The organism is Acidimicrobiia bacterium, assembly GCA_040880805.1.
In the GTDB taxonomy this organism is placed as follows: Bacteria; Actinomycetota; Acidimicrobiia; order IMCC26256; family DASPTH01; genus DASPTH01.
Map to the genome: position 1 here is coordinate 1 of JBBDHW010000061.1, position 56,286 is coordinate 56,286.

General features: G+C 67.8%; 60 protein-coding genes. 31 read left to right on the top strand and 29 right to left on the bottom strand.

Annotation, left to right across the window (positions count from 1 at the left end; translation table 11 throughout):
* On the bottom strand, positions 1–774 hold a 774-nt coding region (locus WD271_16225; GenBank protein MEX1009366.1), incomplete at its 3' end, for an LLM class flavin-dependent oxidoreductase.
* Between the two features lie 418 nt (positions 775–1,192).
* Here WD271_16225 and WD271_16230 point away from each other — a divergent pair.
* The 3 genes from WD271_16230 (at position 1,193) to WD271_16240 (ending at position 3,376) form a co-directional block, all read left to right on the top strand.
* Complete coding sequence (locus tag WD271_16230) at positions 1,193–1,462, top strand: ATP-binding cassette domain-containing protein (protein ID MEX1009367.1); 270 nt, start codon at positions 1,193–1,195, stop codon at positions 1,460–1,462.
* A gap of 326 nt (positions 1,463–1,788) precedes the next feature.
* Complete coding sequence (locus WD271_16235; GenBank protein ID MEX1009368.1) at positions 1,789–2,865, top strand: methyltransferase domain-containing protein; 1,077 nt, start codon at positions 1,789–1,791, stop codon at positions 2,863–2,865.
* 298 nt (positions 2,866–3,163) lie between these two features.
* Positions 3,164–3,376 (top strand): hypothetical protein, encoded by a 213-nt coding sequence (locus tag WD271_16240; GenBank protein MEX1009369.1) that lies wholly within the window; start codon positions 3,164–3,166, stop codon positions 3,374–3,376.
* A gap of 26 nt (positions 3,377–3,402) precedes the next feature.
* On the opposite strand, the gene WD271_16245 is transcribed toward WD271_16240, so the two are convergent.
* Both WD271_16245 and WD271_16250 read right to left on the bottom strand, forming a co-directional pair.
* Positions 3,403–4,257, bottom strand: a complete 855-nt coding sequence (locus WD271_16245) for an enoyl-CoA hydratase/isomerase family protein (protein MEX1009370.1) — start codon at positions 4,255–4,257, stop codon at positions 3,403–3,405.
* 35 nt (positions 4,258–4,292) lie between these two features.
* A complete protein-coding gene (locus WD271_16250; protein ID MEX1009371.1) occupies positions 4,293–5,786 on the bottom strand; it encodes an aldehyde dehydrogenase family protein in 1,494 nt (497 codons plus the stop codon).
* A gap of 247 nt (positions 5,787–6,033) precedes the next feature.
* Here WD271_16250 and WD271_16255 point away from each other — a divergent pair, with 247 nt between their 5' ends.
* Positions 6,034–6,663 carry a hypothetical protein gene (locus tag WD271_16255; protein ID MEX1009372.1) on the top strand — a complete coding sequence of 210 codons (630 nt, stop codon included), beginning with the start codon at positions 6,034–6,036 and terminating at the stop codon, positions 6,661–6,663.
* A gap of 195 nt (positions 6,664–6,858) precedes the next feature.
* On the top strand, positions 6,859–6,999 hold the full coding sequence (locus WD271_16260) for a hypothetical protein (GenBank protein ID MEX1009373.1): 141 nt from the start codon (positions 6,859–6,861) through the stop codon (positions 6,997–6,999).
* Between the two features lie 50 nt (positions 7,000–7,049).
* Here the strand turns inward: WD271_16260 and WD271_16265 are convergent, their stop codons facing one another.
* Genes WD271_16265 through WD271_16275 form a run of 3 tightly spaced genes read right to left on the bottom strand, consistent with a single transcriptional unit; the run spans position 7,050 to position 11,398 of the window.
* On the bottom strand, positions 7,050–8,711 hold the full coding sequence (locus tag WD271_16265) for an OB-fold domain-containing protein (GenBank protein MEX1009374.1): 1,662 nt from the start codon (positions 8,709–8,711) through the stop codon (positions 7,050–7,052).
* A 24-nt stretch (positions 8,712–8,735) separates the two neighbouring features.
* Complete coding sequence (locus WD271_16270) at positions 8,736–10,220, bottom strand: CoA-acylating methylmalonate-semialdehyde dehydrogenase (GenBank protein MEX1009375.1); 1,485 nt, start codon at positions 10,218–10,220, stop codon at positions 8,736–8,738.
* Positions 10,221–10,234: 14 nt separating this feature from the next.
* Positions 10,235–11,398 carry an amidohydrolase family protein gene (locus WD271_16275; protein MEX1009376.1) on the bottom strand — a complete coding sequence of 388 codons (1,164 nt, stop codon included), beginning with the start codon at positions 11,396–11,398 and terminating at the stop codon, positions 10,235–10,237.
* A 25-nt stretch (positions 11,399–11,423) separates the two neighbouring features.
* Between WD271_16275 and WD271_16280 the strand changes: the two genes are divergently transcribed.
* Positions 11,424–12,284 carry an alpha/beta hydrolase gene (locus WD271_16280; GenBank protein ID MEX1009377.1) on the top strand — a complete coding sequence of 287 codons (861 nt, stop codon included), beginning with the start codon at positions 11,424–11,426 and terminating at the stop codon, positions 12,282–12,284.
* Between the two features lie 24 nt (positions 12,285–12,308).
* On the opposite strand, the gene WD271_16285 is transcribed toward WD271_16280, so the two are convergent.
* Positions 12,309–12,608, bottom strand: coding sequence for an amidohydrolase family protein (locus WD271_16285; GenBank protein ID MEX1009378.1), 300 nt, complete (start codon positions 12,606–12,608; stop codon positions 12,309–12,311).
* A gap of 143 nt (positions 12,609–12,751) precedes the next feature.
* On the opposite strand from WD271_16285, the gene WD271_16290 reads away from it, so the two are divergent.
* From WD271_16290 to WD271_16300, 3 genes are all read left to right on the top strand, one after another.
* The gene (locus WD271_16290; protein ID MEX1009379.1) at positions 12,752–13,081 is read left to right on the top strand and encodes a hypothetical protein; all 330 of its coding nucleotides are present in this window, start codon (positions 12,752–12,754) and stop codon (positions 13,079–13,081) included.
* A gap of 456 nt (positions 13,082–13,537) precedes the next feature.
* Complete coding sequence (locus WD271_16295) at positions 13,538–15,550, top strand: hypothetical protein (protein MEX1009380.1); 2,013 nt, start codon at positions 13,538–13,540, stop codon at positions 15,548–15,550.
* 137 nt (positions 15,551–15,687) lie between these two features.
* Positions 15,688–16,782 (top strand): IS630 family transposase, encoded by a 1,095-nt coding sequence (locus WD271_16300; protein ID MEX1009381.1) that lies wholly within the window; start codon positions 15,688–15,690, stop codon positions 16,780–16,782.
* Positions 16,783–16,819: 37 nt separating this feature from the next.
* On the opposite strand, the gene WD271_16305 is transcribed toward WD271_16300, so the two are convergent.
* From WD271_16305 to WD271_16330, 6 genes are all read right to left on the bottom strand, one after another.
* Positions 16,820–17,101, bottom strand: a complete 282-nt coding sequence (locus tag WD271_16305) for a hypothetical protein (protein ID MEX1009382.1) — start codon at positions 17,099–17,101, stop codon at positions 16,820–16,822.
* A gap of 184 nt (positions 17,102–17,285) precedes the next feature.
* Positions 17,286–18,854 carry an ATP-binding cassette domain-containing protein gene (locus WD271_16310; protein MEX1009383.1) on the bottom strand — a complete coding sequence of 523 codons (1,569 nt, stop codon included), beginning with the start codon at positions 18,852–18,854 and terminating at the stop codon, positions 17,286–17,288.
* Positions 18,851–21,040 carry an ABC transporter permease gene (locus tag WD271_16315; GenBank protein MEX1009384.1) on the bottom strand — a complete coding sequence of 730 codons (2,190 nt, stop codon included), beginning with the start codon at positions 21,038–21,040 and terminating at the stop codon, positions 18,851–18,853. Before WD271_16315 ends, WD271_16310 begins: the two co-directional genes overlap by 4 nt.
* Before the next feature lie 103 nt (positions 21,041–21,143).
* A complete protein-coding gene (locus WD271_16320) occupies positions 21,144–22,487 on the bottom strand; it encodes an ABC transporter substrate-binding protein (GenBank protein ID MEX1009385.1) in 1,344 nt (447 codons plus the stop codon).
* A gap of 98 nt (positions 22,488–22,585) precedes the next feature.
* Positions 22,586–22,909 carry a hypothetical protein gene (locus WD271_16325; GenBank protein ID MEX1009386.1) on the bottom strand — a complete coding sequence of 108 codons (324 nt, stop codon included), beginning with the start codon at positions 22,907–22,909 and terminating at the stop codon, positions 22,586–22,588.
* A gap of 623 nt (positions 22,910–23,532) precedes the next feature.
* A complete protein-coding gene (locus tag WD271_16330; GenBank protein ID MEX1009387.1) occupies positions 23,533–24,048 on the bottom strand; it encodes a hypothetical protein in 516 nt (171 codons plus the stop codon).
* Positions 24,049–24,056: 8 nt separating this feature from the next.
* Between WD271_16330 and WD271_16335 the strand changes: the two genes are divergently transcribed.
* Entirely contained in the window at positions 24,057–24,206 is a 150-nt protein-coding gene (locus WD271_16335) for a hypothetical protein (protein MEX1009388.1), read from the top strand.
* A 35-nt stretch (positions 24,207–24,241) separates the two neighbouring features.
* Here the strand turns inward: WD271_16335 and WD271_16340 are convergent, their stop codons facing one another.
* The 3 genes from WD271_16340 to WD271_16350 form a co-directional block, all read right to left on the bottom strand.
* Complete coding sequence (locus tag WD271_16340; GenBank protein MEX1009389.1) at positions 24,242–24,565, bottom strand: helix-turn-helix transcriptional regulator; 324 nt, start codon at positions 24,563–24,565, stop codon at positions 24,242–24,244.
* A gap of 290 nt (positions 24,566–24,855) precedes the next feature.
* The gene (locus tag WD271_16345; GenBank protein ID MEX1009390.1) at positions 24,856–25,137 is read right to left on the bottom strand and encodes a DUF2283 domain-containing protein; all 282 of its coding nucleotides are present in this window, start codon (positions 25,135–25,137) and stop codon (positions 24,856–24,858) included.
* A 252-nt stretch (positions 25,138–25,389) separates the two neighbouring features.
* Entirely contained in the window at positions 25,390–26,064 is a 675-nt protein-coding gene (locus tag WD271_16350; GenBank protein MEX1009391.1) for a class I SAM-dependent methyltransferase, read from the bottom strand.
* 121 nt (positions 26,065–26,185) lie between these two features.
* On the opposite strand from WD271_16350, the gene WD271_16355 reads away from it, so the two are divergent.
* Genes WD271_16355 through merB form a run of 4 tightly spaced genes read left to right on the top strand, consistent with a single transcriptional unit; the run spans position 26,186 to position 29,202 of the window.
* Positions 26,186–26,533, top strand: coding sequence for a metalloregulator ArsR/SmtB family transcription factor (locus tag WD271_16355; protein ID MEX1009392.1), 348 nt, complete (start codon positions 26,186–26,188; stop codon positions 26,531–26,533).
* Positions 26,534–26,580: 47 nt separating this feature from the next.
* Complete coding sequence (gene merA, locus WD271_16360) at positions 26,581–28,227, top strand: mercury(II) reductase (GenBank protein ID MEX1009393.1); 1,647 nt, start codon at positions 26,581–26,583, stop codon at positions 28,225–28,227.
* Between the two features lie 19 nt (positions 28,228–28,246).
* Positions 28,247–28,528, top strand: a complete 282-nt coding sequence (locus WD271_16365; GenBank protein ID MEX1009394.1) for a hypothetical protein — start codon at positions 28,247–28,249, stop codon at positions 28,526–28,528.
* The gene (gene merB, locus WD271_16370; GenBank protein MEX1009395.1) at positions 28,513–29,202 is read left to right on the top strand and encodes an organomercurial lyase; all 690 of its coding nucleotides are present in this window, start codon (positions 28,513–28,515) and stop codon (positions 29,200–29,202) included. Before WD271_16365 ends, merB begins: the two co-directional genes overlap by 16 nt.
* Before the next feature lie 308 nt (positions 29,203–29,510).
* On the opposite strand, the gene WD271_16375 is transcribed toward merB, so the two are convergent.
* Positions 29,511–30,218, bottom strand: coding sequence for a sigma-70 family RNA polymerase sigma factor (locus tag WD271_16375; GenBank protein ID MEX1009396.1), 708 nt, complete (start codon positions 30,216–30,218; stop codon positions 29,511–29,513).
* Positions 30,219–30,393: 175 nt separating this feature from the next.
* On the opposite strand from WD271_16375, the gene WD271_16380 reads away from it, so the two are divergent.
* Positions 30,394–31,566 carry an ABC transporter substrate-binding protein gene (locus tag WD271_16380; protein ID MEX1009397.1) on the top strand — a complete coding sequence of 391 codons (1,173 nt, stop codon included), beginning with the start codon at positions 30,394–30,396 and terminating at the stop codon, positions 31,564–31,566.
* A complete protein-coding gene (locus WD271_16385) occupies positions 31,563–32,606 on the top strand; it encodes an ABC transporter ATP-binding protein (protein MEX1009398.1) in 1,044 nt (347 codons plus the stop codon). Before WD271_16380 ends, WD271_16385 begins: the two co-directional genes overlap by 4 nt.
* Here the strand turns inward: WD271_16385 and WD271_16390 are convergent.
* The gene (locus WD271_16390) at positions 32,530–33,195 is read right to left on the bottom strand and encodes a CDP-alcohol phosphatidyltransferase family protein (protein ID MEX1009399.1); all 666 of its coding nucleotides are present in this window, start codon (positions 33,193–33,195) and stop codon (positions 32,530–32,532) included. The genes WD271_16385 and WD271_16390 overlap by 77 nt on opposite strands.
* Before the next feature lie 57 nt (positions 33,196–33,252).
* On the opposite strand from WD271_16390, the gene WD271_16395 reads away from it, so the two are divergent.
* The 7 genes from WD271_16395 to WD271_16425 all read left to right on the top strand — a co-directional run bounded on the left by WD271_16395 (position 33,253) and on the right by WD271_16425 (position 40,516).
* On the top strand, positions 33,253–34,014 hold the full coding sequence (locus WD271_16395; protein MEX1009400.1) for an ABC transporter permease subunit: 762 nt from the start codon (positions 33,253–33,255) through the stop codon (positions 34,012–34,014).
* Positions 34,011–34,763: a hypothetical protein gene (locus tag WD271_16400; GenBank protein ID MEX1009401.1), complete on the top strand. Its 753-nt coding sequence runs from the start codon at positions 34,011–34,013 to the stop codon at positions 34,761–34,763. Before WD271_16395 ends, WD271_16400 begins: the two co-directional genes overlap by 4 nt.
* Before the next feature lie 124 nt (positions 34,764–34,887).
* On the top strand, positions 34,888–36,294 hold the full coding sequence (locus WD271_16405) for a radical SAM domain-containing protein (GenBank protein ID MEX1009402.1): 1,407 nt from the start codon (positions 34,888–34,890) through the stop codon (positions 36,292–36,294).
* A 517-nt stretch (positions 36,295–36,811) separates the two neighbouring features.
* Positions 36,812–37,345, top strand: coding sequence for a peroxiredoxin-like family protein (locus WD271_16410; protein ID MEX1009403.1), 534 nt, complete (start codon positions 36,812–36,814; stop codon positions 37,343–37,345).
* Between the two features lie 74 nt (positions 37,346–37,419).
* Complete coding sequence (locus WD271_16415; GenBank protein ID MEX1009404.1) at positions 37,420–37,764, top strand: DUF427 domain-containing protein; 345 nt, start codon at positions 37,420–37,422, stop codon at positions 37,762–37,764.
* Complete coding sequence (locus WD271_16420; GenBank protein ID MEX1009405.1) at positions 37,761–39,140, top strand: FAD-dependent oxidoreductase; 1,380 nt, start codon at positions 37,761–37,763, stop codon at positions 39,138–39,140. The genes WD271_16415 and WD271_16420 overlap by 4 nt, the downstream gene beginning before the upstream one ends.
* Positions 39,137–40,516 (top strand): FAD-dependent oxidoreductase, encoded by a 1,380-nt coding sequence (locus WD271_16425; protein MEX1009406.1) that lies wholly within the window; start codon positions 39,137–39,139, stop codon positions 40,514–40,516. The genes WD271_16420 and WD271_16425 overlap by 4 nt, the downstream gene beginning before the upstream one ends.
* Before the next feature lie 15 nt (positions 40,517–40,531).
* Here the strand turns inward: WD271_16425 and WD271_16430 are convergent, their stop codons facing one another.
* Genes WD271_16430 through WD271_16445 form a run of 4 tightly spaced genes read right to left on the bottom strand, consistent with a single transcriptional unit; the run spans position 40,532 to position 43,440 of the window.
* The gene (locus WD271_16430) at positions 40,532–41,734 is read right to left on the bottom strand and encodes a DUF3179 domain-containing protein (protein MEX1009407.1); all 1,203 of its coding nucleotides are present in this window, start codon (positions 41,732–41,734) and stop codon (positions 40,532–40,534) included.
* Positions 41,735–42,439 carry a TlpA disulfide reductase family protein gene (locus WD271_16435; protein MEX1009408.1) on the bottom strand — a complete coding sequence of 235 codons (705 nt, stop codon included), beginning with the start codon at positions 42,437–42,439 and terminating at the stop codon, positions 41,735–41,737.
* Positions 42,440–42,449: 10 nt separating this feature from the next.
* Positions 42,450–43,205: a cytochrome c biogenesis protein CcdA gene (locus WD271_16440; protein ID MEX1009409.1), complete on the bottom strand. Its 756-nt coding sequence runs from the start codon at positions 43,203–43,205 to the stop codon at positions 42,450–42,452.
* A complete protein-coding gene (locus tag WD271_16445; GenBank protein MEX1009410.1) occupies positions 43,195–43,440 on the bottom strand; it encodes a zf-HC2 domain-containing protein in 246 nt (81 codons plus the stop codon). Before WD271_16445 ends, WD271_16440 begins: the two co-directional genes overlap by 11 nt.
* A gap of 106 nt (positions 43,441–43,546) precedes the next feature.
* On the opposite strand from WD271_16445, the gene WD271_16450 reads away from it, so the two are divergent.
* From WD271_16450 to WD271_16460, 3 genes are read left to right on the top strand one after another with little or no spacing between them, the layout of a single operon-like run.
* Positions 43,547–44,089 carry a sigma-70 family RNA polymerase sigma factor gene (locus WD271_16450; protein MEX1009411.1) on the top strand — a complete coding sequence of 181 codons (543 nt, stop codon included), beginning with the start codon at positions 43,547–43,549 and terminating at the stop codon, positions 44,087–44,089.
* The gene (locus WD271_16455) at positions 44,089–44,373 is read left to right on the top strand and encodes a zf-HC2 domain-containing protein (protein MEX1009412.1); all 285 of its coding nucleotides are present in this window, start codon (positions 44,089–44,091) and stop codon (positions 44,371–44,373) included. The genes WD271_16450 and WD271_16455 overlap by 1 nt, the downstream gene beginning before the upstream one ends.
* Before the next feature lie 32 nt (positions 44,374–44,405).
* Complete coding sequence (locus WD271_16460) at positions 44,406–44,582, top strand: hypothetical protein (GenBank protein ID MEX1009413.1); 177 nt, start codon at positions 44,406–44,408, stop codon at positions 44,580–44,582.
* Here the strand turns inward: WD271_16460 and WD271_16465 are convergent.
* Positions 44,545–46,158 (bottom strand): HD domain-containing phosphohydrolase, encoded by a 1,614-nt coding sequence (locus WD271_16465; protein ID MEX1009414.1) that lies wholly within the window; start codon positions 46,156–46,158, stop codon positions 44,545–44,547. The two genes, WD271_16460 and WD271_16465, sit on opposite strands and share 38 nt — an antisense overlap.
* Positions 46,159–46,824: 666 nt before the next feature.
* Positions 46,825–47,118, bottom strand: coding sequence for a nitrate/nitrite transporter NrtS (gene nrtS / locus WD271_16470; protein ID MEX1009415.1), 294 nt, complete (start codon positions 47,116–47,118; stop codon positions 46,825–46,827).
* 284 nt (positions 47,119–47,402) lie between these two features.
* On the opposite strand from nrtS, the gene WD271_16475 reads away from it, so the two are divergent.
* Both WD271_16475 and WD271_16480 read left to right on the top strand, forming a co-directional pair.
* On the top strand, positions 47,403–48,035 hold the full coding sequence (locus WD271_16475; GenBank protein ID MEX1009416.1) for a maleylpyruvate isomerase family mycothiol-dependent enzyme: 633 nt from the start codon (positions 47,403–47,405) through the stop codon (positions 48,033–48,035).
* Between the two features lie 93 nt (positions 48,036–48,128).
* Positions 48,129–48,782 (top strand): peroxiredoxin-like family protein, encoded by a 654-nt coding sequence (locus WD271_16480; protein ID MEX1009417.1) that lies wholly within the window; start codon positions 48,129–48,131, stop codon positions 48,780–48,782.
* Between the two features lie 5 nt (positions 48,783–48,787).
* Here the strand turns inward: WD271_16480 and WD271_16485 are convergent, their stop codons facing one another.
* Positions 48,788–49,165 carry a glutaredoxin domain-containing protein gene (locus tag WD271_16485; protein MEX1009418.1) on the bottom strand — a complete coding sequence of 126 codons (378 nt, stop codon included), beginning with the start codon at positions 49,163–49,165 and terminating at the stop codon, positions 48,788–48,790.
* Positions 49,162–50,520 carry an NAD(P)/FAD-dependent oxidoreductase gene (locus tag WD271_16490; GenBank protein MEX1009419.1) on the bottom strand — a complete coding sequence of 453 codons (1,359 nt, stop codon included), beginning with the start codon at positions 50,518–50,520 and terminating at the stop codon, positions 49,162–49,164. Before WD271_16490 ends, WD271_16485 begins: the two co-directional genes overlap by 4 nt.
* 113 nt (positions 50,521–50,633) lie before the next feature.
* Between WD271_16490 and WD271_16495 the strand changes: the two genes are divergently transcribed.
* Entirely contained in the window at positions 50,634–51,062 is a 429-nt protein-coding gene (locus WD271_16495; GenBank protein ID MEX1009420.1) for a DUF427 domain-containing protein, read from the top strand.
* Here the strand turns inward: WD271_16495 and WD271_16500 are convergent.
* Positions 50,978–51,706 (bottom strand): hypothetical protein, encoded by a 729-nt coding sequence (locus WD271_16500; protein MEX1009421.1) that lies wholly within the window; start codon positions 51,704–51,706, stop codon positions 50,978–50,980. The genes WD271_16495 and WD271_16500 overlap by 85 nt on opposite strands.
* Positions 51,707–51,866: 160 nt before the next feature.
* The gene (locus WD271_16505) at positions 51,867–52,622 is read right to left on the bottom strand and encodes a Crp/Fnr family transcriptional regulator (GenBank protein ID MEX1009422.1); all 756 of its coding nucleotides are present in this window, start codon (positions 52,620–52,622) and stop codon (positions 51,867–51,869) included.
* 160 nt (positions 52,623–52,782) lie between these two features.
* Between WD271_16505 and WD271_16510 the strand changes: the two genes are divergently transcribed.
* The gene (locus tag WD271_16510) at positions 52,783–54,786 is read left to right on the top strand and encodes a glycogen debranching N-terminal domain-containing protein (protein ID MEX1009423.1); all 2,004 of its coding nucleotides are present in this window, start codon (positions 52,783–52,785) and stop codon (positions 54,784–54,786) included.
* 29 nt (positions 54,787–54,815) lie between these two features.
* A complete protein-coding gene (locus tag WD271_16515; GenBank protein MEX1009424.1) occupies positions 54,816–55,478 on the top strand; it encodes an NAD(P)H-hydrate epimerase in 663 nt (220 codons plus the stop codon).
* Between the two features lie 56 nt (positions 55,479–55,534).
* Here the strand turns inward: WD271_16515 and WD271_16520 are convergent, their stop codons facing one another.
* A complete protein-coding gene (locus tag WD271_16520) occupies positions 55,535–56,248 on the bottom strand; it encodes a hypothetical protein (protein ID MEX1009425.1) in 714 nt (237 codons plus the stop codon).
* Between the last annotated feature and the right edge of the window lie 38 nt (positions 56,249–56,286).

A 56,286-nucleotide genomic window follows, 5' to 3' on the forward strand; every position in this document is an offset into this window, starting at 1 on the left:
CTCACGCGCGCGCGCGACTGCCGCAGCATCGGGCCCGGTCGCGACGAACGCGTTGACATGCAGCATCACGTCGGAGCGTGAGCGGCCGGTGCGCGCCGCGCCGCGCGCGAGGTTAGGCAGCGTCACCTCGCGCAGGAACGCGGGCGCGCTGTTGGTGGGATGCGTCGCGAGCCCGGCGGCGAGCTCGCCGGCGAGCGCGGTCATCGCCGGCCCGATGCCGGCGAGGTGGACCGGCACATCGGGATGAGCGAGCGGCGGCGGCTTCATGTAGTCCTGCATGCGGGTGAAGCGGTACTGCTCGCCCAAGTAGCTGAGGGGAGTCCCGTCCTGCCAGCACTCGAAGATCGCGCGCAACGACTGCACGTACTCGCGCATGCGCGGCGCCGGCGCGGTCCACGGCATGCTGTAACGGTCGACGACGATCGACTTCAGCAGCGGCCCCAGGCCGAGCTCGAAGCGCCCGCCGTACGCGGCGCGTAGGTCCCACGTCGCGACGGCAACGATCATCGGGCTGCGCGCGAACGCGATCAACCCGCTCGTGCGCACTCGGAGCTGCGAGGTCGCGGCCAGCGCGGTCGCCGCCACGAGAAACCCGTCGTGGACGGCATCCGGCACCGTCACGCCGTCGAAACCCAGTGCCTCGACTCGACGCGCTTGCTCGGCCACGTCGGCGAGCGGCAGGTGGATGTCGACGCCGGTCCAGACCTCATGGAACATCGGTCGCACTCCCGTCGGCCGACCGATCAACGGTCGGTGTTCGATCAACACGGGCATTCTCGCGTCACCGTCGCCACGATGGCGCCGCCGCCCGAAACCATTGCCGTCCGGCCCGGATCGGCTCCTTGATCGTCGTATGCATGAGCGGCGCTGATAGCGTCGCTGTCGTGGCGTTGATCTCTCACTACTGAGTCCGCGGGCCTCCTCGTTCGACTGTGCCCGGACCGTGTTTCACCGGTTCGGCAGCAGCTTGGGCGGCTCGCGCCGCTCTTGGTCCTTAGTCGGATGAGGTGACGTGATGCGTGATGGTATTGTGAGGCGTCGTGTCGCGAGTGGGGCTCCGCGGGCCGCTACCGGTGCGGGTGGCGATGTGCCACTCGATGTCCGGGGGGTGACGAAGACTTTCCATCGGAGTCGCTTCGCGATCGGTGGTCGCAGGAGGTCGCGCGGTCGCTCGCACGTCGCGGTGCGAGACGTGTCGTTCCGGATGAGGTTGGGTGAGATCTACGGCGTGATCGGCGCGAACGGGTCGGGCAAGTCGACCATGATCCGGATCTTGAGCACTCTGTTACTCCCCGACGATGGCGATGTTCGGGTTTTTGGCCGAGACGCCATTCGGGATCCGTTGCCGGTGAGGCCGCCGAACGTGTTTCCAAACGACCGCGACGCTGACCCAGACCGACGACTCCGGCTGACCGTGCGAGCCTCAGCCGGCAGCGAGCAGATGAACGCTGTTGAGATCTGAGATGTCGTCGGGCTGCGTGGGCGATGCAACACGCCGTCGTCAGCTGAGCTTCGGGCCTGACCGCGAACACCGGAGTGTCCCGGAACGCGCAACTGTCGGGCCCGATCGGGAGGAGCGGCCGGACACGCGACATGTGCGCTGATCAGGCACGATGTTGTCGGAACGACAAGGCCGGTGGAAGTGATGAGACAGCTCTCAAACCCTCGCGACCCACTCGAGGGCTGACTCACACGCTGTCTGAGACGAACCGATCGACGGTCTGGACGGCGTCCCCCTAACGGTGCTTACGTGTGTGTTCAACGGTTCTGGGCCGAGGGGAGCATGTCATGACGACCGTTGAGCTGGACATGGGCAAACTCGAGGCGTTCGGCGGGCAGATGGTGGGCTTCCTCAACGGCGGTGCGGCAGCACTGGGGCTGAGCATCGGCCATCAGACAGGCCTGTTCGACGCGATGGCCGAGCTCCCACCGGCGACATCAGACGAGATCGCCGAAGCCGCCGGTCTCAACGAGCGCTACGTGCGGGAGTGGCTGGGAGCGATGGTCACCGCAGGTGTGGTCGAGTACGACAGCGGCCGCGGGGCATACGTGCTGCCACCCGAGCACGCGGCACTCACGACTCGAGCGGCAGGACCCAACAACTACGCGTGCTTCATGCAGTTCATTCCGATGGCCGGTGCAGTGGAAGCCGAAGTCATCGACAAGTTCCGCCACGGCGGCGGCGTCCCCTACTCCTCGTACACGCGTTTTCACGAAGCAATGGCCGACCTCTCCGGCGCGATCTTCGACGCGAATCTCGTGAGTTCGACACTGCCGTTAGTGCCCGGCATCGTCGAGCGGCTGGAAACAGGCATCGACGTGGCCGACATCGGCACAGGTTCCGGGCACGCAATCAACGTGATGGCGAAGGCATTCCCGAAATCGCGCTTCGTCGGGTTCGACTTCTCCGAAGAAGCGGTCGAGCGAGGTCGCACCGAAGCCGCGGCGTGGGGGCTCACCAACGCCTCCTTCGAGGCGAAGGACGTCGCGGCGCTCGACGACTCACTCCAGTTCGACTTCATCACAACATTCGACGCCATCCACGACCAGGCGAAACCGCGGGAGGTCGTGGAGGGAATTCACCGCATGTTGAAGCCAGGCGGATACTGGCTCTGCGTCGACGTCCAGGCCTCCAGCCACGTCGGCGAGAACGTCGAACACCCCATGGGCGCGTTCATGTACACCATCAGCTGCATGCACTGCATGACCGTGTCGCTCGCCTACGACGGCGAAGGCCTCGGCGCGATGTGGGGTGTACAGAAAGCGCGGGAGATCTTCACCGACGCAGGATTCGGCCCAATCAACATCCATACCCTGCCCGGCGACCCGATGAACAACTACTACGTCTGTGAGAAGAGCGCCTGAGCGGCCGAACCGGTTATCTACCCCCCGGGCCCTGAACCGCTCGCGTCGGGTATGCGTGCCGGCTCCGGGCCGCGGGTGAAGGAGTCGCGCTCCTCGTGATGCTCGACACCGGCGCCCCCGCGCCCCGCCGCGGGAAGCGTGTACAGCGCCTCGCCGGCCGCGCCCGGGCGCGCGGCCCGCGTGGCGTCGAAGCCGCACCGGCTGACCGCTCCTCGCCGTTGGGCGTTGACGACTGCCGGGCTGCTCCCGCGTCCCGGCTACCACCAGTACGACCCTCTTCCTCCGGCTCAGCGGGCACATGGCGCGCGACTACCAGCCGGCATCGACCTTTGACGGTCCGATGCTGCTCGTGCGCGGCGACCAGGGCGAGGACACGTCGCGCGACCTGGGCTGGTCGAGCCTCGTGACCGGCCCGATCACGGCCGTCGACGTGCGCGGCGACCACAACCGCATCCTGCGCAAGCCGGCGGTCGATCGCGTGGGCCACATTGTGCGGGCCGCGCTTCGCTGACAGGCGCGCGCCACGTCCGGCGTCGGTCAGTCGGACCAGGGTTCCTGATCCCAAGCCCGGTCGAGGCCCCTCATCCCGCCGCCCATGGGGAAGAACTGGCGCTGGGCGTAGGCCTCGCGCGCGTGGCCGTGACCGAGCTCGTCCAGGAACGCACGTTTGAAGTTCTGGGTGAACAGCTGCCGCGTGTAGCGCAGCACGAGCGGCGGACGCTTCGCGAGCTCGCGCGCCACCTCCCACGCGCGGTCGAGGAGCTTGTCCTTGGGCAGCACTTCGGCGACGGCGCCCCACTCCATCGCCTCGTGCGCGCTCAGCTTCTTGCCCATGAGCAGCATGGAGCGCGCCCGGTTCGGCCCGACGAGCAGGGGCCACATGACGGCCTGGCCGTCGCCCGGCACCAGGCCACGGGGGAAGTGCGCGAGGTCCTGGAAGTAGGCCGTCTCGGAGGCCAGCACGATGTCGGCCAGCAGCGGAACCTCGGAGTGGATGCTGCACGGGCCGTTGACCGCGCTGATGATCGGCACGTCGACGGCGAGCACATTCTCTATGAGCATGCGGCCGTACCACGCCTTCTCATCGAGCTGCGTAAGCCCCTCCTGGCCCTCCATCGCCAGGTAGACGGGCTTGACCGTGCTGCCACCGGGAGCCGCGCCCCAATTCGCGTTGTAGTTCTCGCCGGTCCCGGTATGGATCAGGACCTTGATCTCACGGTCGCCCGCGATGTCAGCGAACGCGTCGGACATGGCGTCATGCGCGTCCCAGCTCCACACGAGACTGTCGCCGTTGGTGTGGCATTGCATGAAGAGGATGCCCTCTTCGCTCAGCTCGAACGTGTAGTTCGCGTACCGGTCCTTGTACTCCGAGTACCTCGTGCGCTTAGCCACTGCTCGGCATCCAGTTGACGTCGCGATGGCGCGGGTCAGGCGAGACCGGTGGCGATGGTCTTGGTCTCCAGGTACTGCTGGAAGCCCTCGATCCCGTTCTGACGACCCACGCCGCTCGCCTTGTAGCCACCAAAGGGCGCATCGGCGCCATAGGAGATCCCGCCATTGATGCTGATGGTGCCGGCCCGCAGCCGGCGTCCGACCGCCGTCGCCCGCTCGACCGAACCCGACGTGACGTAGCCGCCGAGGCCGTACTGGTTGTCGTTCGCAATGCGCACGGCGTCGTTGTCGTCGTCGAACGGGATGACGACGAGCACAGGGCCGAAGATCTCCTCGCGGGCGATCGTCATCGCGTTGTCGACGTCGGCGAAGAGCGTCGGCTCCACGAAGTAGCCCTTCTCGAACTGCGCGGGACGGCCACCACCGACGACGACGCGGGCACCTTCCTCTTTGCCCTTCTCGACGTACGAGAGCACGCGATCGCGCTGCTTGGCGCTGACCTGCGGGCCCTGCAGCATCCCCGCGTCCGTCGGGTCGCCGTACGGGAAGTTTGCGAAGCCCGGCGTGGCGATCTCGATGGCTTCGTCGTACCGCGAGCGGGGAACGAGGAGTCGCGTCGGCATCACACATCCCTGTCCGCCGTGCACGCACACAGTGGCGACGCTCGACATCTTGGCCTCGAGGTCGGCGTCGTCGAGCACGATGTCGGCGGACTTGCCGCCCAGCTCGAGGAACAGCCGCTTCATCGTGGCCGAACCCTTCTCGAAGATGCGGCGACCGGTCGCCGTCGAACCCGTGAACGAGATGAGATCGACGAGCGGGCTCACCACCAGTTCCTCACCGACCATGTGGTCGGACGAGGTCACCACGTTGAAGACGCCGGCGGGGATGTCGGTCTGCTCTGCGACGAGGCGGCCGATACGCGTCGCGTTCCACGGCGTGTCCGGCGCGGGTTTCAGGATCATCGTGTTGCCGGTGGCGAGCGCCTGACCGATCTTCTGGATCGACACCTCGAAGGGGTAGTTCCACGGAACGATCGCTCCCACGACGCCGGCGGCTTCCTTCACGACCTTGCGCGCGGCACGCCCACCGAACGCGTGACCCTCTTCGAGGTCGCGCTCCCACTCGAACGTGTCGATGGTCCGCGCCGGCCAGGTGAGGCCGTCTTCGAGCGGAGCGTCGAGCTGCGCACCGTAGGTGAGCATGATCGGCGTGCCGACCTCGGCGACGAGTTCGGCGCGCAACGCCTCCTTCTCGCCCTCGATGGCGGCCTGCAGCTGCTCGAGGCAGCGCTTGCGGAACGCGCGGTTCGTCGACCAGTCGGTCTCGTCGAACGCGCGGCGGGCCGCGGCGATGGCGAGCCGCACATCGTCGACGGCCGCGTCGGCCACGTCGCCGAGCACGTCCTCGGTGGCGGGGTTGACATTGTCGAACCGCTTACCGGACGCCGCTTCCACCAACTCGCCGTCGATGAGCATGCGCATCTCGCCGTGGACGGTGCCCGGGCGGTCGGTTTCGATCGTGGCCATGTCGGAACTCGTTCCTGTTCGTGGGTCGGACCAAGCGATCGCAGATCCGCGGAGCGAGATTATTCGCTCGGAAGCAGGAGGCATCCGCCGGCAGCGGCTCAGTTTGAGAAGGGAAGGGGACGCCTTCGAACATCCCTTCGGTGTATGCGACAAGGGCTCCAAGGGACGCTTCGGGCGTGTCGTGCGGTTCGTCCGTGATGGACCGATAAGTGTCATACCCCCATGCTTGACTCATCTTGTGTTCGACGTGAGAGATCATCTCGACGGCTTGCGGTGCCGGGAGACCTCGTGGCTGCTGGAGCGCCGCGAGGAACTGGTGCGCGAGCAGCGCCGCCTGCGCGTCGAGGAACTCGCCGTGACCCGCGTGCTCGACGAGCGCGGCAAAACCGACGACACGCTCGCGGCTCGCGACGGCGTCTCGGTACGGGCGATGCGCGAGACGATTGAGACCGCACGGGCGCTGGAATCCCTGCCGTGCGTCGCGGCCGCGGCGCACGCCGGAGCGCTCAGCGACGAGCAGCTCGGCCACGTCGCCCAACTCGCCGACGCCGAAAGTGACGCCGAGTGGGCCCACCGCGCACCGCGCGTCGCTCCCGTCGATCTGGCGCGGATGGTGCGCAGCGCCGCCAAGCCGACGACCGAAGACGGACGCGCCCGCCAAGAGGCGCGCAGCCTGCGCATGTGGTGGTCGCCCGACAAGGGAATGCTCAACCTTCGCGGCGCGCGAGCGGATCTCGACGGCGCCCGCTTCGAAGCCACCATCAACCGCATGATCGAAGCCATGACGCCGCCGCCGGGTCAACCCTGGGACAGCCACGACCACCGAGCCGCCGACGCGCCGAACCCGTCCTCCTCGACGACGACGGCATCCCGATAGCAAATCGGAACCCGATTCCCCGGCCTCTCGACCAAACTCGCCCGCGCGATCCTGCTACGCGACGGCCACTGCCGCTTTGGCACCTGCGACTCCCGCCACAGCCTCGAGATCCACCACCTCGTTCCCCGCTCCTGGGGCGGCAGCGACGAACCCTCCAACCTCGCCGCCGTCTGCAAAGCCCACAAGCATCACCAGATGCTCATCCCCAACGGCGCACGAGCGCTCGTCGGCAACCCCGACCAACCCGACGGGCTCCGCGTCGTCGCCTACCACGACCTCACCCACAACCAAGCCCGCCACTACGGACTTCCCCCACCCCCACGAGCGGGCCCATGAATACCTCGCCTCGTTCTCGGCTCGAAGGGTCGCGAGAAAAGTTGCGAGGTCTATTCGCTCCGGAGCAGGAAACATCCTCCGGGAGTTCCGCCCCCGGTGCTCACCACCGCGAGGTGCGCGCCCCGCACCTGGCGATCCCCGGCTTCGCCCCGGAGTTGTACTGCCGCCTCGTGCACGAAACCGTACCCATGGGTGCGGCCGGCCGAGAGCTGGCCGCCGTGCGGGTTGAGCGGTAGCTCGCCGTCGAGCGCGATTCGCGCGCCGCCGTCGACGAAGTCCTTGCCTTCGCCGGTCGCGCAGAATCCGAGCGCTTCGATCCACGAGAGACAGTTGAACGTGAACCCGTCGTACAGCAGCGCGACGTCGACGTCGGCCCGTTTGGCATTGGTACGGCTCCAGAGGTGCGCAGCCGGGCCGGCCAGCATCGGTTCATGTTCGAGCGTGCCCTGGTCCCACGAAACCGCCTCGGTGATCTGGGTACCTACCGCCTCGACGAGTACGGGTGGCTTCGCGAGATCGCGCGCGGCGTCGACGGCAGACACCACGAACGCAGTCGCGCCGTCGCACGGGACATCGCAGTCGTAGAGGCCGAAGGGCGTGGTGATCATGCGCGCGGAGAAGTAGTCGTCCATCGTGAGCGGTTCGCGATAGATGGCAGTGGGGTTACGGGCCGCGTTCGCCCGAGCCGTCAACGCGATCCAACCCAGCGCCTCGCGCGGCGTGCCGTAGCGGTGCATGTGCAGCGACGCGTTCATCGCGATCCAGTTCGCCGCCGAGATCGCGCCGAACGGAAACCGCCACTGCATGTCGCCCGCCACCCGGCCACCACCGCGCTGGGCGCGTCCCTGCCGCTGGAGCTCGGCGTGCGTCGACTCCCACACGGTGCGGAAGCACAGCACGTGCCGGCACAGACCCGAGGCCACCGCGAGCATCGCGTTCACGATCGAGCCCGTCTGCCCCGGTGTCTCCAGCCCGCCGCTGATCCACGTCGGGCGCACGCGCAGGGCGTTCTCCACCGCGGTGATACCGCCCTCCGAGTGACCGCCCGCCACGCCGGTGCCCGGGTACGTCGAGAGCCCGTCGATGTCTTCGCGCCGGAGGCCGGCGTCGTCGATGGCGCGCACACATGCCTCGACGGTGAGCGAGAGCGGGTCGCGCATCAGCCGGCGACCGAGTTCGGACATCCCGATACCCGAGATGGCCACCTTGTCCTCGAACTTGGCGGGCGACGCCATCGGCCGCGCGCGCCGCTTCGTTTCGTCTTCGGCAGGCAGCGGACCGAGTTCCGGATCGCCAGTCGGGACGAACAGTGGGAGCCAGACGTCGTCGTGCTGCTCGAACTCCACCGCCACCTGCATGCCCGGATGCACCGAATCGGGCGCACACCCGACCACATTCGTGGTCAGGCGGACGCGGTCGTCTTCCTCGAGCGCGACGATCGCGATGACGTACGGCGGCGTCATCGCAGGCAGCCACTGGTGCACGTTCACCGTGCACCCCACCACGGTGCCGCGGCCCGAGACTTCCACGACGTCGATCTCGGTGGAATCGCAATACGGGCAAACAGGGGTCGGCGGGAAGAGCAGCGCTCCGCACGGGATGCTGCGCTGCACCCGCAACGCACCGTCCCTGCCCGCGGTCCAGAAGAACGCGTTCTCGGGCGTGAGCTCCGGCAGCGGGCGAGGCGCGAGCGATGCGTCGGTATTCGTCATCGTCGCGACACTCAACGCGCCCCGTCAGGTGTTCGACGGGAAGCCGAGGTCGATGACGCTGGTCGCGGGGTCCGGCCAACGGGACGTAACGACCTTGGGGCGGGTATAGAAATGGATGCCCTCGGGCCCGTACATAGAGGTGTCACCGAACAGCGACGCCTTCCAACCGCCGAACGAGTGCGACCCAACGGGCACAGGGATCGGCACGTTGACCCCGACCATGCCGACCTGCACCTCACGTTCGAACCGCCGCGCCGCGCCGCCGTCGCGTGTGAAGAGTGCGACACCGTTGCCGTAGGGATTCGCGTTGACGAGCGCCAGCGCGTCGTCGAGGTTGGCGACGCGCACCACACTCAGCACCGGCCCGAAGATCTCGTCGTCGTAGACTCGCATCCCCGGTTCGACACCGTCGACCAACGAGCACCCGAAGAAAAAGCCCTTGCCGGTCGTGGCGGCGGTGCCGTCGACGACGACGGTCGCGCCCTCGTCGGGCGCGCGTTCGACGTAGGACCGAACGCGGTCGCGGTGCTCTGCGGTGATGAGCGGCCCCATCGTCGAGGCGGGGTCGGTCCCCGGCCCGACGACGACGTCGGGGATCCGCGCCGCGATGGCGTCGACGAGCGGATCGGCGACCGGACCGACCGCTACGAGGACCGAGATCGCCATGCAGCGCTCTCCGGCCGAACCGTAGGCCGCGGAGATCGCGGCGTCGGCCGCCGCGTCGATGTCGGCATCGGCCAGCACGACCATGTGGTTCTTCGCTCCACCGAGCGCCTGGACCCGCTTGCCGTGGGCCGTGCCGATCTCAGAGACGTGTCGGGCGACGGCCGTGCTGCCCACGAACGACACCGCGTCGACGTCGGCATGGGTCAACAGGGCATCTACGGCGTCGGCGTCGCCGTGGACGACGTTGAAGACGCCGTCGGGGAAACCGGCGCGCTGCACCAGCTCCGCTAGAACCAGCGATGCCGAAGGGTCCTTCTCCGAGGGCTTCAAGACGAACGCGTTGCCGCACGCCAGCGCGTTGGCCAGCATCCACAACGGGACCATGACCGGGAAGTTGAACGGCGTGATGCCGACGACGACGCCCACTGGTTGCAGCACCGTGTGCACGTCGACACCGCGCGACACCTCCGCACTGTGCGCGCCCTTGAGGAGGTGAGGGATACCGCACGCGAACTCGACGCACTCGAGCCCGCGCGTGACTTCGCCCCGCGCGTCTTCGAGCACCTTGCCGTGCTCGCTCGTGACGATCGCCGCGAGCTCGTCACGATGGGCATCGAGGAGCTCGCGAAGGCGGAACAGCAACCCGGCGCGGTAGCTCGACGGCGACGCGCCCCAGCCGACCGATGCGTCCACTGCCACCTTGACGATGTCGCCGACCTCTGCGGCCGAGGCGAGCGCGACCTCCCCGGTCTGCACTCCCCGCGCCGGATCGAAGACCGGCGCGGTTCGACCCGACGTCCCCGCGACGGCTCGACCGCCGACCCAGTGCCCGATCGTGTTCATGGTCGTTTCCGTGCTCAGAGCCGATACAGCTTGCGCGCGTTCTCGCCGTAGATCTTCTTACGCGTCTCGGGCGCGAGCGTGGCCATCTTCGCCTCGACCGTCCCGAGCGGATTCGGATAGAGACATGTCGGGTGCGGGAAGTCGGTCTCGAACAGGATGCTGTCCTCGCCGACCGCGTCGATGAGCTCCGGGAGCTTGTTGCGATTGTTCTCGAACCAGAACGTCGCGTAGAAGTTGCTCCGGAAGTACTCCGACGGCATCTTCTTCAGCTGCGCCAACTCGTGGGGGGCGTTCTCCGCCATCTCGTAGTCGAGCGTCTCGAGGATGAACGGGATCCATCCGACTCCGCTCTCCACCGAGACCATCTTCAGATCGGGATGGCGGTCGAACACCCCCGACAGGATCGCGTTGGTCACGACGCGCGCGTTGCCGATGAACAAGAGGGTGCCACCAATGGCGAGCTTCGTGTTCATGGGATGCGAGTCCCATGGGTACTGGCCGTAGAACGACATGGCGGTGGAGCTGGCGCCGATGTGGAAGTGCACCGGGAGCTGGAGCTCCGTGCAGGTCTCCCAGAACGGATCCCATGCCCGGTTGGCGAGGTCGGGCGCGCCGAGATCCTGCGGGTCCGACGTCATGTTCACACCACGCGCCCCGAGCGCACCGACTCGCTTGGCCTCGGCGACGCAAGTGTCGATGTCCCACGCCGGCATCAAGGGCATCCCGAGCAGGCGGTTGCCCGACTCGGCCTGGATCTCCGCCATCCGGTCGTTGTAGAGCTCGATCACCAGCCGGCACAGCGCGTCGTCCTCGAGCATGCCGAGGTACTGCCCGCCGAGCCCGATGGTGTTCGGGAAGATGACCTGGGCGTCGATCCCGCACTCGTCCAAGACCTCGAGTCGCACCTTGGGGTCGTAGGCGCCGACATGGATCTGGTCGATCGTCCAGTGGTTGAGCGCCACGTCGGCGCTCTCCTTCCTCCCGTCGCGGCCGATGACACCGCCCGCGCCGGTCTGCCCGAGCACGTGGCCGTTGATCACCCACATTTGCTTGCCGTCGATCTCCTCCACCCGCGGCACCCGGTCCTTGTACTCGGGCGGAGCGAGACTGGTGAAGAAGTCCGGCAACTCGGACCAGTGCGAGTCGGCGTCGATGACGAGCGTGTCGTTGTTCAGCATCGACGTCGACGTTAGGGTCCCCCGCATGACTCATGCAACGGTCGACGGCTTGTCCATCTCGTACGAGGTCATCGGTGAAGGCCGCCCCTGGGTGATCACGCCCGGCGGCCGGTTCGGCAAGGACTTTCCCGGGGTCCGGGAGCTGGCCGAGGACCTCGCCGCGGAAGGGAACCGAGTGCTGATCTGGGACCGGCCCAACTGCGGCGAGTCGGACGTGAGTTTCACCGGAGCGTCGGAGTCGGCGATGCAGGCCGACACGCTGGCCGCGCTGCTCACGCACCTCGACATGACGCCGGCCGTGATCATCGGCGGTTCGGGTGGTGCGCGGGTTTCGATGCTCACGGCCGCGCGCCACCGCGAGGTCGCATCGGGTCTCGCGGTGTGGTGGATCAGCGGCGGCGCCTTCGGGCTCATGAGCCTGGGCATGCACTACTGCGGGCAGTCGCTCGTCAAGGCCTGGCAGGGGGGCATGGAGGACGTCGTCGCCCTCCCGGAGTGGGAGGAGGTGCTCCGACGGAACCCGTCGAACCGTCAACGCTTCCTCGACCAGGACCGACGCGAGTTCATCGCGGCGATGGAACGGTGGATGCTGGCGTACTGCCCCTGCGGTGACGAACTGGTTCCCGGGCTTCCGAGCGCCGACGCCCGCGCCCTCGACCTCCCGACGTTGGTGTTCCGCAGCGGCGAGAGCGACGCGTACCACACGCGCGCGACGTCAGAGCAGGTCGCCGAGGCGCTCCCGGACGCGCGACTCGTGGAGCCACCGTGGGGCGACCGGGAGTGGATCGAGCGCTCGTTGGAGCACCAATTGAACGGGAACCTCTTCGACCGCTGGCCGCTGCTGGTGCCTCAGCTGGCCGAGTGGTCGCGTGAGGCGTTCACGTAATCGACACGTAGTTATCGACACGCGCTACCCGATGCCGTAGAGCGCCAGGGCGCTGTCGGACGTGATCTGGCGCTTGTCCTCGAAGCTCAGGCCGTCGAGCGCCTCGGCGAGCTCCTCGGTGACGCCGGGGAACTTCGCGTCCGGGTGCGGGTAGTCACTCGCCCAGATGATGCGATCCGCGCCGACGAGCGGGGACTCCGCGGTCATGCGCAGCATCGCCTCGTCGGGGTCGAAGCTGATCCAGCACTGCCGGCGGAAGTACTCCGACGGCAGCATCGACAGGTCGGCAACCTCCCACTGGTACTTCCGGCAGTGGTGGTCCATGCGTTCGAGCCACGGGACCAACCATCGCGAACCAGCTCGGGCCCTCGGTCATCTTCACGCAGGGCTGGGCGCCGGTCGAGGCGAAGACGAAGGCCACCAAGCAGCTCCAGGCCGATCTCAAGAAGTACGCCGGTGAAACGGGCGTGCCCGACTTCGGGATCTACACCGGCTACGTCGACTGCGACCTGGCCATCCTCGGGCTGAAGCAGCAGGGCAAGAACCTCGACCAGAGCACGTACACCGACGACCTGCGCAAGCTCGGTCAGGTCAACCCCGGGGGCCTCAACTGCCAGGACCTCGACATCAGCGCCGAGAGCTACGGCGAGTCGCCGTCGACGATCTGTCAGTGGGCCGTGACGGTCAAGAACGACAAGTTCGTCGTCCTCAAGCCCAAGGGCGGCAAGACGCCCTACTGGACCGGGAAGCTCATCGGCGCGTCGACCGTGGCGACGACGACGACGGCCGCGCCGTAGTGGGACGCGGTTACGCAGGCCGGCCGAGGCCGATCCGCACGGCCTGCTCGAGTGAGCCGCCCATCATGAGCGACTGCTGATCGCTGATCACCTCGTTCGACCCGATGTCGCGGACTCGAGCTCGCGTCTGACCAGGCGAGACGTTGTCGGATCGACAACAGCTGTGGAGGTGATGGGGACTTGAACCCCGGCTTCTACACCACTCACAGGGACGTCAACCCATCACCGTCCAACAGCCATCGTTGACCGCTGCTCGTGGCACGAACACGAGGTTGGCAGCATCCAGCACCGATGCGCCGCGAGCCACGTGGTGAAGGCACCGATCGCCGCGATGTGTCTGGCGCTGGCCACTACCCACGCCACCACGCAGCCCGCCGTCGATTGACAACTCGCATTCGGATTTGGTCGAATTCGGGCCCGTGCTACCGATGGGGTGGCGAAGGCGACGAGGTGGGCATGAGCGCCGTGCGTCCGACGACAACCCTGAAGGACCCCGACTACACCGAGCCGTCCGTCGACGTCGACGAGTGGCGCGACGAGCCGGTGCGCCACCGCTACGTGCACGGCGGCTTCGAGGGGACTGACCTTCGGTTCTCCTATTACTTCCCGCCGGAAGAGCAGTATGCGGGTCGCTTCTTCCAGCCGATCCTTGCCGTGTCGGGCACCGAGCACGCATTCGGCAGCTCCATGCTGCAGGGGATGGGCGGCTCGATCGCGTTCGCGGTCGACAGCGGCGCCTACATGGTCGAGTCGAACCTCGGTTCGCTCACCCCCTACCCCGGCGAGGACGGAACGGTCACCGGATACCGGGCGAGCGCGGCGGCCGCCGAGTACTCGCGCATCCTCGCCGCCGAGATGTACGGCGAGCACCGGCCCTACGGCTACTGCTACGGCGGCAGCGGCGGCGGCTACAAGACGATGAGCTGCATGGAGAACACTGACGTCTGGGACGGCGGAGTGCCGTTCATCATCGGCAGCCCGATGTCCCTGCCGAACGTGTTCTCGGTGCAGGCACACGCCATGCGCATCCTCTGGGAGAAGTTCCCCCAGGTCGTCGACGCCGTCGATCCGGGCGGCAGCGGCGACATGTACGCGGGGCTGAGCGCGGAGGAACGTGAGGCGCTGGAAGAGGTCACGAGAATGGGGTTCCCGCCACGGGCGTGGTTCGACGTCAAGCGCATCGCCCAGGGCTACACCGGCGTGTGGTCCATGCTCGGGAACAACATGATCAAGTACGACCCCGACTACTTCGAAGACTTCTGGAGCGTGCCCGGGTACCTGGGAGCGAACCCGCCCGAGTCGCTCCTGCAGGCACGCATCCAGCACAAGGCCACGGTGGTCAAGCCGATCATGGCCGACCAGGCGGAGGAGTACGGGCTCGGCACGGGCGTCGCGATCTTCCGGACCGAGGCGATGGCGGACATCCCGATCGCCCTGCAGCTCGACGGGCTTCCGGACGGCAGCCTCATGGGCGCCATGATGTCGATGACGAGCGGCAAGGGCGCCGGCCACAACTTCTGGATCATCAGCACGCAGGGCGACGTCGTCGTGACCGGGCAGGGCGAGACGGAGTTCGCGGCGCTGTCCGGCGTTGCCGCCGGCGACGAGGTCCTGATCGACAACTCCGTCTACCTGGCCTTCCAGACCTACCACCGGCACCAGGTCCATCCCGACTTCCGGGTCTGGGATCAGTTCTGCGTCGCCGGCCAGCCCGTGTACCCCCAACGGCCGAACGTCATCGGACCCCAGTTCAGCTTCCCCGGCGCGGGGTCGGTCCAGAGCGGCCGGTTCACCGGCAAGGTGATCGTCGTCGAGTGCCTCATGGACGAGGCGGCCTACCCCTGGCAGGCGGCCTGGTACGACGGGCTGGTCCACGAGGTCCAGCCCGACGCCGACGACAAGTTCCGCCTCTGGTACGTCGACCACGCAATGCACATGCGCCCGCAGGTGGGGCCCGACGATCCACGTCCGGTGCGGACGACGCGCATCGTCAACTACGGCGGTGTCCTCGAACAGGCATTGCGGGACCTCGCCGCCTGGGTCGAGAAGGGCGCGGCCCCGCCGGCCAGCACCACCTACCAGGTGATCGACGGCCAGGTGTTCGTGCCCGCCGGCGCGTCGGAGCGAAAGGGCGTCCAACCGACCGTCGAGGTGACCGCCAACGGCCGCGCACGCGCCGACGTCGCCGTGGGCGAGGAGGTCCACTTCGCCGCGGTGGTCGAGGCACCGCCGGGAACCGGAACGGTGGTATCCGCCGAGTGGGACTTCGACGGCTCGGGCGAGTACGCCATCAGCTCCTCGGTCCTCGACGGGTCGTGCAAGCAACTCAACGTCACCGCCGCGCACACCTTCACCGAACCGGGCACCTACTTCCCCGCCCTCCGGGTGCGAACACAGCGACACAGCAACACGCGCAAACCGCACGCCCGAATCGAGAACCTCGGGCGCGTCCGCGTCGTCGTCGAGTAGGAAGTGACCACCACACAACTCGAGCAAGTCGGCTAGTGGCCTGGAAGGCTGTTACGCCTAGAAATCTTGGTTGATCGGGAATTTTTGCGGTTGAGGCGCGTTCGTCTGGTGTTGTCGACCAACATCGGAGGAACACCATGGCACGCCGCGGACGACCGACCGTCGAGATCACCTTGAGCGCCCAGGAGCGCTCGACCCTGCAACGCTGGGCCCAGCGCCACTCGTCGTCGCAGGCGTTGGCGTTGCGCAGCAAGATCGTGTTGGCCTGCGCCCAGGGCGACCCCCACGGCGAGATCGCCGCCAAGTTGGGCTGCCACCCGACGACGGTGGGCAAGTGGCGGCACCGGTTCGCCGCTGATCGTCTCGACGGCCTCGTCGACGCGCCCCGGCCGGGCGCGGTTCGCAGCATCGGCGACGACGTGATCGAGGCGATCGTGGTCGAGACGCTCGAGACCGCACCGCCGGATGCGACGCACTGGTCGACGCGAGCGCTGGCGGCCAAGCACGGGATCTCCCACACCACGGTGCGGGAGATCTGGCAGGCGTTCGGGCTCAAGCCCTGGCGCCACGACGAGTTCAAGGTGTCCCCCGACCCCGACCTGGTGGAGAAGATCCGCGACCTGGTGGCGCTGTACATGAACCCGCCGGTGGTCGCGGCGATCTTCGCCGTCGACGAGAAACCCCAGATCCAGGCGCTCAACCGGACCGCGCCCACACTGCCGATGTTGCCCACCACCCCCGCGCGGGCCACCCATGACTACCAGCGCAACGGCACCTGCGACCTCTTCGCCGCGCTCGAGATCGCCACCGGCAAAGTCATCACCGACATCCGCGCCCGTCACACCAGCGCCGACTTCGTCGCCTTCTTGAACAAGGTCGACCGTGAGGTCCCCGCCGAACTCAGCGTGCACGTGATCCTCGACAACCTCTCGACCCACAAGACCCCGACCGTGCACAAATGGCTGCTGCGCCACAAACGATTCCACTTCCACTTCACCCCCACCTACGGATCCTGGATGAACCTCGTCGAGCGCTGGTTCGCCGCCTTGACCACCAAGAAACTCAAACGTTCCGCCCACCGCTCGGTCAAAGAACTCGCCGCCGACATCACCGCCTGGGCCGCGAACTGGAACCAGAACCCGACCCCGTTCGTGTGGCACAAGACCGCCGAACAGATCCTCGAACGCCTCGCCGGCTACTGCGCCGCCATCAACCAAGACCCAACCAAATGACCGCCGCACTTTCACGGCGCTTCAACCTTCCAGGACACTAGCGCTTGATGGTGTTGTGAACCTCGAAGACGGCTGGGGGTCCGGAAAACTCGATCCCGACTTCGCTCAGCAACGGCATGAGCCGCTCGCCGAACGCCTCGAACTGCTCCCGCGTGTCCCAAATCTCGCTCACCAAGAGGTTCCCCTCCGAGCCGAAGCAGACGTGGTAATCGAGCCCAGGGGGAGGAAAGTCCTCCTTGGCTTCCTCAAGCATGCGAATGGTCGTGTCGTACTTCTCGGCAGTCAGAGACGTGGGGCTGAAACGGACGACGATACTCATGGGAAATGCCTCCACTTTGGGTCGGGTCCACCCTATCGGTGCAGCAGGCAAGCGTCCCCGACTTGGCACCCATTACATGCCGGAACGCGGGAAGACCGCGATCCCGATCAGCACTGCGGCATTCGACCGGTTGACTCTCAGCTTCAACAGAGGCCCTACTCGCGCATGGACGAGCGGTCACGCGTCAGCCCTGGACGCCGAGGTACGCCGCCGAGAGCTCGTCGGCGATCTCGGTGGGCCGCCCGACCACCTGAATGCGCCCGTTGATCATGATCGCGGCGACGTCCGCCACACCGAGCACCTCGTGCGCGAACTGCTCGACGATGAGGATCGAGACCTTCTCGGCGGCGATGCGTCGGACCACCTCGTAGAGCTCCTCGACGATCAGCGGTGCGAGGCCCATCGAGAGCTCGTCGAGCATCAGCACCTTGGGCTCGGTCACCATCGCGCGCGCCATCGAGAGCATCTGCTGCTCGCCACCCGAGAGCGTGCCCGCGACCTGCTTGCGGCGCTCCTGGAGCCGCGGGAACCGGTGATAGGCGCGTGCCTCGACGTCGGCCAACGAGACGCCCGCGAACGTGATCATGCGAAGGTTCTCGAGCACAGTGAGGTTCGGGAAGATGCCCCGACCCTCCGGGATCGTGCACACGCCGCGTCGAGCCAGGTTGTCGGCCGACACGCCGTTCACCCGTTCACCGAGGAGCCGCACGTCGCCGGAGACGGGCTCGAGCTGGCCGCTCGCCACCTTCAAGGTCGTGGTCTTGCCGGCACCGTTCGGACCGAGGAGCGCGAACACGCACCCGGGCGGCAACGAGAGGTTCACGCCGTGGAGCACGTTGATCGAGCCGTACGCGGCTCGAACGTCTCGCAACTCGAGGACCGAGGTTTCCGAGGCATCGCCGGTCCCGTAGTGAAGCGACTCGGCCGCCCGCTCGCTCAGCGGCGCGCGCTCGTCGGCCGACACGTCGTCGAGCGCGACCTCGTGCAGCAGCTCCACCTGCTCGGCGGACATCTCGGCCTCGGCTTCCTCGTCACCCTCCCCGAGGTAGGCCGCGCGAACCAGCGGGTTCGCCTGCACCTCGGTCGGGGTCCCGACCGCGATGATCTGCCCGAAATCGAGCACGTGGATGCGGTCGCACGCGGCCATCACCAGCCCCATGTCGTGCTCGACCAGGAGGACCGCCAGGCCGTCGGCGGCAAGCTCACGCAGGAAGCTCGCGAGCTGTGTGGTGTCCTCCTCGGTCAGGCCCGCCGACGGCTCGTCGAGGAGGAGGACGAGGGGCTTCGTCGCGAGCGCGCGCGCCAGCTCGACACGCCGCGCCGTACCGGTGGGGAGCTTGTCGACGCGCTCCCCCGCGACGTCGCCCAGCCCCACGCGCGCGACGAGCTCGTCGGTGAGGTCGGCGGGCCGGAACCTCTCGCGCGACCAACCCCGGCGCATCTCGGCCGCGACGAGCACGTTGTCGCGCACCGAAAGTGTGCCGAACGTCTCGAGCCGCTGGAAGGTCCGGCCGATCCCCAGGCGGGCGCGGCGGTGCGGCTTGGCCCCGGTGATGTCGTCGCCGGCCAGGATCACCCGACCGGCGCTCGGCGGCTGGAGCCCGCCGATCACGTTGAAGAGCGTCGTCTTGCCGGCGCCGTTCGGGCCGATGAGGCCCGTGACCTCGCCCGCCGCGACTTCGATGTCGACGTCCGACAGCGCCAGCAGACCGCCGAATTTCACCGAGACCGATTGCACGGACAGGAGTGTCATGGCGCGTCTCCTTCGGCCGCGTCGGATCCGACTCCCGCGGGTACAGCAGGCTGATCCGGCGCCTCTCCGGCACCGTTCGCCGACACCTTCGGCGCCTTGCCTTTGGCGGCGCGCTTCATGGCGCGCTCGGCCCGTAGCGTCTCACGCGCGTCGTGGCGCCACGGCAGCAGCGCCGAGAAGGCCGCACCGATCTCGACCGCGGCACCTTCGGGGGCCCGGCCGACGCCGAGGGCCGCCAGGCCGGGTCCGAGGCGGGTGAGCGCCACGAACACGGACACGCCGACGACGACCCACGTCACCTCGTTCTGCACGATGAGCAAGAGGACGAACGCGATGCCGCCGAAGAGGGCCCCGCTCACCGTGCCCACGCCCCCCACGACGAGTAGCAGCAGGAAGGGGACGCCCACGAGCATCTCGAAGTCCATCGTGGTCGCCGTGCCCCGGTGCATGCCGAGGAGCGCGCCGGCGAAGCCCGCCATGGCGGCGGCGAGCGCGAACACAGCGAGCTTGGTCCAGAGCAGGTTGACGCCCACCGTGGCGCACGCGGCGGGGCTGTCGCGGAGGGCGATGAGGCGCCGGCCGAACCGGCTCCGTCGCAGCCACACGACGAAGCACGCGAGCGCGCCGAAGATCACGGTGCAGGCGAGCAGGAAGTTCTTTTGGTGCTGCGTGTCGAATTGGATGCCGAACAGATCGAGGCGCGCGATCCGGGGGCCGGACTGGCCGAACACGTCGGGTTGATCGAAGAACAACGGCACCGCCATCACCGCGAACGCCATTGACGCCAGCGCGAGGTAGAGGCCCTGGAGCCGCAAGGCGGGCAGGGCCATGAGCACGCCGAACGGGACCGCGACGATCGCCCCCGCGAGCAAGCCGAGCGGGCTCCCCGGGGCGAACCAGTCACCCGCCTTGCCGGCGACCTCCGACATCGCCCAAGCGCCGGCGCCGACGAAGGTGATCTGGGCGAGCGAGATTTGACCGGCCCAGCCGGTGAGGGGCACGAGCGACAGCATGATGCAGGAAGTGATGATGGCGAGGGTCACGCGGTTGAGGTTCGGGATGTCGTTCCCGATCAAGGTCGCGACCAACCACACCACGACGAACAGGACGGCCATTCCCAGCGCGGTCTCGCGCACCGACGTGATTTGCGGCACGCGGTGCTTCGGGGCGAGCCGCCCCAGCTCGATGCGGGCCTGTGGCACGGCCAGGAGCGCGACGAACAGGATCGCCGCGGGGATGGCCGTGCTCGCGTACGCCCACCGACCACCCCAGCTGAGGAAGCTCACCTGGAAGCTCACCGCGAACCCGATGATGAGCCCACCGACGTAGGTCAGCGGGAGACTGCGGAGGCGCCCGATGATCGCGGCCGCGAAGGCGTCGACGATGAACAGTGTGAGTGAGTCGTAGCGCAGGCCGCTGTCGGGTGCGTACAGGATCCCCGCGATCGCGGCCATCGAGCACCCGAGGGCCCAGGCGAGGGCCGCCGACCGGCCGGGTCGCGCGCCGGTGAGACCCGCCAGCGCGCGGTTGTCGACCACCGCGCGCATCGCGACACCGGTTCGGCTCCGGTACAGGAGCAGGCGCAGGAATGCTGCAATCAGAATGGCCACCAGGATCGTCGTCAGGCGGTGCCACGTGATCAGCGTGCCGCCGATCGTGAGCCCGACCTGGTGGTCGAGGCCCGGGATCGGCGCTCCCTTCCCTTCGAAGAAGTGGGGCAGTCCGATGATGTCGTCCTGGTTCCAGATCAGCTGGGTGACGCCGAGGAAGAAGAACATGAGGCCGAGGCTCACGACGACCTGCACGACGAGCTGGGCGTTCACGAGCCTGCGCATCAGCCCGCGCTCGATCCCCGCGCCGACGAGCGGGGCGGCGAGGCCGATTACCAGGATCAGCGCCAGCGGTGCCGGCCACCCCCAGTCGACCCGCAACTGCCAGTACAGGAAGGCCATCGACATGCCAATGGCGCCCTGCGCGAAGTTGAACACTCCCGACGTCGTGTAGGTGAGGACCAGGCCCGACGCCGCGATGGCGTAGATCGACCCGGTAGTGATCGCGGCGACGATCGCGGCGATCAGCGTGTCGGTCGTGAGGGCGTTGTCGCGAAGGGACTGCGAGACGACGACGCCGACGAAGACGGCGACGCCGAACGCCAGCGCCAAGCCCGCTCCCTTCACCTTCGTCACCGGCGTGCCGCCGCCTTTCCGATGCCCGGTCGGGCCGTCACCTCCCCGTGGTGGCCCGTCACCGATCGGTCACGGGCCACCGACGAACGGCACCCGAGGGGGGTCAGCCAGCACCCTCGATGTCCGCGTTGAGCGGATACAGGTTGCTCGGGCTGCAGTCGAACGTGGCGGTCTTCTTCGGCCACACTCGCACCCACTTGCCGCCCTTGGCCTGGAGCAGCGTGAAGCAGCCGCTCGGCTTCTTGCCTCCGAGATCCACCTTGCCGATCATGCCCTCGGCGCTGAAGTCGTGGACCTTGCGGATCTCGTCGAGGAACTTGGCCCGGGTCAGTCCGTTCACATTGGCCTTGGCGATGCTGTTCACGACCTGCTTGAAGGCCAACGCCGCGACCCACGCCTGCGCGCCGAAGCCGTCGGTGTTGGCGGCGCCGCCGACCGAGTCGAGGAAGGCCTTGACCGGCGGCGACTTCTTCGCCTCCTCGAGCGGCACGAAGAACGTGTCGACGTACTGGCCCTCGCCCGCGGCGCCCGCTTGCTGCAGGAACCGCGTGCTGTAGCAGGCCAGCGAGCAGTACCAGACCTTGACCGACGTCACGCCCTGCGTCTGGGCCTCCTTGCGCATGTTCGCCATGGCAACATCGTTGCTGCCGTTGCGAACGATGTTCGAGCTGTTCGACTTGATGGACTGCGTGTAGGGCAGGAACATGTCCTGCGAGTCACGGCCGTGCACGTCGAACTGGTCGTCCTTCTTGACCCCGATCTTCTGGGCCGCCAACACGCCGGGCAGCGTCGCCGTGCGGGTCGACTGGAGGTCGGCCGGGATCAGGAAGATCCCGTGCAGGTTCTTGTCGACGTTCTTCTGGAACCAGCGGTAGGGACCGATCCGCACGTGGTACGTGCGGCCGCTCGCGTCGCTGAAGTCCTTCTCGGCGGCGATGATCGGGAACGAGACCGGCGAGTTCTGGTGCTTCGGGTCGGTCGTGAGCTCGGGGATGTCCGGGATGCCGGTGGCCTTGCCGTTGGCGTCCTTGCACTGCACCATGTCGTCGACGTTGTTCACGAACAGCGCCGTGGTCCCGACCATCGCGAAGTCGTTCTGGCATGCCTTGATGATGGCGTTGCGGGTCTCGTCGGGGTTGAGCTTGGAGTCGATGAAGTCGACGACCACCTTGCGGCCGGCGAGGCCGCCCCCGCCCTTCTTGCTGTTGATGTACTTGGCGAAGGCCTGGACGGCTTCCGCGGACTTCTTGAAGAGCCCGGGCGCCAGCGGCGTGTCGTTGTCGGCGATCACCGCGATGCGGATCTCCTTGTCGGTGACGCCGATCTCCGTGGCCTTCAGCGCCTGCTTCGTCTGGCCACCCACCGTCGCGCCGACCGATGAGACGTGCGCGGTCGCGAGCACGGTGACGACGCCCACGGTGAGAACCGCCCAGCGGCTCCGCTTCATGGTTCCCCCTGTTCCGGCCCGCCGAGCGACGGGACACCCAGATCGGCCTGCGTCGCCGCCCGGCGTGCCGGACATCCTGACCCAAACCGAAACATGTTTCAATACACCGCAAGCTTCCACGGCGACGGCCCCGCGGCGCAATCCTGACATGCCGCCGCCGATTCCGGCGCGCGGCCCCCGGGCTTCAGCGCAGCGGGCGCATCGCCTCGTCGGGCTCGCCGACCAAACCGGCGATCGCCCTTGTCGATGGTCTCGCCGTAGTGCCACGGGAGGAACTGGTGCACCTCGCCGCCGTTCACGGAGAAGACGTTCCGCGTAACCGGGCAGCCGGCCATCGCCAGCCAGGCGACCAGCGGTGACACGTTGCCCGGGTGGTAGACGTCGAAGGCGGCGGGCGCGGACCGCGCTACCTGCCGCGCCACCGCTCGCGGGCAGCCGATCAACCAGTCGGTTCCGCCACCGCGAACCCCTCTGCGCCCGCGCTCGACACGCAAGCAAACCAGCCAACCCGCACGGCCGTCACCTGGTCGGAGAGCCGCACATGACGACAGCGTCGACGGGCAGGCCGGGCCGCACCGAGCCGGCGATATACGTGCAGCTCCGCGTTTCGACGGGCACGCTTCACCTCTTCTATGCGGGAGCCGCCCGAGTGCGTGGACCCGTTCTATCGGCGTTGTCGTCAGGCGTTGGGTGGTGTGGCTCGCGACCGGCTGACACTGACTGGGTTGTCTTTCGAGTCGATCCGTCGACTGGGCCCAGCTTCGTTGGTTGGCATGCTTCTGGCGTGAGGTACGCCGCATCGCCCTGTTCGAGCAGTGCAATCGCAAGGCGCACCGGAAGCCGCAAGGCCACAATGTTGTGCAAACTACAACGATGTGGAGGTGATGGGACTTGAACCCACGACTTCTACGTTGCGAAGGTCACCGGGCACATCCACCACATCGTCATCGTTCCATCTGTGCACGTCAGCACGGCGCCGCGGTCCAGTGTGTCCAATGCTTCTGTCGGCTTCGCTCGCGTTGGTTGACAATCGGTTGACAGCTCGTTACGCGTCATCGACCGCGCGCTGCTGCGTTCGAAGGAACTCGATCAGGTCGGGGAGCACCGCGATGTCCTTCTCGCGACCGGCCGCCTCCTTGGAACGAATGACGTCCTCGAGCGCGGCGATCCGTACGTCGACGTCGAGGAGCCGAACGGTGACCGCAGAAGCCACGAGATCCGAGTAACCGCCGGTGCCGTCAGGAACGAACGTGATGTCGACGGGCCCGTATCGCGTGACGAGGTTGAGGAACCCGTCGATCGCGGCGAGGGTCGTGCGGTCCAAGGTGATGGCAATACCCGCGGGTTCGTCCGGCCCGACCCAGAGACGCGCGTCGATTTCGCGCAGCGCGCGCGAGAGACGGTCGAGGTTCTTCGCGTCGCGCGCGGGCACGACGTCAGCATCGCGAGTACGCGCCACCGGCGCGCCATGGAGCTGAGACGCCGCACCGCCCACGATGACGTACGCGACGTCATGGCGGTTGAGACATTCGGCGAGCGAGGCGATCTGCTCGTCGCTCATCACCGTGCTTGCTCGGGCCCGGACTGCTCGCGGTCGCCGCCCTGCTGTGGCGCGGCGATCGCGAAGCGCACCGCGATATCGCGCGCTGCGACCTCGGCATCGAGACCGCGATGCTGATGACACCGCTCGCCGGAGCCGGCGACGACCCGCTTGCATAGACCGCTCGGGGTCGGAAACCGACAGCGAAACGGCGTCAACGGCCGCCGGCGACTACCGCCTGCTGCTCCCTCGCCCACCGGCGTCGCTCCGCCGCCGGACGAGTCGCTTCCCACTCCTCGACAGCGCGGGACTGGACATCTGGTTCCGACAGGCGCGCCCGCAGCTCGAAGCCGGCGGCAGCAACCAAACGCTTCAGGACCGGCAACGTCGGCTGACGGCGGCCGTTCTCGTAGGCCGAAACCAGCGACTGCGCAACCCCCGCCCGTGCCGCGAGTTCCGATTGCGTCAGACCGGCCTTCGCTCGAGCCAAGCGAAGCAGGTCACCGGCAAGCTCATCCCGGGGTTCGCTGACAGCCACGCGAGCAAGTATACGCGATCGCGTATACCCGCGCCACATCGTCTCGGGTGGTTGACAGAGCGGTGGACCGAGCCCAACCGATAGGGCGCCGCGCGGCCCTTGACCTGCGCAATCGCGTGGAGGTGATGGGACTTGAACCCACGACTTCTCCGTTGCGAACGTAAACACGTCGCCTTTCGGACCCTGCACAAACGCGGCGACTTCGCATGTGACCTGCGAAAACACTGCTCGGTAGTTCGCGACGCTCCTCGTCGCTTTTCGGAGTCCCGCGGACTTTTCGCGGACTGGCGCTACGCGGCGGACTGGACGGCGGGCGCGAGGGCAGCGGGATCGATCGTGACCCGCTCGGGGATCGTGATGACGATCGGCTTGGCGCCATCGAGCAATTGCTTCGCGTTGACGAGCGTGATCCCAACGAGCTTGCCATCGCCGTCGTAGCGAAGGGCATGGCCTTCGGGGGACTCGTCGAAGTCGACCGCCTGACTCGGGTCCCCGACATGCAGGTACAACACGTCCGCCTCCGCGTCGTAGCGGACGCGGTCAAAGGTCGTATGGCCAACAGTGATGCTCATGGCATTGATCTCCGAGCGAACGCGGTCACGATCCATCCTCGTCCGGTCGCCTCATAGCGTACGACAACCTTCAGCCACCGACCGGGCCCGGTCCTTTCCCGGTAAGTAAGGAAGAAACCTCAACGCTGGTAGGGGGACGATGAGGTCATATTGGGTCGGCGCAGCGGGCGACGATCCGCCGGAGGGGGACGCCGAGGGTTTGGTCCACCCAACGCTCACTGAGCCGACCGGCAGCCACGACCTGAGCGGCGTCTACGCCGGGCAGGTATAGCGACGCGACGAGTTGCTGTGCAGCGTCGGCCGTCGCGATCCGATAGGTGAAGCGTCGGAGTCGATCCTCGACGAGGGTGAGCCCAGCTCGCTCGAGCAGACCGGGGAGGTCTGCGAGCACGACGTCGTTGGGGTAGGTGAGCGTCGGCGGCGGAGTGCAAGGAGAAGGCGCCCGTAGCGACGGCGATCCCCGAGTTCCAGCGGCCGGGTCGTTGGGAGGAGCGCGACGAGTTGACCGCTCGGCCGCAGCACCCGCGTGGTCTCGCGGAGCACGTTCTCGAGGGGCTGGGCGAGCATCAGAGCCATCGAGCAGACCACGGCATCGAAGGACGCCGCGGCGAACGGCAGGTTGGCGGCGTCGCCGGGGACGAGCGGGGATGCGCCGCGCACGGTTGCCTGGTCGAGTTCTGCCGACGAGACGTCCATGCCAACCCAGGGTCCCGTCGTGAGATCGTGAAATGGGCCGCTGCCGCACGCGAGGTCGAGCACCACTGCGTCTGGCTCGACCGTTTCGGCGACCCATTGGTGCGGGTTGACGCCGGCTTGGTCGACGCAGTGTCCGAGCACCCGTTCGGTCACGCCGGCCCGTTGGTGATGGAACGCCTCGAGATAGGGCCGCCACGAGGGTGCGCGGTCGGTGTGAGCGTCTCGGAACATTGGTTCAGACGCTAGGGGCGTGACGTCTAGTGCGCGCCACCACGCGGCGAGACGGGTGCGCACCGAGCCGGAACAGATGGCAACCGGCCTATATATCCGGATAACCTGTTATAGTTTCCATGTGACTTCGACAGCGCCGACAGTGGCCCTCGTGGGGACGGCGACGGCCCGTTTCTTCCGTGTGTTCGGAGATCCGACGCGCTTGGCGATCCTGGAGCTGTTGGAGGAGGCGCCCCGCACGGTCTCGGAGCTGGTCGATGCGCTGGGTGCGCCCCAGAGTCGGGTGTCGAACCATTTGGCGTGTCTGCGTTGGTGCGGTTTCGTCGAGACCGAGCGCGCGGGACGACAGGTGACGTACCGGCTTGCCGACCGGCGGGTACGCGACGTGCTCGACGCGGCGCGCGGGCTAGTGGCCGATCACTGCGATCACCTGGCCTCGTGCACGCGCATCGGTCCCGGGTGGGTGTAGCGCCGCCGCGCACGGGGCGCGTCGACGTCAGTTGAGAGGACGGACTCATGCGACGGATGCAAATCGAAGGTATGACGTGCGAGCGCTGCAACGAGACGGTGGCGGAGGCGCTTGCCGCGGCCGGAGCCGAGAAGGTTCGGGCCGATTTCTCGCGCGGTAAGGCAACGTTTGAACCCGCTGAGGCATCCGAGGCTGCGTTGACCGGAGCGGTCGAAGCGGCGGGGTACCGCGTCATCGGTATCGAGGATGCCGAAGCACGCGCCGAGGGGCCTGTGCATCGGCGCGGCCCGGCTCCACGGTCCGAGTACGACCTGATCGTGGTGGGGTCGGGCAGCGCCGCGTTCGCCGCTGCGATCCGGGCCAAGGATCTGGGTGCATCGGTAGGGCTGTGCGAGGCGAACACGGTGGGCGGCACTTGCGTCAACATCGGCTGCGTGCCGTCCAAGGCCATGCTCGCCGCCGCCGATCTCTACCACCGCGCGGGGCATAATCCGTTCGCGGGAGCACCGACGTCGGCGGGAACGGTCGATCTCACCGCACTGGTCGCCGCCAAGGACGAGTTGATCGACCGGTTGCGCTACGACAAGTACGAGCATCTCGCCGAGGTGTACGGCTTCACGCTCCTGTGCGGCTACGGCGAGTTCACCGGCCCGGACACGTTCGCGTGCGACGGGCACGAGCTGCGAGCCGACCACTATCTCGTGGCGACGGGGGCGTCACCCGCGGTGCCCGCCATTCCGGGCCTCGAAGACGCCGGCTACTTGACCAGCACGACCGCCTTGGCGCTCACGGATCTGCCGGGTTCGATCGCCGTGATCGGCGCCAACGCGATCGGCCTCGAGCTCGGTCAGCTGTTCGCGCACCTCGGAAGCCGAGTCACGTTCCTCGAAGCGCTGCCTCGTATCGCACCCTTCGAGGAAGCAGAGATTTCCTTCGCGTTCAGCGAGGTCTTGCGCGACGAAGGCGCCCACGTCCACACCGGCGTGACGATCACCGCCGTCCGGCGTGCCGGTGAGCGCCGCGTCGTCGTGTTCGACGCCGACGGCGTTTCCCACGAGCTCGAGGTCGACCAGGTGCTCGTGGCCACCGGCCGCCGCCCCAACACGCGTGCCCTCGGCCTCGAGCGCGGGGGCGTCGCGCTCACCGAACGGGGCGCGGTCCGGGTCGACGAGTTCCTCGCGACCTCCAACCCGCGGATCTGGGCCGCCGGCGACGTGACGGGAGCGCCACAGTTCGTCTACGTCGCAGCCGCCCAAGGCACCGTCGCCGCCGACAACGCGATCGGCGGGGCCGGTCGCACGGTCGACTTCACGGCCCTCCCGCGAGTGACATTCACCAGTCCCCAAATCGCTGCGGCCGGGATGACCGAAGAGGAAGCGGTCAAGGCCGGGCACCGCATCGATTCGCGTGTCCTACACCTCGATGCCGTTCCCCGGGCGCTGGTGAACCGGGATACCCGCGGACTGTTCAAACTCGTCGCCGAGGAAGGCACAGGCCGACTGCTCGGCGTCCATGTGCTGGCCGACAGCGCCGGGGAGGTCATCGCCGCGGCTGTCCATGCCCTCAAGGCGCGCATGACGGTCAAGGAGCTCGCCGAGACCTGGGCGCCGTATCTCACGATGGCCGAAGGGCTCAAGCTCGCGGCCCAGACCTTCACCCGCGACGTCTCGCAACTGTCGTGCTGCGCGGCATGAACCCAGATCCGGAAGTGACGTGAGCACACCCAAGCGTCTCCCCACCGGTGCAGGAGTCGTGATCGGCGGGCTCATCCTCGTGCTCTGCTGCGCCGGGCCCGCCCTCGTCGCCGGCGGCGCGCTCGCCGCGGTTGGCTCGATCCTCGGCAACCCTGCGGTCATCGCCGCCGGTGCAGCGCTGCTCGTGGGTGCCTTCGCCGTCCCCTACACACGGCACGCCCGTGCTCGTCGTTTGCCCGACTGCTCCTGGTCATCACAAACGATCCGACGACAGGTAGCGCGCGGGTGGACTCGCCGATAGGCGCGCCGTCACTGGCCCGCTCGCAACGAAGCGCCCATGACAACCCCGTCTTGGGTGCGTTGCTGCGTGACGTCCTGGTCCCCCATGACCGCCTCGACGGCGCGCTCGTAGACACCGAGGCGGTGCTGTCGGCGGCGTTCCGGTCGATCCTGCACGGGGCTGCCTCCACCATCGACGCGCTTTCCGCGACGACTGGTATCCCCCGCCGCACGGCGCGAGCCGCCATCGAAGCGCTCGCTGCAAGGGGACGCGTTGCCCGCACCGACGACGATCGAGTGGTGGCCGCCGCGGGTCTCAGCCTGGAACCGGCACCCCACATGGTGGTGCTGTCCGGCGTCATACTCCACGCGTGGTGTGCCCTCGACGCGATCGGGATCCCCGCCGCGCTCAAGCGCGATGCGGTAGTGCGCAGCACCTGCGCCCGCTGCGGCCAGCCCATTCGCTGCGTGATCGAACGCGGGGAACCGCGCGGCGACTGTGTCGCGAGCGTCCCGGCGCGGGTGTGCTCCAAGCCGCGGGAGCAGTTCTGCCCACGATCCCGATTCTTCTGTCGCGACACGCATGCTCAAGAGTGGCTCGCTCGCGACGGTTGCGGCCCGGCCTTGGTGCTCGAACCTTCGGAACTCGCCGGACTCGGCCGGGCGGTGTGGGACTGGACGAACCCGAGCAGATAGCGAGATGCGGTCTCGGCTCGCAGGAGCGCTGCGCGAGCGAAGATCGCCCGGTGGGCGGTGGCCCGGTCAGGGAAGCGGTAGCGGTGCACGACCTCACGCTCGAGCGGTGACCAGAAACGGCGCGACACAACTCTGCTGAGAGGATCACGACGCGGAGCGGCGCGGTTTGCGAACTCTTCGACGCCGTCGGTCTGAATCGGTACGTCGACGACCTCGCCGAAACCTGGCCACTCTCGACCGGCATCCTCGTGACCACCGGGGCTGCGCGCCGTGCTGGGAAATGTGATGTCGGGGGCGGTCGCGGCGACTCAGCGTCGCGCGGGATGGAGTCGCGACCGGAGCCTGGCGCGACCTCGGTGGAGGCGTGTCTTCACGGTGGACACTGCCACACCGAGGACGTCTGCCACCTCGTCGTTGGAGAACCCCTCGATGTCGCGCAGAGCGACGACGACCCGCTGATCCGGAGGAAGCAACGCAAGCGCGGTGCGGACGGCATCGATGACCTGGAGCCGCGACACGACCTCGCCCGCGAGGTCTGTTCCGTTTGGCTCGGCGGTATCTCTCAGCTCGTCGATGTTCACGGGGTGGTGGCGCCGGCGACGTAGCCGCATGAGCGCCGTGTTGGTGGCGATTCGGTACAGCCAGGTGAAGACGGCGGCGTCGCCCCGGAAGCCATCGAGGTTCCGCCACGCCTGCACAAAGGTGTCCTGCGTTGCTTCTTCAACGTCGCGAGGATCATCGAGCATCCGAGACAGCACGGCCGCGATACGCGGCTCGAACTCGGTCACGAACTCGGCGAACGCGACGCTGGCCCAACCGGACCGGCGAGTCAACACGTCGACAACGGGTGAATCTCGCGGGTCCGTCACGGCATCCAACTCGACATGTCCTTGCCACCCATGCTCCGGTCCGGCACATGCCTGGGAACCCGCCGACGCCTTGGCTCCTTCCTGGACAATGATCTCGGGGAAGTCGACGCTGCACGGGTTCGCCTCCATCTTTCGGCGTGTCGCCACTGCCGTGACGCCAGACGGCGGCTCGAAGCGACGCTGAGCGACCTCCACCTTCTCGCGGCGTCGCGCCCGCCGCCGGCTCGGTCAGTGGTGAACAGAGTCATGGCCCTGATTCGCATCGAGTCACCCCCGAAATGACGGTTCGAAGCGTGATCGGCGCGATCCAAGGGATTATTCCGTGAAGGTCTCAGCTCGTCTCGTAGCGCTCGTGGCCGCGATCGTCGTCGCCGCCGCCGCGCTGATCTCGGTAGTGGCGTCGTCGGATTCGTCCTCACCCGCGGCACCCACGGCCGCGTGGCCGGCCGTCGAACGCGCGGCACACGGTCAGACCGTGAAGTTGTGGATGTGGGGCGGTGAGGACGCCCTGAATCGGTATATCGATGAGGAAGTCGCGCCACGTGCCGCGGCTGTCGGGGTGCGACTCGAGCGCGTGCCAGTCGACGACACCGCTACCGCGCTTGCGCGAATCGCGTCGGAGCGCGACGCAGGTGTGAAAAGCGGAGGCGCGGTCGATCTCCTTTGGGTGAACGGGAAGAACTTCGAGCAGGGCAAGGCAGCCAACCTGTGGCTTACCGACTGGGCCGATGCGGTTCCCAACGCCAGGTACCTCGACGCGGCTGACACGACACTGCAAAAGGATTTTGGGGTGGCGGTCGACGCGCAGGAACTGCCCTGGAGCCGCGCGGCGTTCGTGTTCGCGTACGACCCCAACAAGATGACGTCGCCACCACGCACGTTCGCCGAGTTCGCGTCATACGCGAAGGCACACCCGGGTCGAGTGACGTATCCGGCTCCGCCGGACTTCACCGGTTCCGCGTTCGTCCGCCAGGCCGTCCAGGCGCTCGGTGAAGACAAGGCGATGAAGCTCCTCGCCGATCTGGAGCCGTCGCTGTGGCAAGGGGGCCGAAATCACCCCAAGGACGAGGCCGAGCTCGAGCAACTGTTCGCGAACGGCCAGGTCGATCTTGCGATGAGCTACAACCCGAATTTCGTCGACACCGCGGTTCAGCGCGGGGAGTTCCCGACGACGGTTCGGCCGTATGTGTTCGAGTCGGGAACGCTCCAAAACGTGAGTTTCCTTGCGATTCCCGCGAACGCCGCGCACCGCCAAGGAGCAGAAGTCGTCGCGAACCTGATGCTCTCACCCGAGCTGCAGGCCCTCAAAGCCGCCCAGGTCGGGATTCCGACGGTGCTCGACATGGCCCGGCTCACCGACGCGCAACGAACCCGGTTCAATGCCGTCGCTTCGTCGCCGTATCGGCTGGCGGCCTACGGCACCCCGCTCGGCGAGCTCGCGGCAGCCAGGGTGCCTGAGATCGACCGCCGCTGGAAGCAGGACGTGCTCCGATGAGCGGTCTTCAGTGTCGCTGTGTGTGGGTCGAGATTGGCGGGCGCCCAGTCCTCCGCGGGGTGGACCTCGCGGTGAGGTCCGGCTCTGTATGCGCGCTCGTCGGGGAATCAGGGGCGGGCAAGACCACCCTCTTGCGCACTGTCGCGGGCCTGTCGACCGTCGTCGACGGCTCGATCGAGATGGGCGGCCGGTCGATTCTCGGTCGCCGGCCTGAACGGCGGCGAGTCGGCTTCGTCTTCCAGGACGCAAGGCTTTTCCCGACGATGAGCGTGGGTGACAACGTGGCGTACGCGCGACGGGTTCGGGGAGAGGGTCGCGCCGAGCGCTTGGCCGCAGCGCAGGAGCTCCTCGCGGAAGTTGGGCTGTGCGAACGTATGGCCGACCGCCCGAACGCGTTGTCCGGCGGCGAGGAGCAACGGGTGGCCCTGGCCCGGGCGCTGTGCGGGGAGCCTGACCTCTTGTTGCTCGACGAGCCTCTCAGCGCAGTCGACGGTCCACGCCGCGACGACCTCCGCGCGCTACTTCGACGATTGCAGCGCACCCATGCCGTCACCACGGTCATCGTCACCCACGATGTGTCCGATGCAGCCGCGCTGGCCGAACAGATCGCAGTGCTCGACGACGGCGTCATCGTGCAGTGTTCGCCACCTGATGAGTTGTTCGAGCGTCCGCTCAGCCCCCGAGTCGCGCGCCTCACCGGCAACCCCAACCTCCTGCGAGCGACACCCGACGAAGCGCTGTGCTTCTCTGGGTCCGGCCCCACGCCTGATCGTCGCGGTGATGACGTGTTCACGATCCGCCCCGAACATGTGCGTCTCGACGCGAACGCTGACTCGTTGACGAGCGTCGCCGACTGCGAACCGCGTGGCACCTACATCCGAGTGCAGCTCGTGGGCCCCGTCGGTCGACTGGTCGCGCACGTGGCGCCCGCCCGTCGGTTGCGTCGGGGTGATCGGGTTGCGGTCACCGTGCCTCGCGAGCACCTCTGGCGGTTTCCCGAGGATCAAGGGATCCGCCATCCGGCGGGTCGTCGTGGCTGAGCGAGCGTCGCGCGAAGTTGACCCTCTGGCCGGCGGTGACGACCACCATCGCCGCGAAGATCCATGCGACCAGCACGGCGTGTTGGTGGAAGACGCAGAACGCGACGTAGGCAACGATCGTCTCCGTACCCTCAGCGATGCCGCCGACGAAGTGCAGCGAGCGCTCGTCGGGTCGCTGCCGCGCGCTGCGCTCCGCGATCGAGGACCACGCCAGAAACGCCGCGCCGGAGATGTAGTAGCTGACGAGGAGCGCGGCGCAGGCGACACGCGCCTCAGGTACCGCGATGGCAACGCCGAGCACGAACCCACCATAGATAGCGAAGTCGGCGACGATGTCAAGGTAACCGCCGAAGTCAGTCGCGCCACGGCGGCGAGCTACTGGACCGTCGAGACCATCGGCGACGCGGTTGGCGATCCACAGGCCCAACGCCAGCCACCACAATCCGAAGCCGGCCGCGACACACGCGCCGACGCCGAGGCCGAAGCCGAAGCCGGTGATGGCGTTCGGCGACACACCGGCACCGGCGAGACGGACCGCGATCGCGTCGAGCGGACCGGCGACTCGAGGACGCAACACCGCGTCGAGCATCGTCAGCACCGCTCCCGGGCCGGGATACCCGTCGGGGTACTGCCTGCGATCGCGACCATGACCGTGCTCTTCGGGGGTGCGGTGGTCGGGATCCTGGTGTCGTCGCTGCGGCCGGGCCAGATCTCGGGCGGCGCGATCGGGCTGGGCGCCTGGACCGCGGTACTCGGCGACCCATCGTTTTGGCGGGCGGTCACGTTTACGCTCTGGGTCGCGGCGGGTGCGACGGTCGTCTCGGCGTTCCTCGGCCTCGGCGCCGCGGTGCTGTTCCGACGCGTAGGGTTCGGCCGCGTGCTGTTCGGGGCACCAATCGCGGTACCGCACCTCGTCGTGGCGGCGCTTGCAGTGGTGTGGTTCGCTCCTGGTGGCTTGATGGACCGCGTCGGCGTGAATGCCCTGCCGTTGGTGGGCGACGCCCATGGCTTCGGGATCATCGCGGTGTACGTATACAAGGAGACTCCCTTCCTCGCCCTCCTGGTGCTCGCGGCGTGGGACCGCCGGACCGAGGAGCTCGAGGAGACAGCGGCGACACTCGGCGCGAGTTGGTGGGGGCGTCTACGCGACGTCGTGCTGCCACGGGTCGGGCCGCCACTCGCCGCGGGGTCGCTGATCGTCGCGGCGTTCGTGATCGGCGCGACCGAGGTGCCGCTCGTGGTCGGGTCGACTCGGACGGACACCATCGCGACGTACGCGCTGTCGCTCACTCGCACCGACGGCCCCGCGGCGCGGGCCGCCGCGGCGGCTGCGCTCATCGTCGCGGCCATGATCTCCCTGGCACTGGGCGGACTGTGTGTCACCCTGTGGCGGAGGACACGCCGATGAGCCGGCGCGTCATGGCGATCCTCGTGGCGACGGCGGTGATCGTGTCGCTGCTGCCGCTCGTCGTGCAGGCCGGCGCCAACGAGTGGCACGCTCCGGCGCTGGTACCGCAGCGCTTCGGATGGCGCGGGATCGACGCAGTCTTCGGGGATCCGTTGCTGGGACGCGCAGTGTTCAACTCTTTCGTGGTCGCGACCATCGCCGTGGCGCTCGCGTTGGCCATCGGGTGGCCGGCCGCACGGGCACTCGCCGTGGCCGATCGACCGGGTCCCCTCGTGGTGCTCATTGCGGCGCCCCTGCTCGTCCCCGGTCTCGTCGTCGGGGATGGCCTGTCGGTGTGGTTCCTGCGCCTGCATCTCGCCGATCATCTTCTCGGCGTGGCGCTGGCGCATCTCGTGTACGTGCTTCCGTATGTGATCCTCGCCCTGACGCCCGGCTTCACGCGTCAGGTGTTCGACGCCGACGAAGCCGCTTCCACCCTCGGAGCGTCGCGACCGTTTCGCCTCTCGACCGTCACGCTGCCCGCCGTTCGGTCGAGCTTGTGGCTGGCGATCGGGCTCGGTTTCATCATCTCGTGGAGCCAGTTCGGCACGAGCCTCGGCGTCGGCGGGGGCCTTCCCATGCTTCCCCTGGTTCTGGTGCCCTTTGTGCGCAGCGATCCCCAAATCGCCGCCGTGCTCGACCTGGTGTTCCTCGTGCCACCGCTCGTCGTGCTTCTCCTCGCGGGCCGGCGCCACGTTCACACTGCCTGATAGTGCAGTGGTCGCGCGGGACCTCGGCGGTCGGATTGGTGGTCGAATGCGGGCACGAACAGTTTGATGCTTGGATCCAGACGCGAGGCGCGCCGAATCGAGCGTCCAGCGCATCGAACCTCACGTGGACCGACTCCTGAACCGTGTCCGCGCCCTCGAGCTCGCTACCCGCCCCGACGATCCCGAGGTCGAGCGGGCACTCGCTCGTCGATGGGACGAGCTGCCTGAGCATGTCCGAACGCCCGGCCAGCTGCTCGGCCGCCGCCTCGCAGGATGCGAAGGAACCCACGGCGTGTTCCCCGCGTGCGACTTCGCTTGCAAGCCCTGTTACCACTCCGTCGACGCGAACCGGGTACCGATCGACGGGGCGCACACCACAGCCGTCGTCGAAGCACAAATGGCATATTTCCGTGCCCACCGGGGGCCCGTCCAGCATGCGCAACTGATCGGCGGCGAGGTCTCGCTGCTCTCACCGGAAGACCATGCCGCGACCATCGAGGTCATGCGAAGCCACGGCCGGATGCCCATGAGTTTCACCCACGGTGACTTCGACTACGAGTATCTCCTGCGGCTGGCCGTTCGACCTGACGGCAGTCGCCGCTTCGACGTCGTGTCGTTCGCGGTCCATATCGACTCGACGATGTTCGGGCGGCGCGGGATCGAGCATCCCACCAACGAGACCGACCTCAACCCGTACCGTGCACGGTTCTGCGCGATGTTCGATCGGCTCGAAACAGAACACGGCGTACGTTCGCATCTGGCGCACAACATGACGGTCACGCCTGCGAACGTCGACCAGATCCCGGCCGTGATCGGGGCGTGTCGCACGATGGGGTTCCGGGTCTTGTCCTTCCAGCCCGCCGCGTACATCGGCAACGAGGCGCGCTGGCGAGAGGATTTCCGCGCCATGAGCGACGACGACGTCTGGGACCAGGTGGAACTCGGCGCCGGCACGCGGCTGCCGTACAAGGCAGTTCAGGTCGGAGACCTCCGCTGCAACCGCACGACCTGGGGGTTCTTCGCCGGGGATCGCTATGTCCCACTCCTCGACGACACCGAACCCGCCGACCTGGAAGTCCGCGACGCGCTGTTCGCCGCCTTTCCCCGCAGCTTCTTGTTCGTCCCGCGATCGCTGCAGGCCCTTCGGGTTGCGCGGGCTCTTGCTCGACGGCCGAGTGGCATTGCGCTCGCAGCGGCGTGGGCCCGACGGGCCGTGCGTCGAGCGGGTGGGATCGGACAGCTCCGCCAAGGCGTCCAGCCGCTCACCTTCGTGATGCACAATTTCATGGACGCACGTGATGTCGCACCGGCGTGGGAGCTCCTCCAGCGCGGTGTGATGAGCCTCGACCCGGCGATTCGAGCCACTCAGGAGCGGCTCCAAGCCTGCTCGTATGGGATGGCCCATCCGGACATCGACCAGATCGTCCCGGCCTGCGCCCAACATTCAGTCTTCGATCCCGGCGAGAACCGCCAGCTCGTGACCTTGCTCGCGTCACCGAAACGGCGTCCGGCGCCCGCGAGCCGCCGCTGATCGCGTGAGCGCAGCAAACCTCGTCTGAAACCGGGACTACGGAACGCTCGAATCAGGACGCGACGAGCAAGGTCGCCACCATCCTGCTTCACGGAGGCCGGGAATCATGAAGTTGAGCGTGTAGTTGACCGGTACGAGCGAGATGATGCGGGGAGCGCCGGGAAGCACGCGCGATTCGCGAGTCGAGGAAGTCGTGGCGCCGCCGGCGGGTTCCCTCGGTATCCGAGTTCGCGAGTGAGGAGCGTGGCATGCGTCTTCGACGTGTTCGGGCAGCGAAGACGGTCGACGAGGACCGCGAGGCGAGGCTCGAAGACATCAGCCCGGCCGCATTCTCGGCCTGTTCGCGAAATTCACTTGGACCGGATGCTGTGGGGTCCGTCGTGCGCGGCGTGCCTCATCTCTCCCGTGTACCTTGACGACGCAGCGCATCGGAGGGAGTTCGAAGCAGTGCTGTTCGCGTCGAACGGGACTCCGTGATCGGTCCGGCTGATAGCCGCCGCGGCGCGGGGGCTGCCCGATGATCGACGACGTCGGTTCACTCGCCCCGGACTTCGAGCTTGCAGACGAGTCTGGCGCGAGGTGGCGGCTGTCCGCGCATCGCGGCCAGCCGTGCGTCCTCATGTTTCACCGGCATCTCGCGTGCTTGCCGTGTCAGGACCATCTGCTCGCACTGCGAGACCATGTGGAACGTTTCGGCGACGCGACGATCGCGGTAGTGACGTTTTCCGACGTCGAGCGTCTCGCGGCGTATCGATCCGCGCTCGCGTTGCCATTCGCGGTGTTGAGCGACGGCGATCGCAGCGTCTACCGACGGTATGGGCTCGAGCGCGGCTCGTGGTGGCGGATCTACGGTGTGCGCACACTCCGCGAATACGCGCGCCTGTTGCGCGCCGGCCGCCGCCCCACACGACCGACCGAGGACACGTTGCAACTCGGTGGTGACTTCGTGATCGATCCCGACGGCGTCATCGTCTTCGCGGCGCGGCCCGCGAGCCCGGCGACTCGACCATCGGTCGAGGTGCTCATCGACGCGGTCGAGGCGTGCCGCTGAACGATCCTGGAAGCCCTGATCGCCGAGGCGGGTTCCCAGTTCACCCACGTGTCACACGATGGTCGGAGGCCTCGATGTTGCGAGCAGTCTGGAACGGCGCAGTCGTAGCCGAAAGCGATCACACCGTCGTCGTCGACGGGTACCACTACTTCCCTCGCGCATCGGTGCGCTCCGAATACTTGCAAGCGAGCGACCACCACTCGCGTTGCGGCTGGAAGGGAACGGCCAGCTATTACTCCCTCGCCGTCGACGGGGAGCTGAACCGCGACGCGGCGTGGTACTACCCGGACCCTGCAGCGGCCGCAGCCACGATCGATGGCTACGTGGGCTTCTGGCACGGGGTGACGATCAGCGAGATCGACGACGAGACCGCTTCGGCGTGTGACCCACCGGGAGTAGATCGCCCGATCCGAGCATGACCCGGCGCCTCCTGGTGATCGGCGGCGACGCGGCCGGGATGAGCGCGGCGTCGCAGGCACGTCGCCGTCGAGACGTGGATGCCCTCGAGATCGTGGCGTTCGAGCGCGGGAATCACGTTTCGTACTCTGCCTGCGGGATCCCGTCGTTCGTCGCGTCGGAGGTCGCGACCTCCGACGAGTTGATCGCCCGGGACATCTCGGAGTTCCGGGATGGGCTCGACATCGATGTGCGGATACGCCATGAAGTCGTCGAGATCGATGTGTCCCGGCGTGCGGTGCACGTGCGTGCGCTCGATGACGCGACCGAGCGCTGGGAGCCCTTCGACGAACTGGTCGTGGCGACCGGAGCAGTCCCGGTTCGGCCGTCTCTTCCCGAATTCGACGCGTCGGATGTCTTCGGGCTCCAGGTCCTCGACGACGGGATCGCGCTGCGGCGCGCGATCGACACCGGCAGCCCACGCCGCGCGGTGGTCGTCGGTGGCGGCTACATCGGCCTCGAGATCGCCGAGGCGCTCGTCATGCGAGGGCTTTCGGTGACGCTGGTCGACGCCGGTGCCCAGCCGATGCACACGCTCGATCCCGACATGGGTGCGCTCGTCGCCGACGCGCTCCGGGCCGCCGGCGTCACGGTCCATCTCGATGAGCGGGTCGAAGCGATCGATCACCCATCCGGGAACGGGCTCACGGTGATCACCACGGCCCGCACGGTCCCGGCGGACCTTGTCGTCTGCGGGCTCGGTACCCGGCCCAACTCGGGTCTCGCCGCTCGCGCGGGCGTGCCCGTCGGCGTGACCGGCGGAGTGGTCACCGACGCGCGGATGCACACCGCGATCGAGGGTGTGTGGGCCGCGGGTGACTGTGTGGAGACCCGCCACCGAGTTTCGGGCCGTGCGGTGGCGATCGCGCTGGGCACCCACGCGAACAAGCAGGGCCGGGTCGCAGGCATCAACATCGGTGGCGGCTCCGCGTCGTTTCCCGGTGTGATCGGCACCGCGATCACCAAGATCTGCGGTGTCGAGATCGCGAGGACCGGCCTGAACGAGGCGCAGGCCGCCGACGCAGGCTTCGAGTTCGTCAGCGTCGCGATCGACTCCACCACGAAGGCCGGGTACTTTCCGGGCGCGGCGCCAATCCGACTCAAGATGATCGCCGACGCGAAGGATGGACGCGTGCTCGGTGCGCAGATCGTGGGAGGCGACGGCGCGGCGATGCGCATCGACGCCATCGCGGTCGCGATCTGGAGCGGCATGACCGTCGACGAGCTCTCGAGTCTGGACCTCGCGTACGCGCCGCCGTTCGCGCCGGTGTGGGACCCGATTCTCATCGCGGCCCGCAAGGGCGCCGAAGCGGTCGCTGGGCGGCAGGCCGTCTCGTGAGTCGCCGCGGAGCGGAGTTCGATCTGGTCGTGATCGGTGGAGGCGCCGGGGGTCTGAGCGCGGCCCGCGCCGGTGTGCGGCACGGGGCCCGCACGGTGTTGGTACACGACGGCCCCATCGGCGGTGACTGCACATTCACCGGCTGCGTGCCCTCGAAAGCGCTGATCGAAGCCGCCGCTCGCGGCGCCACGTTCGTCGAGGCGTTCGCTGCGGTCCACCGCGCGGTCGAGACGATCGCGCGCACCGAAACCGCCGACGTCCTCGAAGCCGAGGGCATCACCGTCCTCGCCGGCCGCGGCCGATTCGTCGCACCCCGGGAGCTCGACGTCGACGGACGGCGCGTCCGCGCCCGGCGGGTTGTCGTCGCGACCGGCGCGGCGCCGGTCATACCTCCAATCGTTGGGCTCGGCGATGTCGCGTACCTCACGAACGAGAACGTGTTCAACCTCCGACGCGCTCCCACGTCGCTGACTGTTCTCGGCGGCGGCGCGATTGGTTGCGAGCTCGCGCAGGCGTTCCGGCGCCTCGGTTCGGCCGTAACGGTGATCGAAGCGCTCCCGCGGCTCGTCGCGCGCGAGGAACCGGAAGCGTCCATTGTCCTGGAGGACACGTTCGCCGCCGAAGGCATCACCGTGTGCACGGGAAGCTCCGTCACCAAGGTCGAAGCGAACCCAGATACGACGGTGCTCGTGGGCCTCGACGACGGCAATTCGGTGGTGTCGGATCTGCTGCTGATCGCGGTCGGCAGACGGCCCGTGACCGAGGGCCTGGATCTGGAGGAGGCGGGAGTCGAGACCGACGAGCGCGGCTTCGTCAAGACCGATGATCATCTCGCCACCACCGCGCGCGGGATCTGGGCGGTCGGAGACGTCGCCGGGAAGCTCCAGTTCACACACGCCGCCGACGAGATGGGCCGGATCGCGGTCGCGAACGCGTTCAGCAGGATGCGGAAGCGGCGATTCAATCCGGTGTGGATCCCGTCGGTGACGTACACGACACCCGAGATCGGCCGGGTCGGCTTGGCCGAGGCCGACGCGGTGGCACGCGGTGGACGGGTGGCGTACTTGCCGATGTCGGAGGTCGACCGTGCGATCGTCGCCGGCCAGACCCGCGGGTTCGTGAAACTGGTGGCCGGCCCGCGACGGATCCTGCGCAACGCCGGGGGTGGCCAGATCCTGGGCGCGACAGTCGTTGCCGAACGCGGCGGCGAAATCGTGCACGAGGCGGTACTCGCGATGCGTACGAAGATGTTCACCGGGCGCCTCGCCGAAGCGGTCCACGCGTATCCGACCTGGTCGGTGGCGATCCAGCAGGCGGCCGCGCAGTTCTTCATGGAGATCGGCGGACGGTCCGCGCGACCGGCGCGGCGAGAGTGACGGTGTGGCGATCCGTTACTTCGACCGACCGAAGATCGTCGTCCGAGGGTTGAACGCGGCCCACGCGAACCAGAACGTGTCCAGGTGCGTGCTCGGCGCGAGCGCACGGCCCGCGAGCGCACCCGAGGTGGCGCGCCCGAACCCATCCCATTCCGAACCGGTTTCACGGTCGACGAAGCCGCGACCGCGCCTCCACCGGAACGTGAGCTGCGTCCCGTCGACCACGGGGTCGAAGACGCCGACTGCGCCGACGTCTCGCCCGGAGCTGACCGAATCGGTGTCGAGCGCGGAGGCAGTTCCCGCGCTCCACCAGACCGTGAGCGGGCCGTGGTTGGTGGTGACGTCGACCACGTGTCGCGTGCGGAGCGTGTCGTAGGTGACCGCGGTTCCGGACGCGCCATCGTCGATGCCGACAACGCGAGTCATCGGGCGGAGGCGAGCGTCGATGTTCCCGTCGTAGAGGAACGGCCGGTTGCCGGCGTTGTCGTAGCCGACGTACGGGTTGGTGCCGTACGCCCGATCGAATCCTGTGTCGGTCGTGAGGACGAGACCGTCGGGGTTCGCACGGCGCCAGTCGCGCCACGCGACCGTTGCCACGGGGAATGTCGACAGTGTCGTACCGGTCAGGACACCCGCGACCGCTCGTCCTTCGAACTGTACCCACAGCGATTCGGTCTGCCGGTCGTACATCACCAGGTCGGAGCGATACAACAGACCGGAGGTCCCGAAGTCGACGACTCGGCCGCCGACGCGTCGATCGAACGCGATCGCGGTGTTGCACAACGGGCAGTACGTGACCGCGACCGGGACTCCGTCGAGCGTGTCGTTCACGATCTCGTGCCACACGAGGATCCGCACCGGGTAGGCACGGGACTCGCCGTCGAGTTCGACTGCGATCACGGGTTCGCGCTTGTCGAGCCAGTCGACGTCGGCGGCCCGCTCGAACCGCGGTGAGTCGATCGCGGGGATCCCATCGGGCGGGGGACCGCCGGATCGCAGCGCGCCCGGGTTGACCAACGGCTTCGGGAGACCGGGCGCCCTCGGGTCGTCGAGCGCGGACGGCACGTCCTCGCGGGGGCTCGACACGATCTGCGGCGTCTCGGCGTCGCGGGCCGACGCCGGCCCCGATACGCCGACCGCGATCGAGGATGCAAGCACGAGGGCCAGGCCGAACGACACGCCGGTCCGGTGCCGGTGGGTACCCGCACGCGGCCGCATCTAGACGTCGACGCCGTAGAACGTGTGGAGCTTCTCGCGCAGTGTGGATTCGGGGAGTGCCGCGCGTTCGACTTCGATGAGTTTGCCGTTCTTGTCGTAGAAGGCGGTGAGGGGCATGCTGTTGCCGCCTCCGAGCTCGTCGTGCAGTCCGCTCTTCTGGGCTCCGCGGATGTCGCGCGCCAACGGCCACCACAGGATGTGGTGGCGTCTCGGCATGTAGAGGGGGTCGCCGGTCTCGAGCGAGTCGACACCGATGAACTGCACCGTTCCCTTGAGTTGCTTCGACACGGTGGAGAAGCCGGGAAGCTCGGAGTCGCAGGCGCTACACCATGACGCGAAGAAGTTGACGACGACGGGAGTTCCCCGATAGTCCGCGAGCTTCACGCGGCCGTCGCCTTGGAGGTGCGGGAGATCAAACCGTTGAGGAGACGTGACGCCGGTGGTGTTGTCGGCGCTCGACACCGCCAGCACCGCGACCGCGGCGACGATCGCGACCGCAGCCGCGGCGAGGCCGAAGCGGGTTCGGCGGCGTCGCCGGGAACTCGCGCGCGCCGCGTCTGACTTGCGTTCCCGAGCCGAGATCGTGGGCCGGCCCTTGGGCGCGGTCGCGCTCGGCCGACGGGCCGGTCGAGGCTCGGCGACGTCGGGAGACTTCGGGACGCGCGGACCTGCATGTTTCCGTGCTCCGCGTGATTTCTTCGCCATCAGGGTCCTTTCATCCGAGGGTGACGAGGTTGTCGAGCCCGATCGCACGCAGCCCGCCTTGGAGTTGGCTCGTCACCCAGGTGAGCCGGTTGAACGTGAGCAGCACACCGAAGAACGCGAGCGAAGTCGCCGAGATGATCGTCAGCGCGGTGAAGTGCCGTTTGACGAACGCGAAGACCCGCGTGAGGTGCCCGAACGCGAGTCCGGCGACGAGGAAGGGGATCCCGAGCCCCAGCGAGTACACGGCGAGGAGCGACGCGCCACGCGCGGCATCGCCTCGTGTCGCGCTGATCGCAAGCACCGATCCGAGTACCGGGCCGATGCAGGGGGTCCACCCGAACGCGAACGCCGCGCCGATGATCGGCGCCGCGAACGGCCCGAGCCGCGACGCGCTCGCGTGGAAGCGTTTCTCCGCGAACAGCCACGGCGATCGCAGCACGAGGGATGCCAGCAGGAACAGCGCCATCGACAACACGACGAGTCCCGAGATGCGAGTCAGGAGCAGCTGGTTCTGCACCAGCGTGTGTCCGATCGACGTCGCGCCGAGCCCGAGGAGGATGAACACCACCGAGAAGCCCGCGACGAACAGCCCCGTGTCGCGCGCGATGCGGCCGAGGTGGCGCCGGCTCGGTTCGCGTACCTCGGCGACTTCGAGGCCGGTGATGAGTGCGAGATAGGCGGGGACGAGTGGCAGGACACACGGCGAAAGAAACGAGACGACACCGCCACCGAACGCGGCGAGGTACGAGACGGAGTCACCGCCCATCGCGCAGCAACCCTTCGGCGAAACGGTGCAGGCGGATCGTCGCCAGTGGTGGTGGTGAGCAGGCCGCCAAGCGCCCGAGGCTGCGCTTGAGCGCGACCGTCAGCGAGATTCCGTCGCGACATACCGTGCAGCGTTCGGCATGCTCGAGAATGCTCGCCGCGGTGGCGTCGCCGAGTTCACCGTCGACCAACGCGTCCAGCGCCTGACGGCTGTGGCGGTGCCTGCTCGTGCCCACGACGCGGGAACCCGCCGACCGGGGCCTCGATTCCCTGGAATGAGTTGGGGACGCGCAGGGTTACCGGGGTGTGGAGGAGCCACAGCGACCGGGGGCCGGGGCATCAGTGGATGACCTTCGCCGCGCCGCGTTCGCGCGGTACGTCGTCCCGGAACTCGAGGTGCTGGCCCGGGTGGCAGCCTCGATCGTCTCTCGCCCGGCCGACGCGGAGGATCTCGTCCAGGACACGCTCTTGCGCGCCTATCAAGGGATCGACCGCTTCGATGGTGCGCATCCTCGGGCCTGGCTGCTCACGATCATGCGCAACGCCGAGATCAACCGCACCCGTCGACGCCGACCCGAGTTGCTCCGCGACCCCGACGCCGAACTCGAGCGCCTCGCGGCCCGCCCGACAGAGCCCGGCAGCCTCACCGAAGATCTCGCGTTCCGCGCCGAGTTCGACGGCGTCGTGGCGCGTGCGCTCGGCGCGCTTCCCGACAAGTTCCGCCGAGTTGTGGAGCTCGTCGACATCGACGGGCTCAGCTACGCGGAGGCCGCCCGACTGCTCGGAGTCCCGGAAGGGACGGTGATGAGCCGTGTCCACCGGGCACGGAAACGGATTCGTGATCGCCTCGCGACCACAGGCGTCGCCCCCCGCCGGAGGATGTGATGACACCGATATCCAAACTCGTGGCAAGGGCCGAGTGTCGACATGTCGCCAAAGCGCTGCAGGCATATCTCGACGGCCAGACCGACGACGTGACCGCAGCGCGCGTCGCGCGGCACCTCGACGCATGCCATCGATGCGGCTTCGAGGAGCGGACATATCGCGAGCTCAAGTCGAGCTTGGCCCGCCGAGCTCCTCATGTCGACGAGCTCGCCGTCGCGCGCCTGCGCATGTTCGCGGCCGAGCTTGTCGGGGGCCCACCGACGAACGGTCACGACCCGTCCTGAGCGCGCGGCGCGCGCACGGTACTGGCGCCACAGTGCACGAGATCCTGCTGCCACGAACCGACACCGGCGTGTTCCTGCAGGCCGCGGTCGTGTTCCCGGCGCTCCTCGGAGCCCTGGTTCTGGTGCGTCGAGACCGCGACCTACGTATCTTCGTACTCGGCATCTTGGTGTTCACGCTCGCGCTCTTCGGGGTCCGCGCTCTGCACTGACGAGCGCGTCGCGGACGAGGTCGTCTGGCGTCGGGCGCGTGACCGGCGGCACGACGCCCGCGCAGATCTCGTCTACCCAGGTGAGGTCGCAGGTCCATCGCCCGACATCGTCGAGCGCGCGGCACGAATCGCCGGGTCTGGCCACGCTTACTTCCCGAAGGAGCAAGGCCACCGCCAGCGGGTTCCATTGCTGCCCGGAGTGCTCCTCCAGCACGCGACGGGCATCGGCGGGTGCCATGCCCTTGCGATAGTGGCGGTCGGTCGTCATCGCGTCCCACGCATCGGCGACCGAGACGATCGACGCGGCGAGAGGAATGGAGTCGCCGCTGATACCGTCGGGGTAGCCGCTCCCGTCGTGGCGCTCGTGGTGCCAGCGGACGATGTCGCTCGCGGAGCCGAGCCCTTCGGAATGCGCGAGGAGCTCGGCACCACGAGCCGAGTGTGTCTGGATCTCGCGATACTCGTCGTCGGTGAGCCGCCCGGGCTTGGTCAGTAGATCGCTCGGCACGACAAGCTTGCCGATGTCGTGGAGAAGACCGCCGAGACCGACGTCGCGCAGCTGTTCAGGCGTCAACGCGCCGCGCTCGGCAGTGCGCATCGCCAGGTCGGCCACTCGGGTCACGTGCTCGCGGGTCAACGGATCCTTCCGGTCGAGTGCCGCGACAAAGGCGTGTACCTCCGGTGAGAGCCCGAGCTCGAGCGCGAGGCGCGGATCATGGTTGACGAGGGGCGCGAGCAGGTCGGTCACCGAACGGCCGGGCCGATACGCGAGCGCCAGGCCCAGGAGCGCGACAAGAACACCGCCCGTTTCGAGGGCATGCGCGAGCCACCAGGTCACTGACGGTGCGCTCGAGTTCGCGCCGACCGCCGCCGAGACCCCGAGATCGACGATGGCAACCGCGGTGACCAGCGACGCGACTCGCCGGCCGATGCGAAACAGGCGCACGTGGCGCCAGGCGAGCACAACCACACCGAGAATGGCCGCCGCCGTGAGCGGGACCGTCACGAGGCCGGCGTGCTCCAGCGCCGGCACAACCGTCGGGAATGCGAGCATCGTGCCGGCCAGGAACACGGTCGCGATGATGGATACGGCACTCCAGGTCTTCCAGGCTCTCCGGATACCCCTGAAGTGGGCCGATGCGGTCAGGATCGGGAGCGCGACGACGAGTCCGATCGGCAACGCGAGGGCGCCTGCCGTCGCGCTGACGTTCGCGTCGTGGTAGAGGTATCCCGCCACGGTGACACCGTGAACCAGCGAGAGCACGGACAGCGCAAGCACACTGGCTCCCAGCAGCGAGATCTCGGGCAGACCTCGCCGCAGACCAAGCGCGATCACCCAGCCTGCCAACGCAACGCACATCGCGGCGCCGCCCGTCACGGCCCAGAATTGCATGGCCGCGGAGGCCCAGGCTCCGCCCGCGGTTCTCGAGGCGGACCGCGCGAGCAGGCCGATCGAGAGCCCGACGCCGACGCCGACGATCACCGCGGCACGGATCCGAACGGAGCTCCGATCGTGCGGCGCGGTATGGGACACCACGCCCGTCGTGCCCGGACTCCCCCACATCAGGTCGCCCACCTCTCCACGATCCTCCCCACGATGATCTCCTCGCCGGAATACCACTGTCCGCAGTTATCTGGCTACGAAACCCACGGAGAGCGCGAGATCTTCCCGGTTCCTGGCGACTCAGACAGTCGTCGCCTGCTCTGCGGCACGTTCTCGCGCATGCGGCGGGAGTGCGTCAACGCAAGGAGCTCTTCGGGAGCTGGGCGGGCATGCGGTCCGGACTGCACGCTGGCGTGGCGGACCCGGACGTGAGGGTCGAGCAAGAAGAACGCCGGCTCGAAGCAGTGGCGGTCATGATTCACGAAGATGTCGAGCTGCTCGCCGATCGAGAGGCCCGCGCTGTACGCAACGGGAATCGACGTCTGGCGGTCTCGGGTTGATCGTGCCTCGGCTTCCGAGTCCGTCGAGATCGCCACCCATCGCAACTCGGCGATCTCGGTTTCGGCGCTGAGCTACTGCACTCGATCGAAGGAGGCGTGGCAGATCGGCACCATGCGGCGCGGGAGAAGTAGACCACCGCCCACGACCCGGCGACGGGTCCCGGAGACTTGTCGCACTCACGTCGAGTGTTGAGAGCGCCAGATCGGGAAAGATCTCACCGTTGTGAAGTCTCGGCATGGTCGGCCACTTCCGGTCTCGGAAACCCGACCGTCCCACTCGCCACTCCGCCCCCGGCGCCTACCGTCGGTCAGTCGGGCCGCGCTCGCCCGGGATCTGATCGATCGGAGCAACTCGACACGCGGAGAGGAAACCGATGCTCGCCACGACGAACGGGACGCAGTAGTTGACGGCGACGCGTACCCAGGTGATCCATGTCGCGTCGCCGTCGACGATGGTGGAGCCCTGGTTCACGGCCGAGAGGAGCGTGCCCACGACAAGGGCGACTCGTCCCGCTGTCCTCGCCGTCACGCCGTGGGCGCAGAGCCGGGCGCATTCCCGCGGTGTCGACCAGGTCAGCGGCTGTTGCTCCATCCTCAGCCCCCTTCTCGCTCGCTCCGCTCGTCGGAGCGCGCCGATCTCAGCCGGGTGGGGACGGTACCCGAGAACTCGGGTTCCCTCGGCGTCGAATCCCAGTCGGGAACCCGTCCGCGCGGCTGCGCCTTCCCGCGCGAGTGTGGTCGTGCCGGACACCACGTTCGGACGGGAAGAGTGTTCGCCGGCAACGGGTTTCGTTGCCAGCCAGTCCTCGACGAGTGCACCCACGGCGCAGACCGCGCAGGGCGCCGTCGAGTCGCATCAGTCGGAAGGAGACGATGATGGATCCGTGGACCGCGATCGAGACGGAACGGTTGGCGTTGGCCGACGATCTGGGCTTACTGACCGACGAGGATTGGGATGCGCAGAGCTTGTGCGCGCAGTGGAAGATCCGCCACGTAGTGGCGCATCTCGTCGGCGCGACGACGATGACCACAGGGGCCGGGATGGTGGGCCTCGCGAAGAGCGGGTTCAACATGAATCGGTTCATGGCTCGGGATGCGATCACCCGCGGCGACGGCAATGCGCCTGGGGTGCTGCTGGAGCAACTCCGGGAGACCGCCGCATCGCACAAGACGCCGCCGATGACCAAACCCGACGACGTGCTCCTCGAGGTCGTGGTGCACGGCGAGGACATTCGGAGACCACTCGGTCTCCATCGCGACTTCCCGGCCGGGACGCTCGTTGGAGCCGCTGATCGGCTCAAGGGGTACGGCTTCCCGTTCGGCGTCAAGAAGAAGATCGCTGGGCTTCAGCTCCAGGCGACCGACGCCGAATGGTCGGTCGGCGATGGACAGGTCGCCACGGGTTCGCTGGAAGCGCTGGTCATGGCGATGGCCGGTCGGCGGGTCGCCCTCGCCGACCTCTCGGGACCTGGTGTGGGAACGCTGGCCGAGCGACTCCCGACCGCGTGAAGTGAACGACCCTGCCGCTGGTGTCGGGGAATGCGTCGAACGCACTCCGGGTTCCGTCATGACCGAGTCTGTGATCCTTGTAGGGAGGAACCGATGCCGGAAACGCCCGATCTCCAGTCGCGTATTGACGACACCATGAACGGCATGACCCCCGCGAACGTGCAGGAGATGATCGACCGCATGGTCGACGATCTCCGCGCCCGGCGAGTGACTCCCGGTATCGAGATCGGCGAGGCCGCACCGATGTTCAGCGCGCCGAACGCGACCGGTGAAGTTGTGACGCTCGAGGACCGCCTGGCCGGCGGGCCGGTGGTGTTGTCGTTCTACCGTGGTGCGTGGTGCCCGATCTGCAACATCGAACTCCGTGCGCTCCAAGAATCGCTCCCGGAGATCCGTGCGCTCGGCGCGTCGTTGATCGCGGTCAACCCCCAGAGTCCCGACGACTCGTTGAGTTTCGCCGAGAAACTCGAACTCGACTTCGACGTTCTCAGCGACGTCGACCAAACCATCGCCGCCGCGTACCGGGTTCGGTTCACGCTCAGCGACGAGCTCCAGAGCCTGTACGACCAGTTCGGTATGTCGCTCACCGCCATGAACGCCGACGGTTCCTGGGATCTCCCGGTTCCGGCGACGTTCGTCATCGACGCGCACGGCATCGTGCGGGCACGGCACGTCGACCCTGATTACCGGAAGCGGATGGAGCCGTCCGCGATCCTTGCCGCGCTGCGCGAGCTCGCGGCGCCCTGACCGGGTCACGGTCCCGGTCGAGTGTCGTGGCGGCCCTGCCGCAGCCACGCCCAGACCCGAGCGGTTACTGACGGTGGCGGCGGCGCCTCTGGGTCAGGCAGGAGGTGGGGTGCCTCCTCGGTCGCGACGGTGATGACCTGACGGACGCTCGGCGCGACGAGGACGGTGGTTCCGATCACCAGGGTTGGGACGGTCTCGTTGCCGCGGGCGACCGAACGGACGAACGCGGCGGCAGCCACGTCGTTCCAGATGTCGTGGAATTCGAGTGGGAAGCCGAGACGGTCGAGGCGCCGAGCGAGCGAAGCGGAGATTCCGCAGCCGGGCCGGGTGAAGAACTGGATCGCTTCAGGTTCGGACGGGGCGGCGGCTCCGGGGACGCTCATCGGGCGAGTGCCGCGAGCGCGTCTTCGACGGCGCGGTGGAAGGTGGGATACGCGTAGATCATTCGGCGGAGATCGCGTGTGGGGATCGCGGCCTCGACCGCGAGTGTCAGCATCGAGAGGACCTCACCGCCGGCAGGTCCCATAGCGGTCGCGCCGATCAGCACTCCCCGATCTTCGTCCTCGACAAGTTTCACGAAGCCCTCGTTGCCGACCTTGTGGAGCCAGCCGCGCGCGGAGCTTTGCACGTCCGCGAAACCGATGCGGACGCGACGGCCGGTCTCACGGGCGGCAGTCTCACTCAAGCCGACCGAGCCGACCTCAGGATCAGTGAACGTCACCCGGGGGATCGCCTGGCTGGCGGCCGGTGGGTTACGACCGAGGATGTCGTCGAGCGCGATGCGCGCCTGATGCACCGCCACGTGGGTGAACGGGCCGACGCCGGTGACGTCCCCGATCGCCCAGATTCCCTCGGCGGCGCGAAGTCGCGCGTCGACACTGATCCAGCGTGCGTGCTCGTCGAGGCCGGCGTTGGCGACCCCGAGTGCGACGAGGTCGGGACGGCGTCCGGTCGCGACGAGCAGCCGATCGGCGACGATCTCGGGTCCGGCGTCGACCCGTACAGCAATCTGGTCTCCTTCAATGCGCGCGCTCGCCACCCGCGAGCCGGCGTGCACAGCGATGCCTTCTCGGCGCAGCACATCGGCCAGTAGCAGTCCCACTTCTGGCTCCTCGAGCGGCAACAACCGGTCCAGGGCCTCGACGATCGCAACGCGCACTCCAAACCGCGCGAACACCTGCGCGAGTTCGGCGCCGATCGCACCACCGCCGAGGACGACGAGGGACTCGGGAAGCTCCTTGGCCGCCACCGCATCACGGTTCGTCCAGTAGTCGACTGTTTCGAGGCCCGGGATCGGCGGGATGACCGGCGACGTCCCGGTGGCGAGCACGACCCCTCGGCTGGCCTCGAACCGCTGTCCTGCGACCTCAACCGAGTTCGGGGCGACGAGGCGGCCGACGCCGCGCACGAAACGGCCGCCCTTGCGTTCGTAGCGCTCGACCGCAACTCGGTCGTCCCAGTCATCGGTCGCTTCGTCGCGGATCCGGGCGGCGACGAAATCCCAGTTCGGCGTGACGGTCACGTCGCCGGCGATACCGGGGATACGGCGCGCCTCGGCGAGAAGGTTCGCGGCGCGGATCATCATCTTGGTCGGGATGCAGCCCCAATAGGGGCACTCGCCACCGACGAGCCCTCCGTCGATGCCGATCACGTCGAGGCCCTCCTCAGCGAGACCACTCGCGACCAACTCACCCGCGATGCCCATCCCCAACACGATCACGTCGGCTCGGTCGCTCATTTGCGTGGCTCCAGATCGTCTGAGGGTCGATACGTCGGAAACCCGGCTCACCCGGCGGGGCTTCCCGCCGCCCGTCGCGGGAATCGTCCACGACGCGTCCGGGTTCCCGTCACATGACCAACACACGCGGATCTCAGAAGAACTCGGGGCTGCTGCGACGTGCCGTATGGAACGGCGCGGTGCTTGCCGAGAGCGACGACGTCGTCCGACTCGAGGGCAACGACTACTTCCCTGCCGACTCGCTTCGGGCGGAGCACTTCCAGAAGAGTCGCGCCCACTCGCTGTGCCTGTGGAAAGGAATCGCGTCGTACTACGACATCGTCGTCGACGGTGTCATCCTTCCCGAAGCCGCGTGGTACTACCCACATCCGACACCCCTCGCACGCAAGATCAAAGGGCGCGTCGCGTTCTGGGCCGGCGTCGAAGTCGAATCGATACCAGCGCGTGACCCCGAACATCACGACGCGAGCAACTCGACGCCGCGTAGCACGAAGTCGGAACCCGCCCCGATCGGATCGGATGCGACCCGCAACGTGTCGTAGCGCAGCACCGCGCCGAACGGCGCGTTCCAGTATTCGGGGTCGCCGGGCCGTGCGTCGTCCCAGGGCCCGACGTAGAGATAGGGCTGCGCGCAGAAGGAGTCGCCGGGCGACGCGCCGATGTTCACGCGTCGTTGGGGGGCCGCGGCGACGTCGCAGCCGACGTCGAAGTGCTCGGGCCAGAGTTGCACGACTGATGGTTCGGCTGCGGTTCCCAGCGCGCCGATCGCGGAGTCCAGCACCGCCCAGCCGAGGTCGAACCACCGGTGGACGAGCCGCGCCGCGTCGGCGTCGAGCGCGAGCTCTTCGGTCGGGTCTCCCAGAGGTGGCGTGTCGTGACCGGCGTCGAACGGCTCGGTGAGATCGACACCAACGAGGTCGGCCGCGTCGAGCAGCGTCGCGCTCTGGAGCTCGAGCGACGTGGTGTGGGAGCTTGGTCCGGCGATCTCGCGGATCAGCCGCGTCCCCGCGATTCGGACGACCTCGTGCTCGGGTCCGCATGCGGGCGTGCCAATGCCGCCGGGTGTCGCGCGCAGCCCGAACTTTCCGCAGAGCGCAGCGCGTCGCCGCGCGAGCACGTGGGTCGCGAGGCGTTGGATTGCCGCTCGGGTTGTCGGGTAGGTCTCAGGGAGTTCGTGGCGTTCCATCGTCGCTTCCTTCGGGAAGATCCCCGGTACGGGTGCTGCCTGCCGCGGGGTGATCGGGGCCGGGGCGGGAGGGTGCTCCGATCACCCCGCATGCCGAGGAACCCTCACTGTCTCGCCGGCCCTCCGAGAGTGTCCGATTGCGAACACTCATACCCTCGCGTCATGACCGAGGTTCACCGGTTGCGACGCGGGCCAACCCTTCGAGGTCGATGAGGTCGATCGAGCCGTACCCGAGCGACACGACGTGTTCGTGTTCCATGTGCTTGAGCGCGCGGTTGACACTCGGACGACGAACTCCGAGCAGGGATGCGAGGACCGACTGGCTCATCCGGACTGTCCCGTCCTCGGCGTGGTGGAGCAGGAGCGTCGCGACCTGCGCCTCGACGTCCCCGGCGAGGAGCTCGACGAGGCGGGTCTGGGTGCTTGCCATCCGCTGGGCCACCGAGACGAGCCATCGCCGTGCGAGGCGCGGCCGGCGTTCGAGCAGACCGAACAGGGTGACCGAGTCGATCGACAGCAAGACGGAGTCTTCGACGGCGCGGGCGTCGAACGGTTCGAGCATGCGGACCACCACCGGGATGTCGCCGAACACGTCGCCCACCCGGAGGAGCTGGAGCACGACGCGGCGTCCACCCAGCTCGCGGGACAGTTCGATCGAACCGCGGCGGATGATGTGGACCCGTGCCGGCGCGGCTCCCGCTCGTAGCACGAAAGTGCCGCCGGCATGGGTGGTCTCGTCGAGCTGTCCTTCGAGCTCGGCGATGTCGTCGACTCCGAGTGGGGCGAGCTCACCGCGGCCCAGACACTGCGCGATCCACGCCGCGTGCCCGAACGGCGGTGCCTCGCTCATGAGATCCATCAGTTGCATCTCACTTTCGTCGACGCGCTCGAGATCATGGTGACACGCCACGATCATGCGTGTGGCGGTGGAGCAACATCGGGTTTCGAGCTCGTCGACGCCGGGAGGCTCTCGACCGGCCGCTGGTTCATGCCGACGGGGAACCCGGCGTGCCCGTTCCTGCTTCCCGTCGTCTGCTGCGCGGGGAATCCGCTCCGCATGGTCAAATGCAATCACGATGGCAGAGCAGCTCGTGGTTCTCGATGGCAGCACCTTCTTCGTCTCCGACCGCGCGGGCGACATGGCAAATCGGAGCGGGGACGGGTTCTTCTTCGCCGACACCCGCCACTTGTCGGAGTGGCAGCTACTCGTGAACGGTGCGCCGCTGCACCTTCTGACGAGCCGTGTGATCGATTACTACTCGGCGCGGATCTTCGGGACGTTGGCGGACGCGCGCCTCGGCGTGAATCCGACGGTGTCCGTCCAGCGTGATCGAATCGTCGCCGACGGTGTGCACGAGGACGTGTTCGTCGAGAATCACAGCGACACCCGATGCCGCGTCACCGTCGAGCTGCGATTCGATGCGGACTTCGCGGATCTTTTCGAGGTCAAAGACCAACTCGCGAAGCGCGGTACACGAAGCACCGAGATCTCGGACCGTTCCGTGACGCTCTGGTATGACCACGGTGCCTTTCGACGAGGAACGCGACTCGTATTCAGCCTTCCCGGCTCGCTCGGCGAACACGCCGCGCGGTTCGAGCTCGAGCTCGAACCGCGGAGCCGATGGGGGCTCTGCATCGACGTCTGCTGCATCGCGGAGGACCGCGAGCATGGTCCGCGTGCGGGACACGGCGGCTTTGGTGCGCTCCAACCGCTGATGCCGCTCACACTCCAGGAATGGCTTGACGACGCCCCGCGACTCGAGAGCGACCGCCCAGGCATGGTCGCCACCTACCGGCAGAGTCTGCTCGACCTCGCGGCCTTGCGGTTCCGGCCGTTCGCAGAGATGGACTGGTCGCTGCCCGCTGCGGGTCTGCCGTGGTTCATGGCGTTGTTCGGGCGCGACAGCCTGATCACCGCGTACATGGCGTTGCCATTCCAACCCAGACTCGCGGCAGCCACACTCGATGCCCTCGCCGCCCTCCAAGCACACGAGGACGACGCGTTCCGGGACGCCGAACCCGGCAAGATCCTCCACGAGTTGCGTTGCGGGGAGCTCGCCACACTGGGTGAGGTCCCCCACAGTCCGTACTTCGGCTCGCACGATGCCACCCCCCTGTTCTTGATCCTCCTCGACGAATACGAACGCTGGACCGGCGACACCGAACGAGTTCGGCGTCTCGAGGTCGCCGCACGAGCGGCGCTGGCATGGATCGAAGGTCCCGGAGACCGTGACGGCGACGGGTACCTCGAGTACCAGACTCGATCACCGAAGGGCCTCGCCAACCAGTGCTGGAAGGACTCGTGGAACTCGGTGCTCTTCGCCGACGGCCGTCGCGCCGAGCCTCCGATCGCGACCTGCGAGATCCAGGGTTACGCGTACGACGCTCGGGTGCGCGCCGCCCGCTTGGCCCGCGAGGTGTGGGACGACGCGGGGCTCGCGGACCGGCTCGAGGCCGACGCTGCTGCACTGCGACAGCAGTTCCATCGGGACTTCTGGTGCGCCGAACGTGGGCACTACGCACTCGCGCTCGACGGCGCCAAACAACAGGTCGATGCGCTCACTTCGAACGTCGGGCATCTCCTGTGGAGCCGTATCGTGCCCGACGAGCACGCGCCGGCAGTCGCGCGTGCGCTCCGAGCCCCGGAGCTGCACAGCGGGTGGGGAATCCGAACGATGTCGACGCGGGACTCCGGGTACAACCCGCTCGAGTACCACAACGGCACTGTGTGGCCCCACGACACTGCCATCATTGCCGAGGGGCTGCGACGCTACGGGTTCCGCGACGACGCCTCGGCGCTGGCGTTCGGCCTCTTCGAGACGGCCGAGGCTTTCGCGCATCGGTTGCCCGAAGTCTTCGCCGGATTCTCACGTGAAGACACAGTCATTGCGGTGGAGTACCCGACCGCGTCGAGCCCTCAGGCCTGGTCTGCGGCTACGCCGCTGCTCGCGCTGCGGACGCTGCTCGGTCTCGACGTCATCGACGGCGAGCTCCGTCACGAGGCGCATCTCGCGCCGTCATACGGCAGCGTCGCGCTGCGTGCGATCCCGTGCCGAGCGCAACGCTGGGACGTCACCTGATCACGGTTCGGCTCGCCGACGTCCCGACGGTGACCGCAGATCAGATGCGTGACGTCGATCGCCGCATGATCGAGGACTTCCATATCGAACTCGTGCAGATGATGGAAAACGCGGGCCGCAACCTCGCGGATCTCGCCGTGGCGCTCTTTGATCCTCTCGACGCGGTCGTGCTCGCCGGACCCGGCGGAAACGGTGGCGGTGGCATCGTCGCGGCGCGTCATCTCGCGAACCGAGGGGTACGGATCGCGATCACGCGGTCACACGCCGACGATGACCTCTCCCCGGTCACGGCTCACCAGGTCGAGATCGCCCAACGGATGGTCATTGCGGTCGACGACGAACCGAGGGAGGCGTCGCTCGTCATCGACGCGCTCGTCGGGTACGGCCTCCGCGGCGATCCCGCCGGCCGAACCGCCGCTCTCATCCGATGGGCGAACGAGCGGTCCTCGCCGGTGCTGTCGCTCGACATCCCCAGTGGGCTCGACGCGACCACCGGACGGATCGGTGATCCGTGCGTTCGCGCGACCGCGACACTCACGCTCGCGCTCCCGAAACAGGGGCTCGTCGACACGGTCCAAACGGGAACCCTCTACGTCGCCGACATCTCCGTGCCGCGAGATCTCTACGGAGAGATGCGCATCGACGTCCCCGCACTGTTCACTGAGGGCGCCGTCGTTCGCCTCGAACCATGAACGGGGAGGGCAGGACCGTTTCGGGTCCGACCCTCCACCGTGATCACCGGTTCGCGTCAGGAGACCGCGACCGGGGCGAGCGGCTGCTCGGTCACCCGACCGTCTGCGGCGAGCTCATCGACGCGCTGCGCCTGGAAACGCAGCACCGACCGGATGGTCGTCAGGACGAGGATCACGCCGACGAGCAGGACCGCGATCCCGAAGAGACGTAACCCCGGCAACCAGGCCGAGAACGCCCGCGTGACGCCGATGTCGGCGAGGTCGCCGCTCCGTGCGTTCGCGCCGTTCGCGATCGCGGCAGGGTCGACACCTCCGATCGAGGTCGCCGCGAAGATCCCGAGACCGAACGCGGCCATCTCGATCATCAGGCCCATGATCATCACCCACGGCGTGAACCGGCCACTCCAGGGCTTCGCCAGCTGGTAGGCGTCTGCACCGACCGCCTGTTGCACACCCCGGCCCGCATCACGCAACGTTCGCACGATGTTGACGAGGCTCATGACCACGCCCGCGAGGATCAAACCCATCCCCAAGAACGCGATCGCGCCGGAGAGTTGGACGAGTGCTTCGCCGCGACCGAGATCCGCGGCGGCGCTCCCACCGAAGAAGTCGCCGAAGTTGACGCCGGCGACGGCACCCACCGCGAGCGCGCCCGCGACGGTCATGACCCCCATGACCAGCATCGGGATGGCGAGACGTCGAGACATGCTCTGCGCCCAGTCGTCACCGGTGTACCGAACGGCACGTTCGATGTTCGTGTTGGTACTCATCTCAGATCGTTCCTTCCGTGTCGGAGTGGATGTTGATG

Coding starts and splice junctions, on each gene's coding strand:
- WD271_16275 (MEX1009376.1), bottom strand. CDS start 11,398: ATGCTGAACAACGACACGCTCGTCATCGACGCCGACTCGCACTGGTCC.
- WD271_16305 (MEX1009382.1), bottom strand. CDS start 17,101: ATGAGTATCGTCGTCCGTTTCAGCCCCACGTCTCTGACTGCCGAGAAG.
- WD271_16265 (MEX1009374.1), bottom strand. CDS start 8,711: ATGACGAATACCGACGCATCGCTCGCGCCTCGCCCGCTGCCGGAGCTC.
- WD271_16480 (MEX1009417.1), top strand. CDS start 48,129: ATGCCGGAAACGCCCGATCTCCAGTCGCGTATTGACGACACCATGAAC.
- merA (MEX1009393.1), top strand. CDS start 26,581: ATGCGACGGATGCAAATCGAAGGTATGACGTGCGAGCGCTGCAACGAG.
- WD271_16520 (MEX1009425.1), bottom strand. CDS start 56,248: ATGAGTACCAACACGAACATCGAACGTGCCGTTCGGTACACCGGTGAC.
- WD271_16500 (MEX1009421.1), bottom strand. CDS start 51,706: ATGGAACGCCACGAACTCCCTGAGACCTACCCGACAACCCGAGCGGCA.
- WD271_16270 (MEX1009375.1), bottom strand. CDS start 10,220: ATGAACACGATCGGGCACTGGGTCGGCGGTCGAGCCGTCGCGGGGACG.
- WD271_16490 (MEX1009419.1), bottom strand. CDS start 50,520: ATGAGCGACCGAGCCGACGTGATCGTGTTGGGGATGGGCATCGCGGGT.
- WD271_16385 (MEX1009398.1), top strand. CDS start 31,563: ATGAGCGGTCTTCAGTGTCGCTGTGTGTGGGTCGAGATTGGCGGGCGC.
- WD271_16475 (MEX1009416.1), top strand. CDS start 47,403: ATGGATCCGTGGACCGCGATCGAGACGGAACGGTTGGCGTTGGCCGAC.
- WD271_16440 (MEX1009409.1), bottom strand. CDS start 43,205: ATGGGCGGTGACTCCGTCTCGTACCTCGCCGCGTTCGGTGGCGGTGTC.
- WD271_16350 (MEX1009391.1), bottom strand. CDS start 26,064: ATGTTCCGAGACGCTCACACCGACCGCGCACCCTCGTGGCGGCCCTAT.
- WD271_16435 (MEX1009408.1), bottom strand. CDS start 42,439: ATGGCGAAGAAATCACGCGGAGCACGGAAACATGCAGGTCCGCGCGTC.
- WD271_16250 (MEX1009371.1), bottom strand. CDS start 5,786: ATGGCCACGATCGAAACCGACCGCCCGGGCACCGTCCACGGCGAGATG.
- WD271_16285 (MEX1009378.1), bottom strand. CDS start 12,608: ATGGACCACCACTGCCGGAAGTACCAGTGGGAGGTTGCCGACCTGTCG.
- WD271_16505 (MEX1009422.1), bottom strand. CDS start 52,622: ATGATCGTGGCGTGTCACCATGATCTCGAGCGCGTCGACGAAAGTGAG.
- WD271_16485 (MEX1009418.1), bottom strand. CDS start 49,165: ATGAGCGTCCCCGGAGCCGCCGCCCCGTCCGAACCTGAAGCGATCCAG.
- WD271_16395 (MEX1009400.1), top strand. CDS start 33,253: ATGACCGTGCTCTTCGGGGGTGCGGTGGTCGGGATCCTGGTGTCGTCG.
- WD271_16415 (MEX1009404.1), top strand. CDS start 37,420: ATGTTGCGAGCAGTCTGGAACGGCGCAGTCGTAGCCGAAAGCGATCAC.
- WD271_16300 (MEX1009381.1), top strand. CDS start 15,688: ATGGCACGCCGCGGACGACCGACCGTCGAGATCACCTTGAGCGCCCAG.
- WD271_16410 (MEX1009403.1), top strand. CDS start 36,812: ATGATCGACGACGTCGGTTCACTCGCCCCGGACTTCGAGCTTGCAGAC.
- WD271_16455 (MEX1009412.1), top strand. CDS start 44,089: ATGACACCGATATCCAAACTCGTGGCAAGGGCCGAGTGTCGACATGTC.
- WD271_16280 (MEX1009377.1), top strand. CDS start 11,424: ATGACTCATGCAACGGTCGACGGCTTGTCCATCTCGTACGAGGTCATC.
- WD271_16320 (MEX1009385.1), bottom strand. CDS start 22,487: ATGAAGCGGAGCCGCTGGGCGGTTCTCACCGTGGGCGTCGTCACCGTG.
- WD271_16235 (MEX1009368.1), top strand. CDS start 1,789: ATGACGACCGTTGAGCTGGACATGGGCAAACTCGAGGCGTTCGGCGGG.
- nrtS (MEX1009415.1), bottom strand. CDS start 47,118: ATGGAGCAACAGCCGCTGACCTGGTCGACACCGCGGGAATGCGCCCGG.
- WD271_16330 (MEX1009387.1), bottom strand. CDS start 24,048: ATGAGCGACGAGCAGATCGCCTCGCTCGCCGAATGTCTCAACCGCCAT.
- WD271_16260 (MEX1009373.1), top strand. CDS start 6,859: ATGCTCATCCCCAACGGCGCACGAGCGCTCGTCGGCAACCCCGACCAA.
- WD271_16345 (MEX1009390.1), bottom strand. CDS start 25,137: ATGAGCATCACTGTTGGCCATACGACCTTTGACCGCGTCCGCTACGAC.
- WD271_16240 (MEX1009369.1), top strand. CDS start 3,164: ATGGCGCGCGACTACCAGCCGGCATCGACCTTTGACGGTCCGATGCTG.
- WD271_16310 (MEX1009383.1), bottom strand. CDS start 18,854: ATGACACTCCTGTCCGTGCAATCGGTCTCGGTGAAATTCGGCGGTCTG.
- WD271_16295 (MEX1009380.1), top strand. CDS start 13,538: ATGAGCGCCGTGCGTCCGACGACAACCCTGAAGGACCCCGACTACACC.
- WD271_16420 (MEX1009405.1), top strand. CDS start 37,761: ATGACCCGGCGCCTCCTGGTGATCGGCGGCGACGCGGCCGGGATGAGC.
- WD271_16430 (MEX1009407.1), bottom strand. CDS start 41,734: ATGCGGCCGCGTGCGGGTACCCACCGGCACCGGACCGGCGTGTCGTTC.
- WD271_16400 (MEX1009401.1), top strand. CDS start 34,011: ATGAGCCGGCGCGTCATGGCGATCCTCGTGGCGACGGCGGTGATCGTG.
- WD271_16510 (MEX1009423.1), top strand. CDS start 52,783: ATGGCAGAGCAGCTCGTGGTTCTCGATGGCAGCACCTTCTTCGTCTCC.
- WD271_16390 (MEX1009399.1), bottom strand. CDS start 33,195: ATGCTCGACGCGGTGTTGCGTCCTCGAGTCGCCGGTCCGCTCGACGCG.
- WD271_16495 (MEX1009420.1), top strand. CDS start 50,634: ATGACCAACACACGCGGATCTCAGAAGAACTCGGGGCTGCTGCGACGT.